This window comes from Marinobacter sp. (genome assembly GCF_048266785.1).
In the GTDB taxonomy this organism is placed as follows: domain Bacteria; phylum Pseudomonadota; class Gammaproteobacteria; order Pseudomonadales; family Oleiphilaceae; genus Marinobacter.
This window is the reverse complement of record NZ_JBLWYX010000012.1, coordinates 1-57671: the sequence shown is the minus strand read 5'-3', so window position 1 is coordinate 57671 and position 57671 is coordinate 1. Positions and strand designations below refer to the sequence as shown.

53 protein-coding genes (1 of these 53 running past the window's edge) are annotated in these 57671 nt (G+C 54.6%); 20 read left to right on the top strand and 33 right to left on the bottom strand.

From position 1 onward, the window contains the following. From lepA to rpoE, 7 genes are all read right to left on the bottom strand, one after another. On the bottom strand, positions 1 to 527 hold the start of the coding sequence (gene lepA, locus ACN0V1_RS15530) for a translation elongation factor 4 (protein WP_417545935.1). It extends 1276 nt beyond the left edge of the window; only the first 527 of its 1803 coding nucleotides appear in the window; it begins with the start codon at positions 525 to 527; its stop codon lies beyond the left edge, outside the window. A 103-nt stretch (positions 528 to 630) separates the two neighbouring features. Beyond that, positions 631 to 3354 (bottom strand): EAL domain-containing protein, encoded by a 2724-nt coding sequence (locus tag ACN0V1_RS15525; protein WP_417545857.1) that lies wholly within the window; start codon positions 3352 to 3354, stop codon positions 631 to 633. Between the two features lie 136 nt (positions 3355 to 3490). Then, a complete protein-coding gene (locus tag ACN0V1_RS15520) occupies positions 3491 to 4876 on the bottom strand; it encodes a DegQ family serine endoprotease (protein WP_417545934.1) in 1386 nt (461 codons plus the stop codon). Between the two features lie 108 nt (positions 4877 to 4984). Next, the gene (locus ACN0V1_RS15515) at positions 4985 to 5452 is read right to left on the bottom strand and encodes a SoxR reducing system RseC family protein (protein ID WP_417545856.1); all 468 of its coding nucleotides are present in this window, start codon (positions 5450 to 5452) and stop codon (positions 4985 to 4987) included. Beyond that, positions 5449 to 6492: a MucB/RseB C-terminal domain-containing protein gene (locus ACN0V1_RS15510; RefSeq protein WP_417545855.1), complete on the bottom strand. Its 1044-nt coding sequence runs from the start codon at positions 6490 to 6492 to the stop codon at positions 5449 to 5451. The genes ACN0V1_RS15515 and ACN0V1_RS15510 overlap by 4 nt, the downstream gene beginning before the upstream one ends. 21 nt (positions 6493 to 6513) lie before the next feature. After that, a complete protein-coding gene (locus ACN0V1_RS15505) occupies positions 6514 to 7089 on the bottom strand; it encodes a sigma-E factor negative regulatory protein (RefSeq protein ID WP_417545854.1) in 576 nt (191 codons plus the stop codon). 15 nt (positions 7090 to 7104) lie between these two features. Then, on the bottom strand, positions 7105 to 7722 hold the full coding sequence (rpoE, locus tag ACN0V1_RS15500) for an RNA polymerase sigma factor RpoE (RefSeq protein WP_291946591.1): 618 nt from the start codon (positions 7720 to 7722) through the stop codon (positions 7105 to 7107). Positions 7723 to 7912: 190 nt separating this feature from the next. On the opposite strand from rpoE, the gene nadB reads away from it, so the two are divergent. The 5 genes from nadB to ACN0V1_RS15475 all read left to right on the top strand — a co-directional run bounded on the left by nadB (position 7913) and on the right by ACN0V1_RS15475 (position 12237). Then, the gene (gene nadB / locus ACN0V1_RS15495) at positions 7913 to 9517 is read left to right on the top strand and encodes an L-aspartate oxidase (RefSeq protein ID WP_417545933.1); all 1605 of its coding nucleotides are present in this window, start codon (positions 7913 to 7915) and stop codon (positions 9515 to 9517) included. 23 nt (positions 9518 to 9540) lie between these two features. Beyond that, positions 9541 to 9807 carry a succinate dehydrogenase assembly factor 2 gene (locus ACN0V1_RS15490; protein ID WP_417545853.1) on the top strand — a complete coding sequence of 89 codons (267 nt, stop codon included), beginning with the start codon at positions 9541 to 9543 and terminating at the stop codon, positions 9805 to 9807. Continuing rightward, a complete protein-coding gene (locus ACN0V1_RS15485) occupies positions 9770 to 10252 on the top strand; it encodes a hypothetical protein (RefSeq protein ID WP_417545852.1) in 483 nt (160 codons plus the stop codon). The genes ACN0V1_RS15490 and ACN0V1_RS15485 overlap by 38 nt, the downstream gene beginning before the upstream one ends. Positions 10253 to 10273: 21 nt before the next feature. Further along, positions 10274 to 11284, top strand: coding sequence for a YgfZ/GcvT domain-containing protein (locus ACN0V1_RS15480; protein WP_417545851.1), 1011 nt, complete (start codon positions 10274 to 10276; stop codon positions 11282 to 11284). A gap of 119 nt (positions 11285 to 11403) precedes the next feature. Next, on the top strand, positions 11404 to 12237 hold the full coding sequence (locus tag ACN0V1_RS15475) for an HDOD domain-containing protein (RefSeq protein WP_417545850.1): 834 nt from the start codon (positions 11404 to 11406) through the stop codon (positions 12235 to 12237). An 8-nt stretch (positions 12238 to 12245) separates the two neighbouring features. Here the strand turns inward: ACN0V1_RS15475 and ung are convergent, their stop codons facing one another. The 13 genes from ung to ffh form a co-directional block, all read right to left on the bottom strand. Then, on the bottom strand, positions 12246 to 12974 hold the full coding sequence (gene ung / locus ACN0V1_RS15470) for a uracil-DNA glycosylase (protein ID WP_417545849.1): 729 nt from the start codon (positions 12972 to 12974) through the stop codon (positions 12246 to 12248). Between the two features lie 2 nt (positions 12975 to 12976). Then, positions 12977 to 14509 carry a lysine--tRNA ligase gene (lysS, locus tag ACN0V1_RS15465; RefSeq protein ID WP_417545848.1) on the bottom strand — a complete coding sequence of 511 codons (1533 nt, stop codon included), beginning with the start codon at positions 14507 to 14509 and terminating at the stop codon, positions 12977 to 12979. Between the two features lie 54 nt (positions 14510 to 14563). Continuing rightward, a protein-coding gene (gene prfB / locus ACN0V1_RS15460; RefSeq protein WP_417545847.1) for a peptide chain release factor 2 occupies positions 14564 to 15659 on the bottom strand; the annotation gives its coding sequence in 2 pieces (ribosomal slippage) (positions 14564 to 15586 and positions 15588 to 15659; 1095 coding nt in all). 391 nt (positions 15660 to 16050) lie between these two features. Next, positions 16051 to 17784: a single-stranded-DNA-specific exonuclease RecJ gene (gene recJ / locus ACN0V1_RS15455; protein ID WP_417545846.1), complete on the bottom strand. Its 1734-nt coding sequence runs from the start codon at positions 17782 to 17784 to the stop codon at positions 16051 to 16053. A 6-nt stretch (positions 17785 to 17790) separates the two neighbouring features. Then, positions 17791 to 19191: a threonine synthase gene (thrC, locus tag ACN0V1_RS15450; protein ID WP_417545845.1), complete on the bottom strand. Its 1401-nt coding sequence runs from the start codon at positions 19189 to 19191 to the stop codon at positions 17791 to 17793. 25 nt (positions 19192 to 19216) lie between these two features. Further along, the gene (locus tag ACN0V1_RS15445) at positions 19217 to 20518 is read right to left on the bottom strand and encodes a homoserine dehydrogenase (protein WP_417545844.1); all 1302 of its coding nucleotides are present in this window, start codon (positions 20516 to 20518) and stop codon (positions 19217 to 19219) included. Between the two features lie 175 nt (positions 20519 to 20693). After that, positions 20694 to 21392, bottom strand: coding sequence for a DsbC family protein (locus ACN0V1_RS15440; protein WP_291946466.1), 699 nt, complete (start codon positions 21390 to 21392; stop codon positions 20694 to 20696). A gap of 133 nt (positions 21393 to 21525) precedes the next feature. After that, positions 21526 to 22428: a site-specific tyrosine recombinase XerD gene (gene xerD / locus ACN0V1_RS15435; RefSeq protein ID WP_417545843.1), complete on the bottom strand. Its 903-nt coding sequence runs from the start codon at positions 22426 to 22428 to the stop codon at positions 21526 to 21528. Between the two features lie 114 nt (positions 22429 to 22542). Beyond that, on the bottom strand, positions 22543 to 22899 hold the full coding sequence (rplS, locus tag ACN0V1_RS15430; RefSeq protein ID WP_417545842.1) for a 50S ribosomal protein L19: 357 nt from the start codon (positions 22897 to 22899) through the stop codon (positions 22543 to 22545). Positions 22900 to 22924: 25 nt separating this feature from the next. Next, positions 22925 to 23683 (bottom strand): tRNA (guanosine(37)-N1)-methyltransferase TrmD, encoded by a 759-nt coding sequence (trmD, locus tag ACN0V1_RS15425; protein ID WP_417545841.1) that lies wholly within the window; start codon positions 23681 to 23683, stop codon positions 22925 to 22927. Between the two features lie 3 nt (positions 23684 to 23686). Continuing rightward, complete coding sequence (gene rimM / locus ACN0V1_RS15420; protein WP_417545840.1) at positions 23687 to 24214, bottom strand: ribosome maturation factor RimM; 528 nt, start codon at positions 24212 to 24214, stop codon at positions 23687 to 23689. A gap of 26 nt (positions 24215 to 24240) precedes the next feature. Beyond that, entirely contained in the window at positions 24241 to 24480 is a 240-nt protein-coding gene (gene rpsP / locus ACN0V1_RS15415; protein WP_417545839.1) for a 30S ribosomal protein S16, read from the bottom strand. A 164-nt stretch (positions 24481 to 24644) separates the two neighbouring features. Further along, positions 24645 to 26033, bottom strand: coding sequence for a signal recognition particle protein (gene ffh / locus ACN0V1_RS15410; RefSeq protein WP_417545838.1), 1389 nt, complete (start codon positions 26031 to 26033; stop codon positions 24645 to 24647). Between the two features lie 181 nt (positions 26034 to 26214). Here ffh and ACN0V1_RS15405 point away from each other — a divergent pair, with 181 nt between their 5' ends. The 5 genes from ACN0V1_RS15405 to ACN0V1_RS15385 all read left to right on the top strand — a co-directional run bounded on the left by ACN0V1_RS15405 (position 26215) and on the right by ACN0V1_RS15385 (position 31914). Then, positions 26215 to 27021 carry a cytochrome C assembly family protein gene (locus tag ACN0V1_RS15405; RefSeq protein WP_417545837.1) on the top strand — a complete coding sequence of 269 codons (807 nt, stop codon included), beginning with the start codon at positions 26215 to 26217 and terminating at the stop codon, positions 27019 to 27021. Between the two features lie 82 nt (positions 27022 to 27103). Then, positions 27104 to 28387: an HlyC/CorC family transporter gene (locus tag ACN0V1_RS15400; RefSeq protein WP_417545836.1), complete on the top strand. Its 1284-nt coding sequence runs from the start codon at positions 27104 to 27106 to the stop codon at positions 28385 to 28387. 151 nt (positions 28388 to 28538) lie between these two features. Beyond that, positions 28539 to 29141 (top strand): Yip1 family protein, encoded by a 603-nt coding sequence (locus tag ACN0V1_RS15395; RefSeq protein WP_417545835.1) that lies wholly within the window; start codon positions 28539 to 28541, stop codon positions 29139 to 29141. A 198-nt stretch (positions 29142 to 29339) separates the two neighbouring features. Next, on the top strand, positions 29340 to 31547 hold the full coding sequence (locus tag ACN0V1_RS15390) for a DUF1631 domain-containing protein (RefSeq protein ID WP_417545834.1): 2208 nt from the start codon (positions 29340 to 29342) through the stop codon (positions 31545 to 31547). Between the two features lie 82 nt (positions 31548 to 31629). Beyond that, complete coding sequence (locus ACN0V1_RS15385) at positions 31630 to 31914, top strand: hypothetical protein (protein ID WP_417545833.1); 285 nt, start codon at positions 31630 to 31632, stop codon at positions 31912 to 31914. Between the two features lie 30 nt (positions 31915 to 31944). Here ACN0V1_RS15385 and grxD read toward each other — a convergent pair whose 3' ends face one another. Further along, complete coding sequence (grxD, locus tag ACN0V1_RS15380; RefSeq protein WP_417545832.1) at positions 31945 to 32271, bottom strand: Grx4 family monothiol glutaredoxin; 327 nt, start codon at positions 32269 to 32271, stop codon at positions 31945 to 31947. A gap of 240 nt (positions 32272 to 32511) precedes the next feature. Here grxD and argF point away from each other — a divergent pair, with 240 nt between their 5' ends. Both argF and ACN0V1_RS15370 read left to right on the top strand, forming a co-directional pair. Beyond that, a complete protein-coding gene (gene argF, locus ACN0V1_RS15375) occupies positions 32512 to 33426 on the top strand; it encodes an ornithine carbamoyltransferase (RefSeq protein ID WP_417545831.1) in 915 nt (304 codons plus the stop codon). A gap of 5 nt (positions 33427 to 33431) precedes the next feature. Next, complete coding sequence (locus ACN0V1_RS15370; RefSeq protein ID WP_417545830.1) at positions 33432 to 34505, top strand: ABC transporter ATP-binding protein; 1074 nt, start codon at positions 33432 to 33434, stop codon at positions 34503 to 34505. A gap of 293 nt (positions 34506 to 34798) precedes the next feature. Here the strand turns inward: ACN0V1_RS15370 and ACN0V1_RS15365 are convergent, their stop codons facing one another. From ACN0V1_RS15365 to dinB, 7 genes are all read right to left on the bottom strand, one after another. After that, on the bottom strand, positions 34799 to 36367 hold the full coding sequence (locus ACN0V1_RS15365) for an ATP-binding protein (RefSeq protein WP_417545829.1): 1569 nt from the start codon (positions 36365 to 36367) through the stop codon (positions 34799 to 34801). 64 nt (positions 36368 to 36431) lie between these two features. Further along, a complete protein-coding gene (locus ACN0V1_RS15360) occupies positions 36432 to 37169 on the bottom strand; it encodes a response regulator (RefSeq protein ID WP_417545828.1) in 738 nt (245 codons plus the stop codon). Positions 37170 to 37342: 173 nt separating this feature from the next. After that, on the bottom strand, positions 37343 to 37813 hold the full coding sequence (locus tag ACN0V1_RS15355) for an FKBP-type peptidyl-prolyl cis-trans isomerase (RefSeq protein WP_417545827.1): 471 nt from the start codon (positions 37811 to 37813) through the stop codon (positions 37343 to 37345). After that, positions 37813 to 40023 carry an acetyl-CoA hydrolase/transferase C-terminal domain-containing protein gene (locus ACN0V1_RS15350; RefSeq protein WP_417545826.1) on the bottom strand — a complete coding sequence of 737 codons (2211 nt, stop codon included), beginning with the start codon at positions 40021 to 40023 and terminating at the stop codon, positions 37813 to 37815. Before ACN0V1_RS15350 ends, ACN0V1_RS15355 begins: the two co-directional genes overlap by 1 nt. Before the next feature lie 217 nt (positions 40024 to 40240). Beyond that, positions 40241 to 40561, bottom strand: a complete 321-nt coding sequence (locus ACN0V1_RS15345) for a hypothetical protein (RefSeq protein ID WP_417545825.1) — start codon at positions 40559 to 40561, stop codon at positions 40241 to 40243. A gap of 241 nt (positions 40562 to 40802) precedes the next feature. Then, positions 40803 to 41834: an NADP(H)-dependent aldo-keto reductase gene (locus ACN0V1_RS15340; protein ID WP_417545824.1), complete on the bottom strand. Its 1032-nt coding sequence runs from the start codon at positions 41832 to 41834 to the stop codon at positions 40803 to 40805. Between the two features lie 34 nt (positions 41835 to 41868). Beyond that, entirely contained in the window at positions 41869 to 42933 is a 1065-nt protein-coding gene (gene dinB / locus ACN0V1_RS15335; RefSeq protein WP_417545823.1) for a DNA polymerase IV, read from the bottom strand. Positions 42934 to 43048: 115 nt separating this feature from the next. Here dinB and ACN0V1_RS15330 point away from each other — a divergent pair, with 115 nt between their 5' ends. From ACN0V1_RS15330 to ACN0V1_RS15300, 7 genes are all read left to right on the top strand, one after another. Next, positions 43049 to 43327: a DUF1244 domain-containing protein gene (locus ACN0V1_RS15330; RefSeq protein WP_291944534.1), complete on the top strand. Its 279-nt coding sequence runs from the start codon at positions 43049 to 43051 to the stop codon at positions 43325 to 43327. Continuing rightward, on the top strand, positions 43327 to 43716 hold the full coding sequence (locus ACN0V1_RS15325; protein ID WP_417545822.1) for a HopJ type III effector protein: 390 nt from the start codon (positions 43327 to 43329) through the stop codon (positions 43714 to 43716). Before ACN0V1_RS15330 ends, ACN0V1_RS15325 begins: the two co-directional genes overlap by 1 nt. Then, complete coding sequence (minC, locus tag ACN0V1_RS15320; RefSeq protein WP_417545821.1) at positions 43713 to 44471, top strand: septum site-determining protein MinC; 759 nt, start codon at positions 43713 to 43715, stop codon at positions 44469 to 44471. The genes ACN0V1_RS15325 and minC overlap by 4 nt, the downstream gene beginning before the upstream one ends. Before the next feature lie 77 nt (positions 44472 to 44548). After that, positions 44549 to 45361, top strand: coding sequence for a septum site-determining protein MinD (gene minD, locus ACN0V1_RS15315; protein ID WP_417545820.1), 813 nt, complete (start codon positions 44549 to 44551; stop codon positions 45359 to 45361). 3 nt (positions 45362 to 45364) lie between these two features. Beyond that, the gene (minE, locus tag ACN0V1_RS15310; RefSeq protein ID WP_291944546.1) at positions 45365 to 45616 is read left to right on the top strand and encodes a cell division topological specificity factor MinE; all 252 of its coding nucleotides are present in this window, start codon (positions 45365 to 45367) and stop codon (positions 45614 to 45616) included. A gap of 244 nt (positions 45617 to 45860) precedes the next feature. After that, the gene (locus ACN0V1_RS15305; RefSeq protein WP_417545819.1) at positions 45861 to 46352 is read left to right on the top strand and encodes an HPP family protein; all 492 of its coding nucleotides are present in this window, start codon (positions 45861 to 45863) and stop codon (positions 46350 to 46352) included. 66 nt (positions 46353 to 46418) lie between these two features. Beyond that, positions 46419 to 47774: a PhoH family protein gene (locus ACN0V1_RS15300; protein WP_417545932.1), complete on the top strand. Its 1356-nt coding sequence runs from the start codon at positions 46419 to 46421 to the stop codon at positions 47772 to 47774. Between the two features lie 54 nt (positions 47775 to 47828). Here the strand turns inward: ACN0V1_RS15300 and ACN0V1_RS15295 are convergent, their stop codons facing one another. The 5 genes from ACN0V1_RS15295 to ACN0V1_RS15275 all read right to left on the bottom strand — a co-directional run bounded on the left by ACN0V1_RS15295 (position 47829) and on the right by ACN0V1_RS15275 (position 56271). Further along, positions 47829 to 49523, bottom strand: a complete 1695-nt coding sequence (locus ACN0V1_RS15295) for a methyl-accepting chemotaxis protein (protein WP_417545818.1) — start codon at positions 49521 to 49523, stop codon at positions 47829 to 47831. Between the two features lie 191 nt (positions 49524 to 49714). Beyond that, positions 49715 to 51067, bottom strand: a complete 1353-nt coding sequence (locus tag ACN0V1_RS15290; protein WP_417545817.1) for a sigma-54-dependent transcriptional regulator — start codon at positions 51065 to 51067, stop codon at positions 49715 to 49717. Continuing rightward, positions 51064 to 52878, bottom strand: a complete 1815-nt coding sequence (locus tag ACN0V1_RS15285; protein ID WP_417545816.1) for a sensor histidine kinase — start codon at positions 52876 to 52878, stop codon at positions 51064 to 51066. The genes ACN0V1_RS15290 and ACN0V1_RS15285 overlap by 4 nt, the downstream gene beginning before the upstream one ends. A gap of 124 nt (positions 52879 to 53002) precedes the next feature. Then, positions 53003 to 55183 (bottom strand): TRAP transporter permease, encoded by a 2181-nt coding sequence (locus tag ACN0V1_RS15280; RefSeq protein ID WP_417545815.1) that lies wholly within the window; start codon positions 55181 to 55183, stop codon positions 53003 to 53005. A gap of 110 nt (positions 55184 to 55293) precedes the next feature. Next, complete coding sequence (locus ACN0V1_RS15275) at positions 55294 to 56271, bottom strand: TAXI family TRAP transporter solute-binding subunit (protein WP_417545814.1); 978 nt, start codon at positions 56269 to 56271, stop codon at positions 55294 to 55296. Positions 56272 to 56817: 546 nt separating this feature from the next. Here ACN0V1_RS15275 and ACN0V1_RS15270 point away from each other — a divergent pair. Beyond that, positions 56818 to 57522: a hypothetical protein gene (locus tag ACN0V1_RS15270; protein ID WP_417545813.1), complete on the top strand. Its 705-nt coding sequence runs from the start codon at positions 56818 to 56820 to the stop codon at positions 57520 to 57522. Positions 57523 to 57671: the final 149 nt, after the last annotated feature.

Below are 57671 nucleotides of genomic sequence, written 5' to 3'. Positions count from 1 at the left end.
AGAACATCCTCAACACCCATGCCGCTCTTGGCAGAGCAGCGCACCGCATCCGAAGCATCGATACCGATGATGTCTTCTATTTCAGCAGCAACCCGTTCAGGCTCAGCTTGGGGCAAGTCCATCTTGTTCAGAACCGGCACAACCTCCAAACCCTGCTCAATGGCGGTATAACAGTTGGCAACAGACTGGGCTTCCACGCCCTGGCCGGCATCTACAACCAGGAGCGCGCCTTCACAGGCATACAGCGAACGCGATACTTCATAGGAAAAATCCACATGACCGGGAGTGTCGATAAAGTTCAGTTTGTAAACCTGACCATCCTGCGCCGTGTAATGTAGCGTGACGCACTGAGCCTTGATGGTGATGCCCCGTTCCCGCTCCAGATCCATGGAGTCCAGCACCTGTTCGGCCATTTCCCTGTTCGTCAGGCCTCCGCAAACCTGGATAAAACGGTCTGCAAGTGTGGATTTTCCATGGTCAATGTGGGCGATAATGGAGAAGTTACGGATTCGGCTCAGTTCAGTCACAGACAATGAATACTCATAAAAGGCAAAGGATTGTGCCCGGAGGTGCCATCACGAGGCCCGGGGCCGGCGTGATTTTACCGGTTACCGGCCGCCATTGCCATGATCAGGAAATAAGCGGGCGCTCGTACTGCCGGATAAGAAAGCCAATAAGCGCATCTTCGTCCAGCGGATAGCTGAAAAGATTGCCCTGGCACTGGGTACATCCGGCCGATTTCAGGAAGCTCAGTTGTTGCGGTGTTTCTACACCCTCGGCCACCACGGTAAGATGGAGCTTCTGCGCCAGCGCAATCACCGCCGAAGCCACATCGGTCGCACTGACATTGTACGGAATATCGCGGATAAAGCGGTGATCAATTTTTATAACATCGAGAGGAAGCTGCTGCAAAGCAACCAGGGAACAGGAACCGGCTCCGAAATCGTCCAGAATCAGGCAGACACCCAGATCGTTTAGCGACACGAGCAACTCACGTAGCATGCGCGGGTCTTCATTTAGCAGTTCCACCGGCATTTCCAGTTCAAGCTTCTCGGGCGACACACCTGTTTCGGTAATCACCTGCCGAACCATATCGAGGAAACGGGAGTCGGTGACCTGCCTGACCGACAGATTGACCGCCATTTTCAGGGCCTCAAAGCCAGCCCGCTCAAGCGCCTGAACCTGAATACAGGCCTGGCGCAATGCCATTTCACCCAGACGTACAATTAAACCGGTTTCTTCTGCCAGGCCGATAAACTGCTGTGCAGAGACCAGACCCTTTTCCGGGTGGTGCCAACGCAGGAATGCCTCAACACCAATCACCCGTTGACTGATCAGATCTACTTTGGGCTGGTAATGCAGAACAAAGCGTTCGCCTTCAAGAGCGCTCGCCAGCTCTTCTTGCTGCAGTAGACGGCGTGCGGCTTTGATGTTCATGGCAGGCGTAAAAAACTGGTGGGTGTTGCGGCCCATTTCTTTGGCCCGGTACATGGCCAGATCCGCATACTTCATTAAAGTGCCAGGGTCTTCGCTATCATGAGGAATCATGGTGAGGCCAATGCTGACCGTAATGCCCACCTCATGATCACTCAGACGAATCCGCTGGCACAATCTGCGCAGAATGGTTTCTGCCACCTTGGAGGCCGCATCTGTGCCATTGACCTCTGACAGCAACACGACAAACTCATCGCCGCCAAGCCTTGCCACAGAATCTTCTTCACGCACACAACCGCCAAGCCAATGTGCCACCTGACACAGGAGTTCGTCGCCAGCGTCGTGGCCCAACGTATCGTTAATTCGCTTGAAACCATCAAGGTCCAGGAACATCAGCGCTGCTGGCACGCCGCTTCGGCGGCTCCTGCGCACCACATTGTTAAGACGATCACGGAATAACTGTCGGTTGGCAAGACCTGTAAGGGGATCGTAAAACGCGAGTCTGTGGAGCTCGGACTGGGCTGCTTTGAGCTGGGTCAGATCACGCAGGCTCAGCACCACACCTTTAACACCAGGCACCGTCAGCATGGCAGTATAGGTGCCTTCCATGTCGCGCCAGTCACCAGCAGCATCGCGAATGCGCGCCCGGATAACCGGCATCTGTTTGCCTGGTGCCGCCGTGGCATCGTCAAACCCCTGCTTCAGCGGGAGCCAGTCGTCCTCGTGCACAAGACTTTCCAATGCCAACGCCTGAACTTCGCCGGGGTCAAACCCAAGAATGTCAAAGCTGGATGGGCTGGCATAAAGCGGCGTTCCGTCCTCCTCCATAACCAACGTAACGTTAGCCGCGCCCTCCGTAATTGCGCGATAACGCCCGGCACCGATCTGCGCCATAAGGCGCGAATGAATCAGCGCCAGCGCGACAACAAAGAGCAAAAGACTTATAACAACGCCACTACCAAGCACAATCGGCGGGCGAGGATCTGATGCCAGGTAGTCAAAGGCAGGAGTGGAACGGGTTTGCAGCAACCAGTCCCGCCCGCCATGGCTAACGGTCTGGCTCATTTCAAAACTGAACTCATTGTCCAGAGAGCCGAGGTTCGAGCCGTACATCAGGTTTTCACGGCCAACGACGCCATCATCGTAGATGCGAATATCGAGAAACGGTGAAATCAGACCAATGATGCCATCAAGAAGGTTATTCATGCGAAACGCACTGAACACAAAACCCGCCAGCATCATGCGGCGTTCAGCACGTATGTCCGGCACCTGCCCACCCTGGAACACAGGGTAATACATAAGAAAGCTGGCCTGCCCCTCTTCCATTTCTTCCTGAACCAGAACCACTTTAGCCGTTACCGTCGGAACTGCATCGTCACGCGATCGCTCCATGGCTTTTCGATGGACCGGATCACTGAAAGCGTCATAACCCAGTGCTTTTCGATTGCTTTCGGTTCCGGGTTCGAGATATACCATGGGGTAATAGAAAGGCCCGGTCCCCAATGGTTTCACCAGGTACTTGTAAACACCCTCTGCGCGCACCGAGGCAATGTGATCAGCCATGCCCCGCACTTCAATGCGCTCAACATACCCGATGCCCTGAATGCCCGGGTAATAACGGTTAATATCGACCTTGTGAACATATTCCCGCCACTGGTCACGGGAAACCTTACCCGCAACCGCAAAAAGGCCGGCACTGCCTGCCAGAACCTGTTCATAGTTGAGCAATCGTTCCTCAATGGCAGTTTTCAATTGCAGAGATTGGGTTCGAAACCGGGCTTCCGTGCGATCTTCTACCAGCCGGATTGAAAACTGCCAGGACGCCACCGTTACGGCGATCGCTATGACCAGAAGCAGCCAGGCGAGCCAGGCATTACGGGGTTTCAGAAGTTGCAGGAGCGGGAGATCCTTTCTTTTCATAATCTGGCCTGATCCATTCCGTGGCAGCTCTTATTATTTCAGAAAGCAGTATAACAAAAGCCCCGAAGCCTGTCGTTTTCTGGACCAGGTTTCGGGGCCTTTTGCAATATTATGACGTCTTTTCAAACGCCTACTGTCAGGGTTTCATAACAAGATAAATTGCCCTGCCCTGGCGCACTACACGAACCGATACCGCCCGTCCCTCAGGGAGGGTTCTGACCACTTTACGGAAGTCCTCAACCGACGACACCGCCTTTCTGTTTATTTCGGTAATCACATCCCGGGCGCGAATACCAGCATCATAGGCCGGCCCTTTGCCAACGCCTGTTACTACAACGCCGCCAGGCACGCCAATGGAGTCAGCCAGATCTGAAGGCAGTGGCTCAACGGTTAGCCCAAGTGGCGCTGTTGATGAACTGCCACCAGAGGGAGTCGCCTGCTGGGCACCGCGCTCGTCCGGCAACTGGCCAATTTCAACATCCAGCGCGATTTCTTTTCCACCACGAAGCACGGTCAGGCGAGCCGTTTCGCCTACCGGAGTGCGGCCTACCATGGGCGGCAAATCCGACGAGAGCTGAATGTCATCGCCATCGTACTCAAGCACGATATCACCAGACTGCAAGCCACCAGCCTCAGCTGGCGAACCGTCCATAACTTCGGCAATCAATGCGCCCCGTGGGCGCTTGAGGCCGAAAGACTCAGCCAGATCACGATTCACTTCCTGAATCAGCACGCCCAGCCAACCGCGGGAAACCGCGCCCTTGTCCCGAATCTGGCGAAATACGCTCATGGCATCATCAATGGGAATAGCAAACGAGACCCCCATGAAACCGCCGGAGCGGGTGTAGATCTGCGAGTTTATGCCAATAACTTCGCCATCAAGATTGAACAGGGGCCCCCCGGAGTTCCCCGGATTGATCGCAACATCGGTCTGGATAAACGGTACGTAGTTTTCTGATGGGAGCGAGCGACCCAGCGCACTGACGATGCCGGCTGTAACGGTATAGTCGAAGCCAAACGGTGAGCCAATCGCAAACACCCACTCACCCACCTTGAGGTCTTTGGAGCGCCCTGTTTTCACAACAGGGAGGTCGTCCCCATTTTCGATTTTCAAAACGGCCATGTCCGAGCGGGGATCTGTGCCTACCAGAGTAGCCGGCAATTCACGCCGGTCATTGAGGCGGACAATAATCTCATCAGCACCTTCAACTACATGGTTGTTGGTCAGCACGTAGCCATCGGCGGACACTATAAACCCTGACCCCATAGAACGAGTCGGCTGAGAATTACCAGGGGCGCCACCGAAGGGTGACTGCGGACCGCGAAAGAATTCCTGGAAAAACTCCGGCAACTGGTCGAGCTGGCGCTCATCAAAAGGCAGACCGTGAAAGCGCGTGTTTCCGGCAGCGGGGGCGCTGGTGGTACTTATATTAACGACCGCTCCTGCGTTTTCCTCAACCAGCCCGGTAAAGTCCGGCAAACCTCGTGCGAAGCCTGCCTGGCTCCAGACAAGCAGCACCATAGCGAACAGTACCACCAACAGAGAACCCGACACCCTCTGAGTGAGTGATGTCGGGGAGAGCCGGGTTACTTCAATAGTTGTTCTCAGCATGTCGGAACCCCCTGTATATCAGGTTAATGAGTCGGGATGAGAAGCTACCCCGGCCGGGATACGGTTAACCCGGAGCAGCATGGGTTCATAGTTGCCGGCATTCCGGCTCTGTAATTTTCGACTTATCAGAAAGCCAAATGCAAGACCGGCAGCGGCGCCCGCCATGGCCGCAAAATCACTACCTTCGGACAGTTGGTGCCCGATTATACTGGCCGCCACCATAAGCAGAAGAGGAAGTGCATACACCAGCAGGGAGGCGCCAAGAAGTGCGCTTTCGTCAATACCGAGCGTCACATCTTCGCCCACCTGGGCATTCACAGAGTTAACGACACGAACCTGATTGGCGCGGCCACCGGTTGCCGAAGCCAGCACCTTCTGCCCGCAGCCGTTACGTGCCGCACAGTTCTGGCAGGCGCTGGTACGTATGGTCTGGACCCAGGCGTGCTGGCCGGTCACAGCAACGACTTTTCCTGTCTCGGTAATCACGGTTCAGCTGCACCCGAAACAAAAGCTCCATTAACCTGCACCGATTCAGCGACCTGACGCGCCGCTGCTGGCGGTATTTCACCCACCACGGTTACCAGAAAACCCTGACTCCCGTTCTTCAGTTGGTGCATATAAATCGTTGTCGCCCCGATACGGGTTGCGCCCGTGGGCATACTCACGCTGCCTGCAGACTCGACAAATACCGAGAAGGCCGCCAACCCGTCGGAAAACGCAACTGCCTGCCCATTGCCCGAAACAGGCGCTGCAGCAGGTTCGAAACCTTCCGGGCGCCAGCCAAGATGCCAACCATGCATACGGGATGTTTTTGATAACCCACCCTGCGAACCCGGATACTGGCCGGCTTCACTCAGGGTACGGGAGATCTCACGACCCTTGGTGCGGATCTCAAGTTCGCCATCAGAAATATCATCAGTAATCTCGAGGCTGGTGAATTGAAAGTGCTCCAGCACCTCGCCACCGGATGCCCGCACATGGCTTTTTACCAAAAGCCCCGTCGTTTTTTCCAGCCACAACCGGTGGCTGTATCGATGCTGATCTTTAGCCGTCAACGCTACGGTAACCACATCATAGCCGGCAATACGGTCTTCGCCTTTCAGCTCGGCACTGTACCATCGGCTTACGGGAATCAACTGACTGGAAAATGCCTCGGCGAATGGCCCGGACGGAATGACCTGATCCAGCCTTACCTTACCCTGCTCAGGGAGCACGCAGACCACATTCATATCCCGGCGAACAATCTCTCCACTGCCCCCGTCCTGCAAAACCAGACGCTCCTCAACAATGCCATTGTGATAGCGATGGGCAATCTGCATCGAGTGTACGTTGGAACCTCTGGCGTACACAAACACGCCGCGATAGGAGGTCATGTTAAGGGCCGGCCCCAGCTGCTCCAGCCAGTACACGGCTGATTTCTCTTCAGCAACCGCATGCACTGGCATAACCATCGCCAGCGATAGCGCGACGAGCCAGCGCAATGACAAATCAGTCAGACTCAGGCCGAAATACCGGGCTTTGCTCATGAGCACCTTCATTACTTGCTATCAGTAGCCGCCATTTGCGCTGACCAGACGGGCATAACCCACCGAGCCCTGTCCGGCACCCACGCTGTTGTGCTGAGCGTGCTCCAGCAGATAGCGACTCATGTGTTCCCACTGCTTCTCATCAAGCCCCTGCAAGGCAACTTCCTGAACTGGTGCACGCTCTCCGGCAGAAACAGCGTCGGGCGCTAGCATCTCCGTTACAGGTGCCGATGCCAGAGCACTGGGAGCCGTCTCTCCGGCCTCCCAGCCCGCGCCGGCACCAAAGCCTAGCAATAAAGCAACAGCAACCATCGCCGCCGCCGGCCATTGCCAGCGTCGCGGCGCTTCGCGGCTGTTCGATACAGCCAGCACCTGTGATCTGATGCGGCCGTCGAGCGCTTCGCGCACTGCCACACTGACATCAACGCCCTCAGCCGGTGAATGGCCTCGATGCATAAGATCATGAATACCCTGCCATCGCTGCCACTGGGCACGGACGTCGTCCTGGCCTCCATGGGATAATAGGCGTCGAACCGCAAGTTCGTCGGCTTCATCGTCCATCATGGCCGACAGTGTTTCTCTGAGACGATCATCCATAGGATGCACCTTCAATTACGTCACCGAATGATTGAGCAGGGGCCCAAGATGTCTGTCAACAGCATCCCTGGCCCGAAAAATACGTGAGCGCACTGTCCCGATCGGGCATTCCAGAATCCGCGCTATATCTTCATAGCTGAGCCCGTCATACTCTCGCAGCAAAAATGCCGAACGAAGCTCTTCTGGCAAGCTGGCTATGGCATTACTCAGTTCCATCTGTAACTGATCACGCTGCAGCAGACGTTCCGGCGAGGCGATATCCCGCAACCGCCGGCCGTCATCAAAATTCTCGGCCTCAGCCGAATCAGCACTACCTTGAGGCCTTCGGCTGCGGGACTCGAGATGATTTTTCGCGGTATTCACCGCAATACGATAAAGCCAGGTGTAAAAGGCACTGTCACCACGAAAGCGGTCGATGGCCCGGTAGGCCTTGATGAACGCTTCCTGGGTAAGGTCCATGACTTCCTGGCTGTCGTAAACATAACGACTTATTATAGAAGCCACCCTTGACTGATATTTGACCACCAGAAGATCAAACGCTGCGCGATCCCCGTTCCGGACTTTGCGAACAAGTTGCAGATCGGTCTGACTGTCTGGCTGCTCAGCCTGTTTCTGGTCGTTCTCGGGTGCCATGGACGCTATGCCGGTACGCTCTGTTTTAGTGGCCAATACGAGTTTCTGATGATTCATGCTCACTGTCCGGCGCCCGTTTTTGGAAACGATGACTCGGCCTTCAAGACCGGTCATCCATCAGGCAAAATAGACAGCAGGCGTAAAGTTTAGTTCAATACACGCTCACATTATGGCCCGCGATAACGACCCGATGCTACAGTCCTATGAATACGATGTTCTCATTATCGGCAGCGGCGCGGCCGGCCTGACCGTTGCGCTTAACCTGCCGGAGCATCTGAAAGTATGCGTTGTCAGCAAGGCTGACATCAGCAGCGGTGCCACGCTCTGGGCCCAGGGCGGCATAGCCGCCGTTCTGGACGACCAGGACTCCACCGAAAACCATGTGCAGGATACCCTCGCTGCCGGCGGAGGCCTGTGCAGCGAAGAAGCCGTGCGTTTCACTGTGGAGCAAAGCAAGGAAAGCATTGAATGGCTCATCGGCACCGGCGTTGATTTTACCCGAGACACCGATGCCCAGCTCCACCTTACCCGCGAAGGCGGCCACAGCCACCGGCGCATCATTCATGCCGCTGATGCCACCGGGCATGCGGTATCCACAACATTGACCGCCCAGGCCCAGGCCCGACCCAACATTGAACTCAGGTCAGGTCGTGTTGCGGTGGATCTGATTACCAATCGCAAGCTGGCCTTACCGGGCAACCGCTGCGTTGGCGCCTACATACTGAACCTCGAAGACAACCACGTGGAGCTTTTCCGGGCACGCTTTACAGTGATTGCCACCGGTGGCGCATCTAAAGCGTACCGCTACACCACCAACCCTGACGGTGCATCCGGTGATGGCATTGCAATGGCCTGGCGTGCAGGCTGCCGTGTTGGCAACATGGAGTTCAATCAGTTTCATCCGACTTGCCTGTACCATCCGCACGCCAAGTCGTTCCTGATTACCGAAGCGGTAAGGGGTGAAGGGGGACTTCTGAAGCTGCCGGACGGCTCCCGCTTCATGGATCGTTTCGACAAACGTGGCGAACTGGCGCCAAGGGACATAGTGGCCCGAGCCATCGACCATGAAATGAAGCGGCTGGGTGCAGACCACCTGTATCTGGACATAAGCCACAAGCCTGCGGATTTCGTCCGGCATCATTTCCCCACAATCTACGAGAAATGTCTCGAGTTTGGCATCGACATTACTCGCGAGCCCATTCCTGTGGTGCCTGCAGCACACTATACCTGCGGCGGCATTGTCAGCGATGATCGGGCACGAACTGACATCAACCAACTTTATGTCGTCGGGGAAGCCGGGTTTACCGGGCTCCATGGCGCCAATCGAATGGCCAGCAATTCGTTGCTGGAATGCCTGGTGTATGGCCGGGCTGCTGCTGCCGATATTGCGCGCCGGGAAGCAGACATTCCTCCCCCACCCGAGGCTCCGGCATGGGATGAAAGCCAGGTGCGGGATTCGGACGAAGACGTTGTGATTTCTCACAACTGGGACGAGCTGCGTCACTTTATGTGGGACTACGTGGGCATTGTGCGCACAACCAAACGCCTGCAGCGGGCAAAGCACCGGGTTGATCTTCTCTCCGCCGAAATAGGCGAATTTTACAGCAACTACCGGGTAACCAACGACCTTCTGGAACTCAGAAATCTGGTCACCGTGTCTGACCTGATCATCTGCGCGGCGCTGCAACGTAAGGAAAGCCGCGGCCTGCATTACACACTGGATTATCCGAGACTGCTACACGAGGCCCGTGATACCGTACTTATACCAACAACCTACAGAACCCCTTCACTTTAAAGGGGACGACCAAGAGAGCAATTATGCAAGACACCCAAGCAGACAATTCGGCTTTCAACCGTCTCTGGTGGCACAGTCGCCGCGGTATGCTGGAACTGGATGTCCTGTTGATTCCATTTCTGGAAGAAGCCTACCGGGATTTGGACAAGGAAGACCAGGAACGCTACAAAAAGCTTCTGAGCTGTGAGGATGCCGATATGTTCGAATGGTTCATGCAGCGCAGGCGCTCCGATGATCCGGATCTCCAACGCATTGTTGACATCATTCTTGCCCGTGTCCAACCGGATTGACCTCACGCTTTCACGATGCGTTGCGGCGGGCTGCTTCGCTGCCGCACCATGGCTGGTCGCCAGCACTTTCGCACTGATAGCCGGCGCGTCCGGAAAGCACTGGATGTATGCGCTGGCACCGCTAACCCTGGCAGGCGCGCTATACCAGTACCGACTGAATGGATTATTAGCAGGGCCTTCGGCCGTTCTGGCGCTGCATCAGGATCAGGGTACGCTCTATGCCCGCCTTGGAAATGGGCAAATTCTGGCGGTAAGCGCCAGCCCTTCAAGCCGCATCAGTTCAAAGTTCGCACTCTTGAAACTGCAGCCTGTGGCCTCCACATCTTCTTCATACCCTGTTGTGCTACTCTCCGGCAGACGGATTGCGGGTAACGTATCCGAAGATCAGTTTCGTCGCCTGAGACTGTGGCTCCGACTGGGCCGCACACAGACATCATTTGAATAGCTTTTTGCCCGGAGTTTTCCCATGACTGGTACAGAAGTACCTGTTTCAGACACGCCTGTATACACATCAGCCGAGTTCCCACCCCCGGCTTCGGGCCACATCCTGCTGACCAACCGTGTTCTGGTTCGCATCTCCGGCCCGGGTACTGACAAGTTCCTGCAGGGCCAGCTAAGCCAGAACCTTGATGACGTCAAAACAGGCACGTCACCCCGCGCCGCCGGTGCGACACCCAAAGGCCGTGCTTACTGCCTGACTCGGCTTGTGCGCGATGGTGACGACATTCTGATGGACCTACCCTCCGAGCTGGCAGAGTCAATCATGACTCACCTGCGCAAATACATGATGCTGTTCCGTGGCACCTCAATGACGGCGCAGACCGATGGAAAAATCATCGGGCTGCTGGGCAATGAAGCCGCGTCAAGCCTTGGCGGAGAGGGGCTTAACAGCCTAACATCGCCGGGAGACACCCTGGTTCTGGACTCAGGGTTTCTGATCCGCACAGAGGACACGGCGGAATGGCTGCCCCGCTTTGAACTGTGGCAACCCGGCGCAGGGAATCTGAAGCTGGACAGCATTCCGGAGAAAACTCTGGCCGACTGGCAGGCATCCGAGATTGCCGCAGGCGTACCCATACTAAGCACAGCCACCAGCGAATCCTATGTGCCACAGATGCTCAACTGGCAACATCTGAACGGTGTGCACTTCAAAAAAGGCTGCTACACCGGTCAGGAAGTGATCGCCCGAATGCACTTCCTCGGGCAGCTCAAAAAAAGCCTGTTTCGCTTTCGTATTGCAAAGGCTAACTCCATACCCACTCCCGGCACCTCCATCATGGCGGGCGAACGCTCAGTGGGCGAAGTGGTCAATGCAGTCGGCTTCGATAATGGCTCCTGCGAACTGCTTGCGGTCATCCGGCACGACGCCGCCAACGGCGAACTGTTAACAGATGGCCAGCCAGAAGCTTTACTGGAACAGCAACCGCTGCCTTACAGCGTTACCGAACGCAAAGACAGTGCACGAGAGGATACATAAGTTGACAGGCAAACCCGTGAAAATTTGCTATAAATAGAGTTCATATTTCTAACTTTCGGGGGCGCCCGCTCGATAACATCACGGGCCTCCCGAACTGACAAGCGGACCTCTGCCAAACTATGTCGAATATTGCTGAAACCATCAAAGCGGATCTTACGGCCGCAATCGAAAACGACAAACTGGTACTTCCCACCCTGCCGGAAGCCGCGCTTCAGGTGCGCGATATCGCCGAGTCCGAAGATTCGGCCATTGGTGACCTGGTCAAGGTTATCAGCAACGATACAGCCCTCTCTGCCCGTATCATCCGCGTTTGCAACAGCCCATTGTTCCGGGGCAACCGTACTATAGAGAACCTGAACATGGCGGTAAGTCGGCTCGGCATGGCCTATACCAGCAACCTGGCCATGGGCCTGGCCATGCAGCAGATGTTCCAGGCAACCTCTGACATGATCGACAAGCGCCTGCGTGCAACATGGCAAACCAGCACCGAAGTGGCTGGCGTTTGCCATGTACTTGCTCAGCACTACACAAAGCTGAAGCCGGATCAGGCCACCCTGGCTGGCCTGGTGCACCTGATTGGCGTACTGCCGATTTTGCGCTACGTGGAAGACGAAGATGTGCAGGTCAGCAGCATCATGCTGGACAACATCATCGACGAACTGCATCCGAGAATCGGGGCAGCTATTCTTAAAAAGTGGGATTTTCCGAAAGATCTGCAGAATGTTCCATTGGAATACGCCAGCTTCCAACGAGAAGTGCCTTCAGCCGATTACGCCGACCTGGTTATGGTGGCCAACCTTCAACTGGTTGCTGGCTCTGAGCATAACTGGGCACAGATGGACTGGACTGCCATCTCGGCTTTCGATCGCCTCGGCCTTGACCCGAATATTGACATGAACGAAGAAGAAGATCTGAACGCCCAGATGGAAGCCGCGATGGCTTTGCTTCAATAGGATCAGGATTAGTTATAACGGGCAATCAGGCCTGCTTTGGAAGGCAACTGCCAATCTACTGGCTCCTTCCCCTGCTCCCGGAGCCATTCATTGGCCCGGGAGAAATGCTTGCAGCCAAAGAAACCGCGATAAGCACTGAGCGGTGATGGATGCGGCCCTTCCAGCACAAGATGGCGGTTACGATCAATGTGCTGCCCCTTCTTTCGGGCATAACTGCCCCAGAGCAGAAACACGACACCTTCACGTTCACGATTCACTACGTCAATCACACGATCAGTAAACGTCTCCCAGCCTTTTCCCTGATGCGCGCCGGCTTTCCCCTGTACCACCGTTAATACGCTGTTTAGAAGCAATACGCCACGCTCCGCCCAGGGCTGCAGGCAGCCATGATCCGGCGGCGCGATACCCAGATCACTCTGGATTTCCTTGAACATGTTAACGAGCGACGGTGGCGGGGAAACGTCCGGCCTTACGGAAAAGCACAAGCCATGAGCCTGGCCGGGGCCGTGGTAGGGATCTTGCCCAAGAATAACAACACGCACCTGATCCAGCGGCGTGCTGTTGAGGGCATTAAAGCAGTGCTTGCTATCGGGAAAAAGTACCTTCCCGGCGCCTTCTTCTGCAGCCAAAAACTCAGCCAGCGCCTGCATATAGGGCTGACTGAACTCGCCTGCAAGGTGTTCTTGCCAGCCCCGGCCGGGCCTGAGATGGCTTGCCAGTACCTTAACCGGGTGCATGGTTATTCCTCCGGCTTGGAGCTCTCGGCTTTGTGTTCCGGGCGCATGGCCGGGAACAGGATTACGTCGCGAATGGAGGGGGAGTTGGTCAGCAGCATGGCCAGACGGTCAATACCTATGCCCTCACCCGCCGTTGGCGGTAGGCCGTACTCCAGAGCCATCACGTAATCTTCATCGTAGAACATGGCCTCGTCGTCGCCGGCATCTTTCTCGGCAACCTGCGCCTGGAAGCGCTCAGCCTGATCTTCCGCATCGTTAAGCTCGGAAAAGCCGTTGGCAATCTCGCGGCCACCCACGAAGAACTCGAAGCGTTCAGTCACAAACGGATTGCTGTCTTTGCAACGCGCCAGCGGCGACACTTCTTTCGGGTATTCGGTGATGAACGTAGGCTGCATCAGGCGATGCTCTGCCGTCGCTTCAAAGATCTCGATCTGAACCTTGCCCAGGCCCCAGCCGTTTTTCACATGAATGCCCAGATCTTTTGCAACCTGCCGCGCAGAAGCCTCATCCGCAAGCTGCTCGGCAGTGACGTCCGGAGAGAAGCGCAGGATGGCGTCCACCACAGTCAAGCGTTCAAAAGGCTTACCGAAGTCGTACTCGATAGATTCTTCCGTGCCGTCAGCCAAGGTTCGGCTATTCACCACCTTGGTAGTGCCCAGCACCTGCTCGGCAATAGCGCGCAGCATGTCTTCGGTAAGGTCCATCAGGTCGTTGTAATCGGCATACGCCTGATAGAATTCCACCATGGTAAATTCCGGGTTATGACGAGTGGAAAGCCCCTCGTTCCGAAAGTTGCGGTTAATCTCGAATACCCGTTCAAAACCGCCTACAACCAGGCGCTTCAGATACAACTCCGGCGCGATGCGCAGGTACATATCAATACCCAGAGCATTGTGATGGGTCATAAACGGTCGCGCGGTGGCGCCACCCGGAATCACCTGCAACATGGGGGTTTCCACCTCCATGAAATCGCGGTCTGCAAAAAACTGACGCATGGCAGTAATAATCTTCGAGCGCGCAAGAAAGACCCGGCGGCTGTCTTCATTGACCATCAGATCCACATAGCGGTGACGATAGCGCGATTCGGTATCGGTCAGGCCTTTGTGCTTCTCCGGCAGCGGGCGCAGTGACTTGGTAAGAAGCACATACTCATCCATAGTCACATAGAGATCGCCCTTACCGGACTTGGTCAGCAATCCACGCACACCAACAATGTCGCCAAGATCCCAGTGCCTGGTATCTTTCTGCACCTCTTTGGTCGCGTAGATCTGCATACGGCCAGTCATATCCTGGACCACTTTGAATGCCTTGCGATCAAGCATCATGCGACCGGCAATGGCAACCTCTATGCCCATGGACTCCAGCTCTTCCTTGCTCTTGTCACCGTATTTCGCCTGCAGTTCGGCGGCGGTGGCATCGCGTCGGAAATCGTTGGGGAAGGGATTACCGCTCTCGCGCAGCTCTGCCAGCTTGGCACGGCGCTCAGCAATCAGCCTGTTGTCCTCTTGCGGTGCATTCTTGGTGTGTTCAGTCATGTTGGCTCACTAGAAAAATCAGGGGTGTCCGGGCTGGCTTGGCAATGGCGCTGATTACAGCGCCATCTTCAGGCTGGCTTCGATAAACTTGTCAATATCACCATCCAACACCGCCTGGGTGTTGCTGGTTTCAACCTTGGTACGCAAATCCTTGATGCGGCCATCATCCAGCACATAGGAACGAATCTGGCTGCCCCATCCAATATCGGATTTTGCGTCTTCGGCTTTCTGCTTCTCGGCGTTGCGCTCCTGCATCTCACGCTCATAAAGCTTGGCCTTAAGCTGCTTCATGGCCTGATCTTTGTTCTGATGCTGGCTTCGACCGGCCTGACAGGCCACAACAACACCCGTCGGGTTGTGAGTCAGACGCACCGCAGATTCTGTCCGGTTAACGTGCTGACCACCGGCGCCAGAGGCACGGTAAACATCCACTCGCAGGTCTGCCGGGTTGATCTCAATCTCGAAACTGTCATCCACTTCCGGCGACACAAACACTGAAGAAAAGGAGGTATGGCGACGGTTACCAGAATCGAAAGGCGACTTGCGAACCAGGCGGTGAACACCGGTTTCGGTGCGCGCCCAACCGAACGCGTACTCGCCCTGAATATGAATGGTGGCACTCTTCACACCAGCCACATCACCTTCCTGCAATTCCACAATCTCTGTCTTGAAACCACGGCTCTCAGCCCAGCGCAGGTACATGCGCAGAAGCATATTGGCCCAGTCCTGAGCCTCAGTACCGCCCGAACCGGCCTGGATTTCCAGGTAGGCGCTATTGGCGTCCATCTCACCGGAAAACATACGACGGAACTCGAGTTTTTCGAGCTCTGCATCAAGAGTTTCAAGGTCCGACTCAATTTCGGTCACTGTGTCTGCGTCATCTTCCTCCACAGCCATTTCCAGCAGACTTTCTGCATCGGAAAGACCGGTTGTGAGGTTATCAATGGTACTGACAATCAGATCAAGATCAGAGCGCTCCTTGCCCAGCGCCTGAGCACGTTCAGGGTCATCCCAAACTGTGGGCATTTCCATCTCACGCTCTACTTCAACTAGCCGTTCACTACGCTGATCATAGTCAAAGATACCCCCTGAGCGCTTCAGTACGCTCACGAAGCTCTTTAATCTTCGTCACAATGGGATTAATTTCCATGAAAACCTTACTCGTATTGGAAAATGGTGAGAAAAACCGTGGCGGAATTCTACCCGAATTCTGACGGCAAATCAGCCGTTGTCCGCTGGTTTGGCACAAGCGCTGATCAGGAACGGCCTGCCGGGAGACGCTGTGAATACGTCCATGTACGCTTGACGAAAACATCCATGTTTTCGACACTCCCGGCAGGCCGTTCCTGACCAGCGCCCGATATTGGGAGCAAGCCGCATGTTAACAAACGGAGTTCTCCGCTGTTGATCTACCCGTGCTTTCCAATCGGTCAGGGGGCGGGTGCTCTTTTCTGCCGGAAAAAGATGTCTGAGCGCAGCGAGTTGCTTTTTCCAGAAGAAAAGAGCACCCGCCTCCTGGCCAGCCTCAAAAGCCAGCCCAGCTAGGAAAGTGGCTCCAGATAATCCACCAACAGCTGAAGGTTCGTCCGGCCTCGGAAGGTATTGGCGTCGGGCTTGTAAACCACCCGAACACCCGTGCGCGTGTAATCGGGAACTTCCGGCCCGGTATTGAACGCAATAGCATCAATGATCCCGCTGCCATCCATTGGCTGTAAAACCAGCTTCAAATGATTTTCGCCAACAATACGCTGGCTGATCACCCGAAACTCACCATCAAACAAAGGCTCCGGGAAATGCTGCCCCCAAGGGCCGGCGCGCTTCAGCAAAGCGGCGGTCTCCAGCGACAGCTCATCAGAACTCAATGCCCCGTCGGTCGTAATCGCAGCTTCAAGGTCTGCGGCAGTGAGGGTATCCCTCACAGCCCTATCAAACGCCTCGGTAAAGGTATCAAAATCACTTCGAGCCAGGGTCATACCTGCCGCCATAGCGTGACCGCCATATTTATGCATAACACCAGGATGACGGGAATCCACAACCGCCAGCACATCGCGGATATGCAGCCCCGGAATTGAACGGGCAGAACCTTTTATGTCCACACCATTCTCGTCCGGCGCAAAGGCGATCGTCGGCCTGTGGGTCTGCTCGCGAATACGGGCCGCAAGAATACCGATCACACCCTGATGCCAATCCTGATCAAACAGCGCCAGCCCCCAGGGCAGCCCTTCCAGATCCAGAGACATGGAGGCGAGCAAGTCCTGCGCCTGAGTCTTCATGTCCTTTTCGATGGTGCGCCTTTCCCGATTGAAGGTATCCAGTTCACGGGCAAGGCGCCGGGCTTCATCTGGGCTGTCTGCCAGCAAGCAGGCAATACCAACGCTCATATCGTCCAGTCGGCCAGCGGCATTTAGGCGTGGGCCAACCACAAACCCGAGATCGGTTGAGCTGATATTGGCGTGTTCCCGGCCAGCCACCTCGAGCAAAGCGAGAATTCCGGGGCGGGCTTCGCCCTGACGAATTCGGCGCAGGCCCTGCTCAACGAAGATCCGGTTGTTATGATCCAGTGGCACAACATCAGCGACCGTGCCCAAAGCAACCAGATCCAGCAGGTTGCCCAGATTGGGCTCCGGCTGCGGCAAGCGACCAGCCTCCCGGAGTTTCTTGCGCAAGGCCGTGAGTATGTAGAACATGACACCCACGCCTGCGGCGTTTTTGCTCAGAAAAGCGCAACCGGGTTGATTGGGGTTCACGATGGCATCGGCATCTGGCAGCGTTTCGCCAGCAAGGTGATGATCCGTAACCAACACCTTGATACCCAGTTTCTTCGCGGCGCTTACACCCTCAATGGCAGAGATTCCGTTATCCACCGTCACCAGAAGATCCGGTAGCTCACTTTCCTCTTGCAGGCGATCAATGATTCCGGGGGTCAGCCCGTAGCCATCCGCAAAACGGCTGGGCACCCGGAAATCAATGCTCTGCAACCCGAGCATGGAAAGCCCGAGCATTGCGACAGCGGTGCTGGTCGCACCGTCAGCATCAAAATCTCCGAGTACAAGTACCCGCTGGTTCTGGGCAATGGCGTCTGCCAACAGTTCAACCGCACGGTCGATGCCGCGCAACTCAAAGGGTGAAGCAAGGTGCCTGAGGGTATAGGTTAACTGGTCATCGGAGGTTACACCGCGAGCAGCATACAGGCGGCGGAGCAAGGGAGACAGGTCTAGCCCCCAGCCCGGAGTGTTGTCCGGGCGAGGGCGACGCAGGATCTTTTTTGGTGTCATACCGGGTCAGGCATTCTTCCAGTGCTTTGCTATAAACGCCTGCACACCCGCCCGGTCATTATCAAGCACGGTATAACGCTCTTCGCGCTCAAACAGATCTGCCATATGAGCCGGAAGTTCTGGTTTTACAGTCAGACCGGACTCAACGATGGCGCCAGGGAACTTGGCCGGGTGGGCCGTTCCAAGGGTGATCATCGGCACTTGAGCATCACGGCGACAGGCCCGGGCAGCGTGCACACCGATGGCCGTGTGCGGGTCCAGCAGGTATTCGTTCTGCTCGTAGACTTCACGGATGGTGTCACACGTCGTCTTGTCATCAACCGCAGCGCTGTCGAAAAGTTTCCGAGCACGCTTCCAACGGTAATCTTCAATACTTACCGGGCCTTTAGCCGCGTTCTCCAGCAATTCTTTAACCGCCAGCCCGTCGCGACCATGAAGATCAAACAGTAAACGCTCAAAGTTGCTGGATACCATGATATCCATGCTCGGCGACAGCGTGTGCTCAAGCGTATGCTGCTCGTATTTGTTGCCACTCATGAAACGATGAAGAATATCGTTTCTGTTTGTCGCGATAACCAGTTGCGATATCGGCAAGCCCATTTTCTTCGCCAGATAGCCGGCAAAGATGTCCCCGAAATTACCGGTAGGCACCGAGAACGCCATGCTGCGATCCGGACCACCGAGAGCCAGAGACGCATGGAAGTAATAAACGATCTGAGCCATGATCCGGGCCCAGTTGATCGAGTTAACAGCAGCCAGTTTGGCCTTGCCACCCAGGAACGACTGGTCGCCGAAACTCTCTTTGACCATACGCTGACAGTCATCAAAATTGCCCTTAATGGCAATATTGTGGATGTTATCACCCTGAACCGTGGTCATCTGGCGGCGCTGCACTTCCGAGACGCGCTCGTAAGGGTGCAGAATAAAAATGTCTACGTGCTCGCAGCGACGACAGCCTTCAATGGCTGCAGAGCCGGTATCCCCGGAGGTTGCACCCATTATGACCGCATGCTCTTTGCGCTTTCCGAGCACGTAATCCAGTAGCCGGCCCAGTAACTGAAGCGCGAAATCCTTGAATGCCAGGGTTGGCCCACGGAACAGTTCCATCACCCATTCGTTGGTATCAAGCTGAACCAGCGGTGCGACAGCCTTGTGCGCAAACACACCATAAGTGTCATCAAGCATCTGCCGGAATTCAGCCTCGGGGATGGCCTCCTCCACAAACGGGTACATGATATTGAACGCCAGCTCTGTGTAGGGAAGCCCGCGCCAGCCGCGAATCTCCTCCAGACTGAAGTGTGGGAGTGCCTCTGGTACATAAAGGCCGCCATCGGGGGCCAGACCTGTGAGCAGAACGTCTTCAAATCCCAGTGCGGGTGCTTCTCCCCGCGTACTGATGTATCTCACGTGCGTACCTGCCAGTTAGGGTTTCTCAGTTAAAATTTTCGGCGCGGATGCGGACAACCGGGCCATCGGTATCAGAGAGGGATTCCAGCTCTTCAATAGCCCGGTTAATCTGTCGTTCCTGCACGGTATGAGTCAGGATAATGACGGGAATACGGCCGTCCTTCACCTCGGATTCTTTCTGCATGATCGACTCAATGTTGATGCCGTGCTCACTCAGAATCGAGGCTATTTTGGCCAGAACGCCAGGGCGATCCAGAGCCGTTATGCGCAAATAATAAGCAGACTGGATGTCTTCCATGGAGAGAACGTCGAGATTTTCCAGGGCATCCGGAGCAAACCCGAGATGAGGTACTCGCAGCGTACTTCCGCTCGCAACAATGCGGGCAACGTCCACAATGTCGGCAATCACAGCCGACGCTGTTGCCTCATCGCCGGCACCTGGCCCGTAATACATGGTCTGGCCAACCGCATCACCATCCACAAGAACGGCGTTCAGGACTCCATCAACCTGAGCAATCAGGTGACTTTGAGGAACCAGGGTCGGGTGTACGCGAAGCTCAATACCTTCATCCCGACGACGGGCGATGCCCAGATGCTTGATGCGGTAGCCAAGTTGCTCAGCATGGGCGATATCGTACGGTGTGATTGATGAAATCCCTTCGGTAAAGGCTTTTTCAAACTGCAGAGGAACGCCAAAGCCGGCCGAAGCAAGAATGGTCAGTTTGTGGGCAGCATCAATACCCTCAACATCAAAGGTGGGGTCTGCTTCTGCGTAACCGAGATCCTGAGCCTCTTTAAGAACTTCAGCAAAAGCCCGGCCTGCGCGCATTTCGGTCAGAATGTAATTGCCCGTGCCATTGATAATGCCGGCAATCCAATCGATACGGTTAGCCGCCAGGCCTTCGCGAATGGCTTTCATGACAGGAATGCCACCGGCCACACCGGCCTCATAAGCAACCACAACGCCCGCGTTTTCCGCTGCGGCAAATATTTCATTGCCGTGAACGGCGATGAGCGCCTTATTGGCGGTAACAACATGTTTGCCGTTGCGAATGGCAGCGAGCACGAGTTCACGCGCGGTTTCGTAGCCGCCGATCAGCTCTACCACAACGTCAACCGCAGGATCGTTCACCACGTCGAAAATTTCGGTGCTGAAAGGCACATCGCCAAAATCCAGATCGTCGCGATTGCGCCGGCTGGCAACCCGGGCAATCCGGATATTACAGCCCGCACGGCCCGCAATAAGAGCGGCGTTGCGAGTCAATACATTGAATGTACCGCCGCCAACGGTTCCCAGTCCGCAGATTCCGACACTGACGTCTTTCAAGCTCTCACCTCTGATCCCGAAGGGGTGCTGATGTATTGTAATAGTGCAGCATTATGATGTTGCAGCACTGAAAGGCCGCATAGTATACCGGTTCAGGGCCCGCTGAATAAGCCCTGAACCAAAAGCTTGTCACATAACATTAATCGACCGGAATGCGACCCTGCTCAAGGCTTACTCAGAGCAGCCCCAGGCCTTTGGCCAGATCCCTTGCAGGCAGATAGCCCCGCACCACGTTGCCGTCTTCCAACACGATTGCCGGAGTGCCGGTTACACCTATACGGCGACCTAGCTCGAATTGCTCCAGAACAGGGTTATCACAGGTCGCTGCTTCAATGGCTTTACCGGATTTGGCTGCACTCATCGCAGATTGCTGATCTTCAGCACACCAGACAGAGATGTACTTTGTAAACGATGGGGTGCCCGGGCCGGACCGCGGGTAGGCATAGTAATTCACGGTAATACCGTAATCATTGAGCTGTGACACCTCATCATGGAGCTTGCGGCAGTACGGGCAGTCAATATCGGTGAACACATCAACAACTGCTTTTTCGTTGCTGGCCTTGAAGGTGATAAGACCGTCTTCACCGTAGCTCTCCATGGTTTTGCGCCGCTCACCGGCCCTGCCCTCTTCTGTCACATTAGCAATGCCCTCGCTGGTAACCTTCAATAAATCGCCGGTTAGCAGGTACTGACCATCGGATGTCGTGTAGATAGTGTCTCCGTTATTACTCCGAACCTCGTAAAGCCCCTTCGCCTCGGATTCCTTTATTGACGATATTTTCAACCCGGGCACGGCACTGGAAAGACGCTCGCTGATGCTGTCTTCAACATCACCAGCAGTGCTAAAGGGAGAGCCCAGAACACCAGCTGCCATAACTGCTATCATAAAAAACCGTTTTACATTCATTCTGGCAAACACACCTTTTCAGTCGAGTATTATTGGGTTTACGTGCGACACCTGCTCGCCACAAAAGTTCAAAGCGCTACCTTACCTAATAATCGTAGACTCAACCACGGGGATGATGGGACTGATGCAACGATTGCAAACGTTGTCGCGCCACATGGGTGTATATCTGGGTTGTCGAAAGATCCGAGTGACCCAGCAGCATCTGGACCACACGCAGGTCTGCACCGTGATTAAGCAGATGAGTTGCAAAGGCATGCCGGAGCGTATGAGGTGACAAATGTTTGCGGATACCGGTACGCACGGCGTAATGACGAATCCGATGCCAGAACGTCTGTCGCGTCATGGCCGCCGCCCGGTTACCCGGAAACAGCGCATCACAGGCGCGCCCCTTGAGCAGCTCGGGGCGGCCTTCCTTCATATACCGGAGCAGCCAGTCTACTGCCTCCTCCCCTAGCGGAATCAGGCGTTCTTTATCACCTTTACCGGTTACGCGTATAACACCCTGGCGCAGATTCACCTGATCGACACGCAAACTGGTGAGCTCAGACACCCGCAAGCCACAACCATAGAGAATCTCAAGCATGGCCTTGTCCCTCTGCTCAATCGGCAACCCGGGATCCGGTTCCGCAAGCAGTGCATCCACTTCCTCTTCGGTCAGCGAATCTGGCAACCGGCGGGGAAGTCGAGGGCTGTCTATACGCAACGTGGGGTCTTCAGCAATCAGCCGCTCCCGAAGAAGAAATCGGTAAAAGCGACGGACGCCTGAGAGGCGACGAGCCGCCGTAGACGTCATGATACCCTCTGCGAGCCCGCTGGCCATCCAGGCCAGCATATCGGTTCGCCGCGCATCAGTTAACAACGGCTGCCCGGGCTGATTTTCCAGCCAGGCTGCCAGGCGTTGTAAATCGCTCCGATACGCCTGTCGGGTGTTCTCACCCAGACCGTCCTCAAGCCAGACCGCATCAACAAACCGGACAATTACTGCTTCATCCTCTGGTCTCACACTCTTGCCCTCTGACACCCCATACCCTCAGCACTGCATTCTGGCCCGTCAGAAACGAAAAAGGCAGCCCTGAGGCTGCCTTTTTCACTGCAAGGTTGTTCAGCAAATAACTGATCAGCCCAACTTTTCCTTGATACGTGCCGCCTTACCAGAAAGCTCACGCAGGTAGTAAAGCTTGGCCTGACGCACGTCACCGCGACGCTTCACCGTAACGCTGTCGATCAGCTTGGAGAAGGTCTGGAACGTACGCTCAACGCCTACGCCGTAGGAAATTTTCCGTACGGTGAAAGAGGAGTTCATGCCACGGTTACGCTTGCCGATAACAACGCCTTCGAACGCCTGTAGACGCTCACGGTTGCCTTCAGTTACGCGAACCTGGATAACCACGGTATCACCAGGCGCAAACGCGGGGATTTCCTTGGTCATCTGTTCTGTTTCAAGTTGATTGATGATGTTGTTCTTGCCGCTCATCGTAATGCTCCTGATACCCAATCTTTTAATGCCCTGATGATTCAGAGGCACACGGTTCGTTTAAAATCTCACCCAGCAGCTCACGCTCTTCATCCGTAAGCACCCGCTTTTCCAGCAGGTCGGGGCGTCGCTCCCGGGTTCGCCTCAGCGACTGTTTAAGCCGCCAACGCCGGATCTGACCATGGTGACCGCCCAACAAAATATCCGGCACCGCCTGGCCTTCGTATACTTCGGGCCGGGTGTAGTGCGGACAATCCAGCAACCCGTCAGCAAAAGAATCCTGTTCTGCCGACTGCGCATGACCTAGCGCTCCGGGGATGAGGCGTGTGACCGCATCGATGACAGCCATAGCCGCCAACTCGCCACCGGAAAGCACAAAGTCTCCCAGCGAAATTTCCCGGTCAACTTCCGCTGCTATCAGGCGCTCATCAACACCTTCGTACCGCCCAGCTACCAGAATCAAATGCTCTTCTGCAGCAAGCGACTCAACAACAGCCTGGTTCAGCGTCTCACCCTGAGGCGACAGATAAACCACGCAGGCTTTTCCGGGCGCAGCGTTCTTCGCTGCGTGAATGGCATCCCTGAGAGGCTGAATTTTCATCAGCATACCGGGGCCACCACCGTAAGGCCGATCATCAACAGTACGATGACGATCGTGAGTAAACTCGCGGGGATTCCAGCTATCGAAGGTCAGAAGACCGTCGCGCACTGCCCTGCTCGTTATCCCGTAATCCGTTACCGCCTGAAACATCTCCGGAAACAGACTGACTGCACCAATCCACACCCGTCAGAACTCCGGATCCCAGTCTACGATCATTTTGCGCCCTGCCAGATCCACCTCCCGAACAACCTCACCGGGAAGATAGGGAATCAGACGCTCGCGCTGATCAATGGAACCCGCTGTCGCGTGCACAACCAGAACATCATTGGAGCCGGTTTCGATCAGATGATCCACACAACCAAAGCATTCACCGTCAACGGTAAATACATCAAGCTTTTCCAGCTGGTGCCAGTAATACTCCCCTTCAGGGAGTACCGGCAATTCGGTAGTCGGGACCTTGATTTCGGCTCCACAATACGTCCGGGCCAGCTCGCGATCACCAATACCTTTGAGCCTGACAACGATCGCCTGCCCTTGGCGGCGACCTTCCTCAAGCTTTGCAGGGATACGTTTACCGTCGAGATCAAGAACCCAGTCGGTGTAGTCAAGTATCCCTTCTTTGGGGTCGGTGAAAGAAAAAACCTTAAGCCACCCTTTAACCCCAAATACCGAGGTAATCCGACCGATCACAGTTTCCTGCGAATTCTGCGTCATACAACAACCCCGGTGGTCAGTAAAACTTACACGGCAGCCTTGAGCAATTGCGCAACGCGATCGCTGGTTTGTGCACCTTGACCAATCCAGAAATTTACACGGTCGCGATCAACACGAAGACGCTCTTCCTGACCGCGGGCGATCGGGTTGAAAAAGCCAACGCGCTCAATGAAGGCGCCGTCACGTGCATTACGGCTGTCAGTGACTGTCAGATGATAGAACGGGCGCTTCTTGGAACCGCCACGAGCCAAACGGATTGTTACCATTTAACCAATATCCTGTTCTGTTATACGAACTTTGTACGTTTCACGCAGGCCACAATGGTGGCTGACGCGGAGACCCATACTCGAAAGGGGCGCTATTCTATGCTAAAAATGCGCCAAAGAAAACAGGGAAACAGACTGTTTCAAGGTTTTCCTTATAAGGCTTTTCACATACGACCGAACGGCGGCATTCCACCGCCACCACCGCCCGGTGGCATCATACCACCGAGGCCACGCATCATATTCGCCATTCCGCCCTTTTTGCCAAACTTCTTCATCATTTTCTGCATTTGCTTGTGCTGCTTGAGCAGACGGTTCACATCTTGTATCTGTGTTCCGGAGCCCGTGGCAATGCGACGCTTGCGGGAATTATTGATGACATCCGGATGGCGACGCTCTTTCGCGGTCATCGAACAGATGATCGCTTCGAGCTGCCCCATGGACTTATCATTGACCTGCTGCTGCGCAACCTGGGCCATTTGCCTCATACCTGGCAACTTGTCCAGCAAGCCGCCGATACCACCCATATTCTTCATCTGCTGTAGCTGATCGCGGAAATCCTCCAGATCAAAGCTTTTGCCTTTCTTGATCTTTTTGGTGAGCTTCTCGGCCTTTTTCTGATCCAGCTTGCGCTCCGCCTCCTCAATAAGAGAGAGCACATCGCCCATGCCAAGAATACGGGACGCAACCCGGTCCGGGTGAAACGGCTCCAGAGCATCTATTTTCTCGCCAACCCCGAGAAACTTGATGGGCTTACCCGTGATATGCCGCACAGAGAGCGCTGCGCCCCCACGGGCATCGCCATCGGTCTTGGTCAGCACCACACCGGTCAGCGGCAAAGCATCGTTAAATGCCTTGGCAGTATTTGCAGCGTCCTGACCTGTCATGGCATCAACTACAAAGAGGGTCTCAACCGGGTTTACTGCTTTATGCAGACGGCCGATCTCGCCCATCATCTGCTCATCAACGTGCAAGCGCCCCGCGGTATCGAGAATTACCACGTCGATGTGTTTCTTGCGAGCCACCGCAACCGCTCCTTCAGCAATGGCTACCGGGTCCTGATCAGCCGAACTGGGGAAAAACTCAACACCAACCTCCGCCGCCAGAGTTTCCAGCTGCTTGATCGCTGCTGGCCGGTATATGTCGGCACTCACCACCAGGACGGTCTTTTTCTGTCGCTCTTTCAAGAAACGCGACAATTTTGCAACCGTGGTTGTTTTACCCGCGCCCTGAAGGCCGGCCATCATGATCACTGCCGGTGGCTGAACGGCGAGATTGAGGGTTTCATTGCCCTCGCCCATTACCCGCTCAAGCTCCTGCTGAACAACCTTTACGAAGACCTGGCCTGGGGTAAGGCTGCGCTGCACTTCCTGACCGATAGCGCGCTGACGGACACCTTCAACAAAGTCCTTCACTACCGGCAGGGCGACGTCCGCCTCCAGCAGTGCCATACGCACTTCGCGGAGAGTGTCCTTAATATTGTCATCGGTGAGCCGCGCCTGGCCGGAAATCTTGCGCAGGCTGCCGGAAAGTCGGTCTTGGAGGTTCTCAAACATGTTGCTCTTCCGTACCCCGGATAAATTGAGTGCCCAAACCAAAGAGCCAGCTTCGGCTCCTTGATTCCTGTTGCATAATCGCGACATTATAACCAGACTATCGTCCTGAAACGACCAATCCGGTCAAATCGGCAGCCATGCCTGCCGATTCCCAGCCAGCACAGTGGTTAATAAGGAAGTCATGGGAACGCTGATTCTCGCGGTCACCTCTCTTTTTCTGTACAGCGTCGGCACCGCTCTGCAAGCACTTCACTTTCGTGGTCAAGTGCACAGTAATATTGCGATCACCACCCTTATCGGCATGCTGGCGCTTACGGCTCACGGGCTCCTGATTACCCAAACCATTCATCACGATGGCGGCGTAGACCTGGGCTTCTTCAAAAGCTCAGTTCTCATTTCCTGGCTGATCGTTTTTCTTCTGCTAGGGCTAAACCTCAGAAAGCCGGTTCAAAGCCTTTTTCTGGGCGTTTACCCGCTGGCAGCGTTCACCATCATCATGGCACTGATCACCCATACGCCATCGCGCCTGGTCTCTGATGAAAGCTACGGTGTACTTTCTCATATCGCATTATCAGTGACAGCCTACAGCCTGTTTTCTCTGGCGGCTATACAGGCAACTCTGCTGTACTTCCAAAACCGGCAACTGAAACAAAACTATAACAGCACCCTGTTACGCAATCTGCCGCCGCTGCAAACCATGGAATCCCTGCTTTTTGAAATGGTCTGGGCTGGCGTGGTCATGCTCATTCTGGCCATTGTGACGGGCGCACTCTTTATAGAAAACCTGTTTGCCCAGAACCTGGCCCATAAAACAGTGTTCTCCCTGCTCTCGCTGCTCGTTTTCGTTGCTTTGCTCGTCGGGCGTTATACGAAAGGCTGGCGCGGCATGACGGCAAGCCGCTGGACACTGGCCGGCTGCGCGCTCCTGATGGTGGCCTTTTACGGCAGCAAATTCGCCCTTGAGCTGGTATTCCAGAGGGGCGGCTGATATCCCACCCACAACCTCTTGACACCATGCACAATCACAACCTACTTTCGCTACTTGTCAGCAATATAAGGACACCACTGGTTTGGACGGTACATCGCTTACTGCGCTGTCGATTATTCTTGTCGGGCTAATCATGCTGTCGGCATTTTTCTCCAGCTCTGAAACCGGGATGATGTCACTCAACCGGTATCGCCTGAAGCACATGGCGAAAACCGGCCACAAAGGCGCCAAACGGGCGCAGGGGTTGCTGCAACGTACCGATCAGCTTATCGGTATCATTCTGATCGGCAACAACTTCGTCAATATCCTGGCGTCATCCATCGCTACCGTTATTGCCATTCGCATATGGGGTGACGCAGGCATTGCGATTGCGACACTGCTGCTAACGATAGTCATTCTGATTTTTGCCGAAGTCACGCCTAAAACCCTGGCTGCACTTTTCCCGGAAAAAATCGCCTTCCCTGCAAGTTACATTCTCGGGCCGTTACTGAAGATTCTTTATCCGATTGTGTGGTCTGTAAACCTGTTTACAGGAATCATCCTCAGGATTCTGAGAATTTCCCCGGATGATGCTGCCAGCGATCACCTCAGCAGGGAGGAGCTCAGAACCCTGGTAAATGAGGCGGGCGCCCTGATCCCGGCAAAGCACAAGGATATGCTTGTCAGCATTCTCGACCTGGAAAATGTGACCGTTAACGACATCATGGTGCCTCGCAACGAAGTCTCCGGAATCGATCTGGACGACGACATCGACACCATCTTGCGGCAACTGAGAAACAGTCAGCACACACGGCTTCCGGTGTTCAAGGGAGATATCAACGATATTCAGGGCATCCTGCATCTGCGCAGCGCAACAAAGCTGTTACAGCAAGAGGACATCAACAAGGCCATGGTCCTGCAGCTTTGCCAGGAGCCCTACTTTGTTCCCGAAAGCACCCCCCTGAATACGCAGCTCATCAATTTTCAGAAAGGTAAACGCCGTTTTGGTGTTGTTGTCGACGAATATGGCGATGTGCTTGGGCTCGCAACTCTGGAAGACATTCTGGAAGAAATTGTTGGCGAGTTCACAACAGACTACGCGGCAACCAGCCCCGATATTATTCCACAGGGAGACGGCACCTTTATTATTGATGGTACGGCCGCCGTGCGCACCATCAACAAAACCCTGGGCTGGAAGCTACCCACCGACGGCCCTAAAACGCTTAACGGCCTGATCACTGAAACCCTCGAGAACATTCCGGACACCAACGTTTGCCTGAAGGTAAACGGGCATCGGGTCGAGGTGCTGCAGATCAAGGATAACGTCGTAAAGGCGGCGATTGTGCACCCGAAAAAGCGTAAAAAACGGGCGCTTTCCATAAACTGACATATTTTCTCTGCTCTTCCCGATAGAGCTTCCAGTTATAGCGGAGCTTGTTTTAGAAAGATCAAAATGTAACTGACTCCTTGACGCATATCAATCCACCGCTAACACTGAAGGGGAGTGCGAAACAATAATAACTGCTAGGAGTTTGTCCATGAGTCTGTCGCATACCTTTGGCCTTCTGACTAATCCTGACCAGCAGTGGGAAGCCATCCGAAAAGATTCCGAGTCTGTTGCCCGTCTTTATACAGGGCACGTGTTGCTTCTCGCTCTGATACCTGCCTTGGCAGGTTTCTTCGGAACCAGTCAGGTGGGCTGGCAAATCGGTGACGGTCAGGTGACACGCCTGTCAATCAGCAGCGCACTGAGCCTGTCCGTGCTGTTTTATGCTGCCATGCTGGCCGGCATATTCATTCTCGGCAAGTTCATTGATTTCTTTGCGGCAACTTACGGTGTGGCGGATCAAACGCCACGGGGCGTTACAATGGCCGCATATACCGCCACACCCATGTTTCTGATCGGAGTTATCGCGGTTTACCCCAGTATCTGGGTCGTTATGCTGGCGGGGCTAGTCGCCGTTGCTTACGCGGTCTACCTGCTTTACGAAGGTCTGCCCATCCTGATGAAGATTCCTGAGGATCGCGGGTTCATGTTTGCTACAGCGGTGCTCACTGTGGGGCTGGTTATGTTTGTCGCCCTCCTGGCAATAAGCGTAGTGATCTGGAGCATGGGTATCGGCCCGGTATATGTAACCTGAGGGTAGGAGTTCGGCCTTCACGACGGCGCAAAAATAAAGGGTGTTCAGGTGGAACACCCTTTATTTTTCAATTTAACGCACAGGTTGGTTTTTATTCGTGTTAACCAAGCAGAAAATGCGGTAAATTTAGTCTATAACCAAAAAACAGACAGTCTAGCTCGGTCATGTACCCGGTTGAGCCGTAAACAGGAGTCGGCGATGAATAAGCAGTCCGGCATACATTACCTCCGTGGGCACAGGGAAGAGGGAAGCAGCCAGCCGGTTCCTGTGGAGGTCACCCGCATCCGCGACACAGTTGTTGCCGGGCTCGGAGATTTGCTGCAGGGAGCATTCGATGCTGTTGATGACTCGCTTTTCGAACTGGCCAATAATGCCCGCAGTAATAATGAGCAGAACCGCTATTTTGAGGCCATGCGCGAAATCCGCATCAAGCGGAAAGGCGTAGAGCGTCACTTTCAGAGTACAGTTGCACAATTCTTTGCCAATCCTCCCCACACCGGCCCGGTTCAGGAAGAGACTCTGAGCCGGCAGGCAAATGCCGATAACCTCGCACTCGTCGGCGATGATGATCTGGAAGAGCAAGTTGCTCTGAACGCCATGATCACTAAAGCCAAAGCCCATTTCCAGGGGCCTCTTTTGCAGCTCCAGACCCGCTTCAGCCAGGTCTATGAAGGCGCTACAGAGGAATCGCCAGTAAATCCCATGGCACCCGAGCATCTTTGCAGCGCTTTCACGGAAGCCATTCAGGCGCTGGAAATACAGATCCGCGAACGATTAATCCTGCTCAAGCAGTTCGACCGGTACGTTGTATCCAATCTGGGTATGCTACTGGACGAAGCAAACAGAATTCTCATTCAGGCGGGCGTCATCCCCAATTTCCGCTACCACGGAAAAAGTGGCCAGCAACACAGTGCTGCTGAGGGTCAATCCGCTGCCGGGAGCCCGAAAAGCTCCGTTGGATCCCATGAAAACCGGCAAGACGGCGGCGCGAGCAGCAACGCCGTATTTGAGCAAATTCATCAACTGCTAGCGCGCCAGCGCGCCAATGCTGGCGTGCCTTCGCGCCAACACGATCCAGGTTTTCGGGTTATTGGAGGCAATGAGCTGGTCAGTTTGCTGGCATCATTGCCTTTCAGCACTCAGGCCGGCGCCGAACACAACCTCAGCGCAGGTGAACCGATTATCATTGATCTTCGTGAGGCGGTTCAACAGATTCTTGCACAAGCCAACACCAGAGATGGCAAAAAGCCTGCACTCAAGGAAATGGACGAGGATCTGATCAACCTTGTTTCCATGCTCTTTGAATTTATCCTTGATGACTACAACTTGTCTGCACCGGTTCAGGTTCTGATCAGCCGACTGCAAATACCCATCCTGAAAGTTGTTATTAAAGACAAGAGTTTTTTCAGCAAGACCACGCACCCGGCAAGGAAGCTGCTTAATGCTCTTGCCCGTGCAGGCATCGGCTGGAGTAACAGTGACGAAAAAACCAGAGACAAGCTGTACGAGAAAATTCACGGCATTGTGCAGAGAATACTCAGTGAGTTCGACGGTGATATCGCGTTATTCGAAGCACTGAACGATGAGTTTGAAGAATTTCTTGCCAGGGAAAATCGCAAAGCATCCCTGGTGGAACAGCGTACCCGAGAATCCGAGCGCGGACGCATCAAGTCCCAGAAAGCCCAAGAGCTGGTCGATCGCGTAATCAAAGAGCGCGTAGCTCGTTATCGGCTTCCGGAATCCACCTACAACATCCTCATCAATGGCTGGAGCCGGGTCATGTTTCTCGCCTACCTTCGGGACGATGTAGAGCATCGCTGGCAGGAAAGCGTGAAAGTTGTTGATGATCTGATCTGGTGCCTACATCCGCATCAGGAAGATACCGAACGAGACCAGTGGGTTCGCGTCGTTCCCGGCCTGCTCAAGTCTTTGCGTGCGGGGCTGGAAGAGGTTTCATACAATGCCGCAAGGCTTGATGACACCATGAGCCAGCTCAAACACGAACTTGCAGAAGCCTTCCGTGCAAGCTCCAGTATGGAATTTTCTGAGCCGCCACCGGCGACTGAAGACGAGCAGGATGAGGACGCCAGAAGCAAAGCGGAGCTTCAACCTGAGGATGCTGCTATTGCAGAGTTCATGGCTCAGATTGACGGTATCGAGATAGGCAACTGGGTTGAGTTCCGCCTGGTGAACGGTGCAAGCTTCCGGTGCAAGCTTTCAGCAATCATCGAAGAAGCAGACTGCTTTGTATTTGTGAACCGTATGGGTCTGAAAGTCATTGAAAAAAACCGGGTTGAGCTCGCCCACGAAATGCGGCGCGGGAGAATGACACTGCTCGAGCAAGGGGCATTTATTGATCGGGCACTGGATGCCGTAGTCGGTTCCTTGCGCAGCAAAACTGCCTGATCTGCCCTGGCCCGCAGCCGACCTGCGGGCCAGGGACTCAGCGCAGCTGATCATCCGGTAATAATGGAGCAACCTGAGATCAATGCTGGAGCACGGCAGCTATAACAGCCTTCCGGCGAAGTATCGGATCGCCCTCGCCTTATCAAGCGCATTCCTGATTCATACGCTGTTGCTGTCCGGCGTTCCTTCCGCCCTGCCAGACCCTCCGGCCAGGCACCAGCAGCAACTGAACCTGGAACTCATCTCTGCGAAAAGCCCTTCCGGGGCACCCGCATTGTCCGCCAGCCCTTATCCGCAACCACCGCCCGAACAGAGCGGCAAGAACCGCTTCGAAGCTAAACTGGTGTTCTCTCCGTCGCGGCTCTGACCCAGCAAGGACCCGGCAGGAAAAGAGGAATCAGGCCTCGGCTTGCTTGGTAGCCGCTTTAACCAGTTTGGCCAATTCACCATTCTCGGACATCTCCATAATGATGTCGCACCCACCCACCAGCTCACTGTTGACGTAAAGCTGAGGATACGTCGGCCAGCTCGAATAAACCTTCAGGCCTTCACGCAGCTCCTGGTTATCGAGAATATTTACAAATGCGAAACGCTCACCACATGCCATCAAAGCCTGAGACGTCTTGGCTGAAAAGCCACACTGCGGGGCCTGGGGCGATCCTTTCATGTAAAGGATAACCGGATTGTCTGCGAGTTGGGTTTTAATGGTTTCGTTAATGTCCATGAACATTCACCTCTGATTGAAACGGAACAGCCTGGTGCGCGTTTTGCGCTGTTGACCTGCTTTTAGTAGACACTATTGTACACGGCGGGCGAGCTTCTCAACAAACACTACTATTTGACGCAGGGCAAGCCCTCAGCCCGCAGCGTTGTCATCATTGGCGTGAACGGATAGACTTGATGCCCCCGTTTTTTCACCAGTACTTATACTCATCCAGGGCTTCACCAAGGTAAGGGCCATCACATGGCAGCAAGGCATTTTCTGACATTGAATGACATGACCACGACCGAGCTGGAGAATCTGGTTGATCATGGATCCAAGCTCCGGAAGGAATGGCGCCAGGGCAAGGTCAGGGATTCACTGAAAAATCGCGTGCTGGCGATGATCTTCGAAAAGTCCTCAACGCGCACCCGGGTTTCTTTCGAAGCCGGCATGGCCCAACTGGGCGGCTCCGCCATGTTTCTGTCTCCACGGGATACGCAACTTGGCCGCGGTGAGCCTATAGAAGACTCAGCCATTGTTATCTCCAGCATGGTCGATGCGGTAATGATTCGCACATTCGCCCACGAAACCGTCGAAAAGTTTGCACGGGCTTCGCGGGCACCGGTTATCAACGCTCTCACAGATGACTTCCACCCCTGTCAGTTGCTGGCCGACATGCAGACGTATCGCGAGCATCGCGGCAGTATCCGGGGCGCAACCGTGGCCTGGATAGGTGATGGAAACAACATGTGCCACTCCTATATTAATGCCGCCACACAGTTCGATTTCCACCTGAACATTGCAACGCCTCAAGGTTACGAACCAGACCTTGAACTCGTAAAAGCTCACAGCGCACACGTGACCCTTATGCGCGAGCCCGCTGAAGCTGCGCGCAACGCCGACCTGCTGGTCACTGATGTGTGGGCCTCCATGGGCCAGGAAGACGAACAGAAAGCCCGCGAAAAAGCCTTCAGCAACTACCAGATCAACTCGGCGCTGATGGATATAGCAGCAGCAGACGCACTGCTCATGCACTGCCTGCCTGCCCACCGTGGCGAGGAAATCTCTGCAGACATGATAGACCACCCAGGCTCCGTAATCTGGGACGAGGCCGAAAACCGGCTCCACGCCCAGAAAGCTCTGCTGGAATTTCTGATACTGAACCGCCTGGACTAAGATTTATGAGCACGCCCAAAACCACCTCTCACAACTGGTTGCTCGAAGTAAATAACCTCACCTGTGGCTATGGCGGAGATGAAGTCGTAAAAGATGTCAGCTTCGCACTCAGCCATGGTGATATCGGCTGCCTGCTCGGGCCCAGCGGTTGCGGAAAAAGCACCATTTTGAGAGCCCTGGCAGGATTTCTTCCGTTAACCGGAGGCGAAATATGCTTGCAGTCCCGGCAGATCAGCCTCCCAGGCCGCACACTGGCGCCTGAGAAGCGCCGCATCGGTATGGTTTTTCAGGACTATGCCCTGTTTCCGCACCTGAGCATTGCCGATAACGTAGGCTTTGGACTACGTGGGCTGGACAAAGCCGAGAAGCGATTCAGAGTCATGGAACTGCTTCACGTCGTTCACCTTCAGGATCTGGCGGAGAACTATCCCCACGAACTTTCAGGCGGCCAACAACAGAGGGTTGCACTGGCGCGAGCCCTCGCCCCGGAGCCAACGTTGATTCTGCTCGACGAGCCCTTCTCCAATCTGGACACTGACCTGCGCCGCAGGCTGAGTCTGGACGTGCGTGAGATTCTCAAAACACTTGGCATCAGCGCCATTCTGGTAACTCACGATCAACAGGAAGCCTTTGCCATGTGTGATCAAGTGGCGGTACTCCAGGGCGGCAAAATTCAGCAATGGGATGTGCCTTATAACCTTTACCACGAACCTGTGAACCGTTTCGTTGCGAGCTTTGTAGGGCAAGGCGGGTTTGTTCCGGGCAAGGCTATGGGGCCGGACACCATAGAATCCGAGCTGGGCATTATTCACGGCAACCGCGCCTATAAATGGCCACCCGGCACCCTGGTAGACGTGCTCATCCGCCCTGATGATATTGTTTACGATTCGGATTCAGACCTGCGCCCGAAAGTCGTGGAGAAGACCTTTGCAGGCACCTCTACGCTCTATCGCTTCCGCTGTTCTGAAGATACCGAGTTTGAAGCGCTTTTCCGCAGTCATCTGGACTTCAACCTGGGCGAAACCGTTCCAGTACGAGTAGAAGCCGACCATCTCATAGCTTTTGAACGCCACAGCTGACCAGAAGGGATCAGAAAACAAGAACACTGGCATGGGTTCAGGAGAAAAACAGGCGGGGAAATCGCAGGACTCAAGAAAAAGAAAGAAAAAAAAGGGCCGGAAAACCGACCCTCAAATGACGAATGAAACAAGGAAAATTCGTAAGAACCACAACTTCAAAAGTTATCCCTTACGCTTTTAATTATCGGCACCGGCGGCTCGAATTTCAGTAGTGCTTGTGTTGCGGCTTTGTTACATCAGGTGAGAGCCTGAGAACTGGCTCACACTCTCCTCCCGCTCGCTTCACACTTTCCTCAAAAGCCCGGCTCCAGCGGTTTTTTACGCGGCCAGACCAGGCTGAAACGCGCACCTCCAAGGCTGTCGCTCTTGCTTACGAACGCCTGCCCGTTATGCCAGTACAAAATGCGGCGTACGATAGAGAGACCAAGCCCATACCCACCGGAGGTGCGGGTGCGACTGTCATCAAGCCGGGCGAACGCCGTAAACACCTTTTCCCACTCATCTTCCGGAATACCCGGGCCATCGTCTTCCACATCAACCCGGCAATGATCTTCATCAATATGGCAACGAACAAGCACTTTGCCCGTTGCGTAGCGCCCGGCGTTCCCCACAAGGTTCTGGATAGCACGGTGGATGTAGCGCGGCTCAACGTCGGCCGTAGCCAGGCGCTCTGTCTCTTCATCGATTTCGCCTGTTATGCTCAGAGCCGGACGGACGCGCTGCTGCTCCTCCACAACCTGATTCACGATGTCCGTAACGGAAGCCTCTTCGAGCGAAAACACTGGCCCACCCTGCTCGAGGCGGGCATAGGTCAGGATTTCATCAATCAGTTCATCGAGTTCCTGAATATCGCCGTCAATACCATCCAACTGCTTCTGTAGGGCTTCCTGGCCCTGGCAATCCTCAATCATCTGCACGCCAAAGCGGATGCGGGCAACCGGTGTTCTCAACTCGTGGGAGACCGCATGAATCATTTCGCGCTGAACGTTTACAAGGCGCTGTATGTGCTCCGCCATGCCGTTGAACGCCGCAGCCAACCGCGACACAATAGTGCCCTCGCCCGCCTCTACACGCGCACCCATCTCCCCCCTGGCAATTCGCACAGCAACGGATTCCACTTTGCGCAAATTGCTGTCCAACCTACGGAGCACAAGAATCAGAGACAGAGCCAGAACGCTTCCTGACACCACCAGCAACAGCAAAACAACCGGCCATGCCCAAGGATTGAAGGGCGCCGGCAGGATAACCTGAATCAGCTCGCCGTCTGCCAACTGCACGAGTACCCGCCCCGCCCCGTTTTCGTGATAAAAGGCGAAACTGCGGCTGTAAACCCGCTCCAGAACCTCGTCACCCGGCAAGGAATCAGGGCCCTGAACCCTGAGAACGGTCACATTCAGGCCCGCTGACAACCGCTCAACCGCTTCTTCCCGCTCCTCCGGACCGGCCGCATCCAGATGCACACGCAAAATCTGTGCAGATGCCACAGCGATATCCCTGTAGGGTTCAGATGCCCTGAACTGCAAAGCCTCACCATGAAAGCCGGTGATCAGAAACCGATATCCCAAACTGGTTTCAACCGCCACCACCTGGTCATAACCCAAGCGTTCACGGATAACCTCCGAGAGCATGAGTTCGCCGGGGCCTGTAGCCCTGAAATCGTACTGGGAAATCAGCCAGTGGTACTGTTGTTCCGGTGCAGGTGACGAAGCCAGCAAACGCATCAACGGCTCAGAGAAGCGTTCATGCCAGAACTGTGAGCGTACGGAGTTAATACCAACAAACAGGACAACACAGAGCAGTATCACCAGCGCAGTAAGGCCGGCCAGGCGAGCATAGAGCTTGAGGAAAAACTTCAGGGGCATGTCAACGAACCCTGGCAGGAATACGCCGACCGGAAAACCCGGGCCGGCGTTAAAAACTGAATTGTCAGGCTTCTTTTACAAACAGATAACCTTTACTTCGAACCGTCTTGATCCTGCGGGGATGAATAGGATCGTCGCCGATCTTCGGACGAATCCGGGAAACCCGAACATCAATGGACCTGTCCTGGCCATCGTATTCGATGCCCCGCAAAGCAGTGAAAATCTCTTCACGGCTCAGCACTCGACCGGCATTGCTGGCCAGCAGCCAAAGCAGATCGAACTCGGCGCTGGTCAGGTCGATGCTCACATCACTAAGCCAGGCCTCACGCATGGAGCGATCCACCACCAGGTCATTGAACTGCAGGCGCGAAGGCTCTTCGCCGCTTGCTTCATCCGCACTGTTTTGCGCATTTTCCGTGACACGGCGCAGCAAGGCACGGATACGGGCAAGAAGCACACGGGGCTTCACAGGCTTACCAATGTAGTCGTCCGCGCCCATTTCCAGACCAAGCACCTGGTCCAGATCATCAGTACGCGCAGTCAGCATAATGATAGGGCCGGAGTAAAACGGTCGCACACGGCGGCAGATAGAAAGACCATCTTCACCGGGCAGCATCAAATCCAGCACGATAAGGTCTGGCTGCTCGTTGCGGATGCGCTCGACGGCATGGCCGCCATGCGTTTCGATTGATACAGCCAAGCCGTTGCTTTCGAGGTATTCCCGGGTCAGCTCGGCCAGCCGCTCATCATCTTCGACAATAAGAATTCGCCAACTTTCGTTTGTCTGTTCCACGCGGTCCATCTCTGATTTTATTTTTCCGGGTTCAGTTTGTTGCCTGCACCTGACGATACAGACAACCTGATGTAACAGCAATTATACATGCTATTCAGAAATATACATGGAACCGTCCTGCGGTTACACGCAGTGACAAATACTGAACCGGGCCCAACGCCGCCATGGCCAAGCCGGCTCAGTTACGAAAGTGGTCGACCCTGGGCGATTTCTTCGTCGGTTGCTTCACGGCGCTCAATGACTTCCAGGTCAAAATACAGCGTGAAACCGGCCAACGGGTGGTTGGCATCCACCCGGATGAGATTGCCGTCAATGCCCATAACCTGAACAATCTGTGCGTTATCGCCAGTGTTGGTTTGGAATTTCATGCCTACCTGCAGGTTTTCGACACCTTCAAACATCGACCGGGGAATTTTCCGAACCAGATCTTCCCTGTGTTCGCCATAGGCCATAGCGGGTGGAACGGTCACCTCCAGGCAGTCCCCGGCATTACGATCTTTCACTGCCTCCTGGATACCTTTGATGATATCCGGGCTACCGTAAAGAAAGTGCAGCGGCTCACTGCCCTCGGAGGTATCAACCAACTCTCCGATCTTGTTCTTCAGCACATAATGAACAGTAAAAACGTCCGGTTTTTCTTGAGAAGCTTGCATCAGGCTTTCGAGTTTCCTGTATCCGATGGATTTTCTGTCAGCTGCAGGCCATGGATCACAAGACCGCGATCCAGTTTTTCACGCAGCCCTGAAGGCTGATGCAGGCTCATTCGTTGCAGCAATTCTGCATAACGACCCTGTTCATCTTTGGCGCGAATGGCGTGCAGGAGGGTCAACAGTTTACCACGGCGGGTAGCGGTTTCAGACTTCAGTTTCTTGAGGGCTTTGCCCAGCTTCAGCTCCTGGTCCGTAAAGTCCCGACCGAAGGGGAACGCAGGGAACCAGTCTTTGCCCCCAACCTCTGAAAACAACTTTGCAATGGCATCTGGCGTGTTGTTCCGCCAGCTTGCAGGTAACCGGAACGCTGCATCCACCTTGCCGACTTTCTGAGCCCGGCTGAGTAGATCCTGCTGAAAGCGGGAATCTGCAATACGGATCAAGCGCAGATAAACCTGCTCATCTGACTGGCCGCGCAGATCGGCAATACCATATTCGGTGATCACGACATCCCGCAGGTGGCGTGGAATCGTGCAATGACCATAATTGAACACAATATTCGACACCACCTCGCCACGGGCGTTACGAGTACTGCGCAGGGCGATAATGGACCGGGCATCCGGCAGTTCATGAGCCATGGAAACGAAATTGTACTGACCACCAACGCCGCTGATCACCCGGCCATCTTCCAGCCCGTCGGAAACCGCTGCGCCACTCAGAGTGTACATCATGGCCGTATTGATAAACCGGCTATGTATCCGCTGGGCCGCTTTAAGTCGTTGATTACCGAAGCGGTGATCGTAAAGGTGATTAATAAAATTGACACTGGTCATACAGATACGATCACGGTCTTCATCTGAAAGCTCGCGCAGTGACTGGTAGAACTGCTGAGGGCCAACATAGAACCCGCCGTGTATCGCAACCCCACCGGTAAGCCTCTGCCCGAGCGCCAGGGCGCCAATCGCCTCCCTAGCCCCGGGGTCATCCAGGTTGGCGCTCAGTGAATTCTCACCAATCCGCAGTCGACCGCCCTTGAGCTCGACCCCTTCACGGAGAACTCCGTACCGCGCCAGCCAGGCGACATCACGGGCCCGCATGGGTGAATCAATAAGCCCCTCCCTGCGCAGCACATCCAGAGTGGCAAGCGAAACCTGCTCATCAATTTCGCCATTATTTATGAGTATTTGCAGGTCGGCGTGATCATGCACCTCGCGCCGGATAACCCCCGCCTCCATAAGGTACATAAAGCCATCTACCATCATCTCGCTGCAGCCATAAAGGCCTTTCTCGAAGATCCCGGTTCCACCCTCCTTTGCCACCAGAGGAAAGTTTTCGGCTACCCTCAGGTAATCGAAAGCAGCCCACCAGGCATCGTTGTTCTTGTGACGAAGAATAGCGCTATGCACCAAGGCCGCCCCGAGAGAGCCGATGCCCAACTGTAGGGTACCGCCATCCTTGAGCAACGCGCTGGCATAGAAACCAATCAGGTGATCTTCCGGGCTGATGGCCATCAGGGGTGCAGAAAATAACGGGTATTCCGATGCCTGGTGCTCAAACATCATATCAAACTGATCTTCGGCAACAGCGGCATCGCGACCGAACCAGGGGAGTTGACGATTAATTTCTCCCACAATGGCCACCGGATTACCTGCAGCTTCTCGCTCCCGTAACATGGGCAGCAGATCGATACTCAGATCCGGGTTGCAGCTAAAGCTAACCATGCCCGGCGCATTATGCAGCTCACCAGGCGATACCATTTGGGCGACCACATTGACGCCATGATCCATAAGGTCACGAGCAGCATGGGTGTAATTCGTGGATATATAGTGGCGCTGCTGGTTGCGGTTATTGAGGTAACTGCCGGCCTTGAAGAAAAATTCCGAAACCTGAACATTTGGAGGTAAACAGTTATTACTGACATCACGGGCATACTGCAGATCCGGAATCTTGCCGTAAAGGCGCTCCGCAAACGGCCCCATGAAGCGCTTTTCCAGAGACGAGCTCCCGGCGGGAGCCAGCAGTGACAAGGCTGTAAATATGTGCAGATTTATCTCCGGGTCGTCCTTGGCTCTCTGATACAGCGCGTTCAGGAAACGTATTGGTTTTCCAAGCCCGAGGGGCAAGCCCAACATGATATTCTTGCCAACCCGGCGTATCACTTCATCCACGCAATGCTCCGGATCATTCAAACGCTGTCTGCTGTCCACCGCCATATACGCATCCCCATTGATCAATCAGCATGTATCCATCAGCGAATCATCACATGACAGATGCACGCAGACAATGCACCAGATCATGGATCCGAGCGTTAATAAGCGATGTCCTGGAGATTCAGGCAAACAACGAGAAAGAGTAGCTAATGCTCAGGGTGAGCCGGTAGAGAATCGCAGAAGAACGTAAAATCCGGAGGTTATTTGCAGACGGCAGAGATCAAAAATTCCACTTCAGATTCAGGCAGGCACCTTCATTCAACAGCGCAATGCCGTGATCGGCCCGAGCGGGAGAAGACGCATACTGCTTACCGGTGTTTTCTGTGCGCACCAGAGAGAGACTCAGCAGACGGGAGCCGATTTCAGTATAGGCATCGGCTTCGTCGTTAAAATCACCGGCCATCCGTTGTTGAAGCTCGTAAATATCTTCGGTAGTCATGATTTCGCTCGGCTCGTTAAACATGCGCTCAGACGCTTCGGCGCGAACCACGAACACAGTGATGTTGAGAACAAGCAATGCGACAAAGATGCGAATAATCATGACACTTACGATGACCTTTTAATTGAGCCGGAATAATACTTTCACCATAGGCCAAAGTCTAACCCTTGGGCGACGAAAAGATGTGAACTCACACACAATTTCGCCACTTTTTTGTCACAATATCACTCTATTTTTGTCAAAAAATAATCCACAATATTTCGAACTGTAACGCCCACCTCGTCCGTAGCGGCCAACTCCTTTTGGCTCAACAATCTGGATCAACGTTCAATAACACACACCATCAAGGACACGGGTACGTAAACTCCTTATGGATCGTCTCAATCGCTTCCAGTGTATCCGGGCTCAGATCCACACTGAGCGAACCCAGGTTTTCCCGAAGCTGCTCCAGGGTGGTGGCGCCCACAATGTTACTGGTTACAAAGCTCCTGCTATTCACATAAGCCAGAGCCATCTGAACCGGAGACAGACCATTCTGCCGGGCAAGCTCCACGTAGGCACGGGTCGCATCTGCACCATTGGTATAGCGGCTAAACCGCTCAAACAGCGTCAGACGGGCTTTCTCAGGCCACTTGCCACCCATGTATTTGCCAGACAACATACCGAAGGCCAAAGGTGAATAAGCCAACAGACCCGTCTGCTCCCGGAGGGCTACTTCGGCCATCCCCACTTCAAAAGACCGGTTCAACAGATTGTAGGGGTTCTGGATACTGGCAATCCGTGGCCAGCCCTTTTCACCGGCCAGGCGCAGGTACTCCATAGTGCCCCAGGGCGTCTCGTTAGAGAGACCGATATGCCGAACCTTCCCTGCTTCAACCAGCCCATTGAGCGCTTCCAGAGTTTCCTCTATCGGCGTGAATTTCTCTTTCGGGTCATGCTCATAACCGAGTTTGCCGAAAGAGTTGGTGTTGCGATCCGGCCAATGCACCTGGTACAAGTCAATGTAATCCGTCTGCAAGCGCTTCAGGCTGGCATCACAGGCCTCAACTATGTGATCGCGGGTCAGTCGCGGGCCACCGCGCAAATAGCCCAGCCCGGTGCCCGGCCCGGCGACTTTTGAGGCAATCACCAGATCGTCACGGCGCCCGCGCCTGGCCAGCCAGTTGCCCAGGTAGGTCTCGGTCAGTCCCTGGGTTTCTGCCCGCGGCGGCACCGGATACATTTCTGCGGTATCGATAAAATTCACGCCCTCAGCAGTGGCGTAATCCAGCTGTTCAAAAGCCTCCTGCTCGGTGTTCTGCTCGCCCCAGGTCATGGTGCCAAGGCAGATCAGGGTGACATCAATATCGGTCTTTCCAAGTTTTCGCGTTTGCATAACGCCTCCAAAGTCATTAATTGGCGCAACTTTATCATTCAAACAGCCGTAGCTGGGTAACAGGCGCATCGTCATTACGAAAACGCACTCCCAGGCCCAACAGGCGAACTGGCCGCTCGCGATTGGTTACCAGCTCAGTCAGAAGTGGCAGGTAATCCTCAAAAGCCGGTTCCTTTATATTGTCCCGCACGCGTTCCAGAGTGTGTGTGGAAAAATCGCTGTACCGTATTTTGATAAACAGTTTGTGAATGGGTTTCTCCCGCCCTTTGCGGGAAAGCCGGAGGTTAAGATCGGCCGCCAGCGATGCCAGCACGGTTTCACAGGCCAACATATCGGGTAAATCCTGGGAGAAAGTACGTTCTACACTCACGGATTTGGCAATCCGCGAAACAACCACAGGGCGCTCATCCCGGCCATGGGCCATTTCGTGCAGCCGATACCCCTGTTTACCAAAATGTTCGATCAACACCTCGACGCCCAGCGCCTGCAGGTCGCCACAGGTTTGTGCGCCAAGTGCGTGCAGCTTCGCCGCTGTCACCTGCCCCACCCCAAACAACTTCTCAACTTTCAGTTCCCTGACGAAGTCGTCGACATCCTCAGGTTTGACCACAAACAGCCCATCAGGCTTTTGCCAGTCGCTGGCAATCTTGGCGAGGAATTTGTTGGGGGCCACGCCAGCAGAAATGGTGATCCCCACTTCCCTTTCCACCCGCTCCCGCAGGTAGCGGGCCATCAGCGTGGCGCTGCCCCGGTGATCGGTAATATCGGACACATCCAGAAAAGCCTCATCCAGGGACAAAGGTTCAACAAGATCCGTCAGTTCACGGAGAATGCCCATAATCTGCTGCGAAACCACCCGATAACGGGGGATATCCGTTGGTACCGTCACCAGGCCCGGGCACAGCCGCCGGGCTTCACTGCCGGGCATAGCGGAACGCACACCAAACGCACGGGCCTTATAGTTGCAGGTGGTAACAACACCTCGGCCATCCGCACCACCCACCGCCAGCGGAACGTCCCGCAGGGTTGGGTCATCACGCATCTCTACTGCCGCATAAAAGCAGTCACAATCCACGTGAATGATCTTGCGTTGAGGCATAATTACTGCGCTCGCGTCGGGTTTCTGTACATTTATACAGCCTTGTATCTTAAAGTAAGATGCTGAGAATGTCAGGAACTCCCACGATAACCACTGGACACCATCACGAGGCACCATGACAAACCCCATTCCGGATTCTGAACGCACCGAAATAGAGGCCGCAGCGTTTCGTCGCATGGTCAAGCATTTGCGGGACAACCCAGACGTTCAGAACATTGATCTGATGAATCTGGCAGGGTTCTGTCGCAACTGCCTTTCCAAATGGTACCGTGCAGAAGCCGGTGAGCGAGGCTTTGAGATATCTGATCCCGCCGCCCGTGAAGAGATTTATGGCATGCCCTACGAAGAGTGGAAGGCGGCCAACCAGACAGGTCCCAGGCAGGACCACAAATAATGAACGTAAACGATGCTCTGCGTATCCACCTGGCTTCACTGGACGGTGGCCATGGCGATTTCGGTGACACTCTGGCATTGGTCGAACGGCACTTTACCTACCAGCCCACGGGCTTCCATAACGGCCCGGAATTCAATGCTGCCGGTGAAAATACAGGGTCCTGCAAGGTGTTCGGCATTGCTCAATACTGCAACCTTAACGAAGCCGACACCCTCAAGCTATTTGCGCAGCATTATCAGCAGGTCCTGGACAACCCCGCCGATGAAAGCCACGCCAATATCCGACAGTTCATCAGTACAGGCTGGTCCGGCATCCGTTTTGAAAACGCGCCGCTGCGCCTGCGCGAAACACCACCCGAGCCAGACACCAGGGAAGAGACCCATTCATGAGTGACACCGCCACCTCCGAAATAAAACAGGGATTCCAGTTGAGAAGCGCCAGCGTTTCCATGACAGCGCTGGAACTCTACTATTTCGATAATGACGAATTCGAAGAAACACTAAGAGACAAGATCAGCCAGGCTCCCGGCTTCTTCCGGGATATCCCCCTCATCATCAGCCTGGAAAAATACGAAGGCCTCGACAGTGAGCTGGATTTTTTTAAAATTATCGGCACCTGCCGCCGCAACAATATCCATGTGATTGGCGTTCGTGGGGGTAATGACGACCAGCGCCGACTGGCCCGGGGAGCCTCTTTAGCCCTGATGCCGGGAACCGGCCAGAGAGACCGGGCCCATGAAACCGGCGCCGCGCCTGAAAAAGCGTCAGAGTCGCCTGCCGCAACGGCTCCCCAGTCTGCGCCAGCAATAGTTCCGGCCAAAATCATCAGCCAGCCCGTTCGCTCAGGCCAGCAAGTCCACGCGCCGGAGGGCGACCTCGTTATTCTGGCATCGGTTCAGGCGGGTGCAGAAGTGCTGGCGGCAGGCAACATTCATATCTACGGACCACTGCGAGGCCGAGCCCTGGCGGGCATCCACGGTGCCGAATCTGCGAGAATATTTTGCCAATCACTTGAGGCAGAGCTTGTGTCCATCGCCGGACACTATAAAATCTCCGAAGATCTTCAGGATAGTGGCTGGAGAAGCGCTGTGCAGATTCAGCTCAGAGACGACCTGCTGGTGGTAACGCCACTGGATAAGGCCTGACACCGGAATCGAGCCTAATAATTTGACCGGTTTAACCGGCAGACACGACGAATCCACCGAGACACAGGAATTGAACCTTGGCTAGAATCATTGTCATTACCTCAGGAAAGGGCGGCGTCGGTAAAACCACCACCAGCGCCTCCATCAGCACCGGGATTGCCAAACGTGGCCACAAGACCGTCGTGATTGACTTCGACGTGGGCCTACGCAACCTGGACCTGATCATGAACTGCGAGCGCCGTGTGGTGTATGACTTCGTAAATGTCATACAGGGCGAAGCATCGTTGAACCAGGCGCTGATCCGGGACAAACGGGTCGATACGCTCTATATACTCCCGACCTCCCAGACCAAGGAAAAGGAAGCTCTCACCAAAGAAGGCGTTGAAAAAGTCATCAACGAACTCTCCGAAACATTCGACTACATCATTTGCGACTCGCCTGCCGGTATCGAGCACGGCGCGATGATGGCTTTGTACTATGCAGATGAAGCCATTGTCGTAACCAACCCGGAAGTTTCCTCTGTTCGGGACTCCGACCGGATTCTTGGCATTCTGCAAAGCAAGTCCCGGCGCGCTGAAATGGGCCAGGTACCGGTCAAGGAGCATCTGCTGCTGACCCGTTACAACCCGGACCGGGTTGCGCGGGGCGAAATGCTTTCTGTAGGGGATGTCGAAGAGATTCTCGCCATTCCGTTGCTGGGCGTTATCCCGGAAAGCCAGATTGTTCTCAACTCCTCAAATCAGGGGTTGCCGGTTATTCTGGAAGCCGAAAGCGATGCCGGCCAGGCTTACGATGACGCAGTTGCACGCCTTCTGGGTGAGGAGCGTGAACAGCGCTTCATGACCAACCAGAAAAAAGGCTTCTTCTCACGGATGTTTAAAGGAGGCTGACGGATGAGTTTCCTCGATTATTTCAGAGGCAAAAAGACCGACTCCGCCAATGTGGCAAAAGAGCGGCTGCAGATTATTGTGGCCCACGAGCGCGGCCAGCGCGACCAGCCCGACTATCTGCCGCAATTGCAGAAGGAATTGCTGGCAGTGATCCGCAAATATGTCCAGATCAGTGATGATATGGTTCAGGTAGAAGTCGACCGCAATGGCAGTTGCTCCGTTCTGGAGCTTAACGTAACCCTGCCGGAACGCTGAGCCCGGATAGAGCAACAAATGCGCCTGCCCGCCCCTTGTGCGGGCACAAAGTGCAGATCAATCCGGCGATCTTCGGTGGTCACATGCCAGTCACCTCCGGGATGGTACGATCGAAGCGAAACCGGACGACACCCTGCCCGGCCGCCTGGTTGATGTAAGGCAACCTGACGGCAACTGAGGGGTGACGGACAGAGTATGAAGCGCTAAGCTCTGGGGAAAAGATTCATAAGGCAGAAAACATCTGATGACCGTGCTTGCTCAAGAGATAATGACACCCAGCATCAAGGCGGTACCGCAATCCTGGACTATGGATCGCCTGGCCCGTTTTCTGACTGACAATGAAATTACCGGCAGTCCTGTTACGGATGAATCCGGTGAGATTGTCGGCATTGCCACGCTCAAAGACATCACAGAATTCCGCTGGAATGCCAAGCGATCCGAGACCAGCAACGAACTCACAGCAGAAGACCAGCACGAAGCACGGCGTTTACGCATGGTGCTTTTTGAGGAAATGGGCAAAGTGCCGGTAGAGGTTCGGGATATCATGACGCCCATCGTATTATCGGTTGACGAAACAACACCGGTGCGCGACATTGCCAACATCATGATGAGCGAGCACCTGCACCGGATTTTTGTCACCCGGGATGCAAAGATAACCGGCATTGTAACGACATATGATATGCTGAAAATCGTCTCGAATGAGGAGCTTACGAAACGCTGCGCCAGTAACAACTGAACCACCACAGAGGTAGCGCCCCCTATGCCCAGAACACCGGAAAGTGCACCGCAAGCTCAAAGAACAATGTACGTCCTCGATACAAACGTCCTGATCCACGACCCGAACGCCCTCCTGAACTTTGAAGAACACGATGTCATCATTCCGATGACCGTCCTTGAAGAACTCGACGGCCTGAAATCCGGTAAGCAGAGCGTGGCGGCTGATTGTCGCCAGGCAATCCGCACCATCGACAGACTGCTTGGTGATGCGAGCCCCAAGGATATCGAAAAAGGCGTACCCATCGTACGGGCCAAGATGGCAGAGCCCCTGGGCACCCTGTCTATTTTGATGAGCACCGAGAACACCGGCAACCACTCACTGCCGGAGCACCTGAACGACAACAAGATTATCAATACCCTTGCCGCGCTTCAGGAACGGCACAAGTCCCGGGATATCATTCTCGTCAGCAAAGACATCAACATGCGCCTGAAAGCCCGTGGCTTTGGTGTTGAGGCCCAGGACTACCAAAATGACCAGTTGGTTGACGACATTAACCTGCTCCCAAAAGGCTATATCGAGTTCCCGAACTCCTTCTGGGACACCATTGCCAAAGTGGAAACCGTGCAGCGAGACGGGGTAACCGAACACATCCTCAAGCGCGAAGGCGAACTGGCCAAACTCAATATCAACGAGTTTGTTCTTGATGAGCAGGGGTTTATCGGCAGAGCAGTCAACATCACCGACACTCAGGTGATCATCCGGGATCTGCATCAGCACGATCTGATGAACGAAGAAGTCTGGGGCCTGGTGCCGCGGGATATCTATCAGGCTATGGCCCTGAACCTGCTGCTGGATCCGGACATTCATCTGGTCAACCTCACCGGCTCAGCCGGCTCTGGCAAAACCATTCTGGCGTTGGCGGCCTGCATCGAGATGACCGTTGCCAGCAAGCTTTACAAGCGGATTATTGCAACACGTTCAACCCAGGGTCTGGATGAGGATATCGGTTTCCTGCCCGGCACTGAGGCGGAAAAAATGGAGCCCTGGCTGGGCGCCATTGTGGATAACCTGGAAGCACTGCACGAAGACGATGAGAACATGACCGCCAGCGTGGACTACATTCTCAGCAAAGTACCCTTGCACTTCAAATCCATGAACTACATTCGTGGCCGCAGCTTCCAGCACAGCCTGATCATTATTGATGAATCCCAGAACCTGACTCCGCACCAGATAAAGACCATCATCACCCGTGCGGGTAACGGCTCCAAAGTGATCTGCCTGGGCAACCTGGCGCAGATCGACACGCCTTATCTGAGCGCTCTGAGCTCGGGCCTGACCTACATGACCGAACGCTTCAAAAACTTCAGCCACGGCGGACACATTCACCTGCAAGGGGTGCCGCGCTCACTGCTTGCGGAGTTTGCGGAAGCCAACCTCTGACACAGAGCCACAAAAAAGCCGGGGTCAAGGCCCCGGCTTTTAACGCTCTGGCACTCACACTCGATAACGACTGACCTGATCTGACATATCTGCCGCCAGCGCCTTGAGTCGCTGTGTTGCCAAGCCCGCCCGATACGTCCCCTGAGCAGTCTGTTCCGTGATTGCAACAATCTCATGAACATTCTGATTGATGGTTTCGGAAACGCTGGTCTGCTCCTCGGCAGCACTGGCAATCTGGGTGTTCATATCGTTGATGGTACCAACCGCCTGATTGATTTTCTGCAGCGCGTCATTCACCTTGCGCGTCTCCGTAACAGTGGCCTCACTGCGTTCACTGATCGAACCAATCAGCTTCACTGCTTTGCCGGCACCGGTTTGTAGCCGCTCAATCGTTTCCTGGATTTCCTGGGTGCTCTTTTGAGTCCTGCTCGCCAGCGTGCGAACTTCATCTGCCACAACCGCAAAGCCTCGACCAGCTTCGCCGGCACGTGCTGCTTCGATGGCCGCATTCAGGGCAAGCAAGTTTGTCTGATCAGCTATCTCACGGATCACCTCCAGAACGCTGTCGATCTTGCGGGAATCAGAGCCAAGCTTCTCAATAACGTTAACGCCCTCTTCCACTTGCTCGGCCAAACCACCGATCACTTCGATGGTCTGATGTACCAGTCCCTGAGCATCAGATACCTGAACATTGGCGTGATCTGCAGCATCGGAAGCCGCACTGGCGTTATTAGCCACTTCCTGGGCCGCAGCCGTCATCTCGTTCATGGCAGTTGCCACTTGGTCACTCTCGGATTTCTGACGCTCTACGCCTTGCTCTGCCTCCCCCATTATCTGATTCAGCTCGGTAGAAGCTTCATTCAGGGTATGGGTAGACGACAGAACCCGCTCAACCAACCCGTGCACCTGGTCTCCAAAGCTGTTGAACGCCGTCGCCAGTTGGCCCAACTCATCCTTGCTGTTTACCTCCAACCGACGGGTCAGGTCACCGTCGCCGCTGGCGATATCGTTCATGGCAGCTACCGCCGATTTCAACGGCCGGATAATGCTGCGCACGACAATCAACGCTAAAAACACGATGATGGCCAATGCGATCAGCGAAGTGGTTACTGAACCGATTACTGCGCTACCCAGGGCGCCCCCGACTTTCTTGTTCATGGCAGCGACCTGTTTTTCCAGGCCGTCTACCCAAAACCCGGTGCCAATCATGATATCCCACTTCGGAAGCATCACTGCATAACCAAGCTTCGCTGCAACCTCACCTGTGCTCTCGTTCCGCCACTCATAGGAAACATAGCCACCGCCACTACGAGCCACCCTTACCAGTTCGCGGATAAGATAGGTACCATTGGGATCCTGAACGTCCCAGAGGTTCTTGCCTTCTAATGCCGGATTTGCGCCATGCATAACGGTCAGGCCGCTGGTGTCAGTGGCGAAGATATAACCCGGAATACCGGAGTCATCGAAGCGTAGCTGACGCAGGATATCCCATGCCTGCGCTCGAACCTCGGGGTCATTAGCCGATCCGGGCTGGTTGTAAAGACGGGTAATTGAACTGCGTGCCAGTTCAATATAGTTTTTCAATTCCTGGCGCTTGCTCGCCTCCATATCCGAGTGAAACCCGGCCAACGCTTCGTCGCCGATGTCTTTGGCCTGATTCAGGTTGTACGTGGTCAGAAGTACGGTTAGCAAACCTACAGGTACCAGGGCCAGAAGCAGCACCCGTGTTTGAATGGTCAGATTTTTCATGTCAGGCAGGTCTTTTGTCTATTGCAGGAATGGCCGAAAACTCCGACCACTTGAAAGAGAACGCGCGATAATACAGAACACTCACGCACACTTGCACCAAGAGTATTACGTATTTTTTATACAGTGTGTAAGCATTCGTGCCATTACTAACCCGGTGGCGTCCACTATGCGGAACATTGTTTTACTATTATTCAGTCCTTGAACTGAGCCTTGTCCAGGCCGTGCTTTTTCATTTTGTCGTAGAGGGTTTTGCGGGCAACGCCGAGCTGCACCATGGTGTCTTTGATGCTGCCCTGGCAGGCGTTGAGGGCGCTGGTGAGCACCGAATGTTCAAAGCTGTCCATCATTTCGGTGAGGGTTCGCCGCCCACTCACATCGGCCTTGGCTGCTGGCTCACCTTCATCCAGAGCCGCCGCACCCAGCAGTACATAGCGCTCTGCCAGGTTGCGCAACTCACGGACATTGCCCGGCCAGGTATGGTGCATAAGCCGCGCGGCCTGGCTGACATCCAGTGGCACGCTTTCCCGGTCGTAACGGGCGGCGGCAATCAAAACAAAGTGGTGAAACAACATCGGGATGTCTTCTTTGCGCTCGCGCAACGGCGGAATATCCACTTTCACCACATTCAGCCGGTAATAAAGATCCGCGCGAAAACGACCTTCGTCACTGAGGGTTTTGAGATCGGCTTTGGTGGCCGCAATAATGCGCACATCCAGTTCCTGAACCTGATTGCTACCCAGGCGTTCGACCTTTTGTTCTTCCAGCACTCTGAGCAGCTTGATCTGCAGCGGCATGGGCATGCTTTCAACTTCATCCAGGAACAAGGTGCCCCGGTGGGCATGCTCGATCTTGCCAATGCGGCGTTTATCCGCGCCAGTAAACGCCCCCGCTTCGTGGCCAAACAGCTCACTTTCAATCAGATTTTCCGGCACAGCACCGCAGTTGATCGCCACAAAGTTGTGCGCGCCGCGCGGTCCGCTTTCGTGGATATAACGGGCCAGAGCATCCTTGCCGGAACCGGTCTCACCAAACAGCAGAATGTTCGCGGTAATATCCAGAATCGGAGCAATGGTATCCATCACCTTGCGCATGCTGGGGGTGTCGCCAAGAATCCTCGGGCCAGGCCGGGCCAGATGGCGCAACTGGGCCTTCAGGCGACGATTTTCCAGTGCGAGATGCCGTTTTTCCAGCGCATGCCGTAGCAGTTCGATCAGCTCGTCATGATTGAACGGCTTCTCGATAAAATCATAGGCACCCTGCTGCATGGCAGACACCGCCGTGCTGATGTCGCCCTGCCCGGTCAGAATAATCACGGGGATGGTCTTGTCCATAGCCTGGACGGCGCTCAGCATTTCAAGCCCATTCATTCCCGGCATGTTGTAATCACACAGCACAACACCGTTGTATTCCGGAGTAATGGCTTCAAGGCCGGATTCAGCACTCTCAAAACAGCGCACAGGCAGGTCTTCCAGCGTCAACGCCTGAGCAATGGCCTTACGGATGTGTGGATCATCATCCACAAAGATTACCGAGGGTTCTGTCATTCCGTGGCCTCCCGCTTTTTCAGGGTAAATTCAAATTCCGCACCTGGAGCATCACTGCGGTTACGACCGGTAAGCTGGCCACCCAGGGCATCGGCAATCTGTCTTGAGATAGACAATCCAAGCCCAAGCCCCTGTTTGACCGACTTGGTGGTAAAGAAAGGTTCAAAAATCTGCTCGGTATTCGCGGGCAGTCCGGAACCGTTATCCCGAACCAAACAGCGCCAGCTCCCCTCCTTTTCCTCAACCTCTATGGTGATCACCGGTTGCGCCTGGCCTTCAACAGCCTGTACCGCGTTGGCAAGCAGGTTAACCATCACCTGCTCAATGCGGATCAAATCGCCATGGCAATAAACCGGCTGCTCAGGGCGCATCCATTGAATATCAATACCTGCGCTGCTTTTCTGCGCCGTCATAATTTTCAGGGACGCGTCCACCGACAAGCGGAAATCAACGATTGTTGGCGGGCCTTCAGACTTGCGGGCAAACACCTTGAACTGCCGGGTGAGCTCCGCCATTTTGTCGCACAGAAGTACGATTTCACTAAGGTTCTCATCCACCATATCGGCGGCGCCTTTTTCCAGGAAGCGACGGCTATTTCTTGCGTAGGTCTGGATGGCTGTAAGGGGCTGACTCATTTCATGATTAAGGCCGGCAGACATTTGCCCCAGCACCGCCAGCTTGGCCGCCTGAATGAGCTCCTGCTGGGTTTCCCGCAGCTCGCCCTGGGCTCGCTCCCGCTCCCGTATCTCATCCAGCAGTTTACGGTTGGAGCGCTCCAGATCCACCGTTCGTTCCGCAACGCTGAGCTCAAGCTGCTCGCCTCTGAGAGCCAGTTCCGCTTCGCGGCGGTAACGCTCGCGCAGGTAGAGCCAGGCCAGAAAACCACCGAAAAAGACCGCGATGCCTCCCGCCAAAAACCCGAGCCGCACCCAGATAACCGAGCGGGTGCTCACCATAACCTGCAGCGTCCAATCCAGCCTGGGCAGTGGTGTTCGAACGCTCAGGTACTCCCGGCCCCCACCGTTTTCACGAATGCGCAACGTCTCGGAGGAGCCAGACAAACCAAGGGGTTTCTCTTGATAGCTCAGGGCAACCGGCTTGAGGTCCCGGCCCGGGTAACGCTGGCGTGATGCCTCACCCGGAGCGTCTTCGGCACTGCCGGTAAAATCCCGGTAAAGCCATTGGGGTTTACTGGCCAGGAAGCTGACACCGGCTTCATCCAGCACCACCATTTCCGCTTCGCGCACGGCCGCTGGCCTGTGCCACTGGGACTCAAGCTCATGAACCAGTACTTTTACCGTCACAATGCCCAGAATCTCGGAACCCTGCCCGCGAACCGGGTTGGAAAAGTAGAGGCCCCGAACACCAGACATAAGCCCAAGTGCGAAGTAGACCGCCGAATGGCCGCTTTCCATAGCTTCATAAAAGTACGGCCTGAAGGCGAAATTCCGGCCCACAAAGCTGTCTGCCTGCTGATAATTATTGGCTGCAATCGTCAGCCCTGACGTGTCCATCAGATAGACATCGGAACTGCCCACGATCGTGGCCATGCGCTGCATTTCTTCATTGGCCTGGTGAATGATGGCAGAATTGTCCGGAGAGCTCAGAGCGGCTTCCAGCAAGGGGTGCTCAGCCATAAGCTCGGGAATCGGCAGGTATCGGTTAAGCTCGTTCCCGACAAGCTGGCGATAGCGGAAAGACTCCTCAAGACTGTCCTGTTCGACCTGCCGGTAGCCAACCCAGCCACCCAGAATCCAGGACACCGCAAGGGTGAACACAAAAACAAAAAAAGCGCCTATCCGGTAGGACATAACCCGGTTCCCGCAACACCGTTAAAGGACGCCAGAGTATAGCCCGGTCCTTTGAAGGACAAGCGCCAGGAGGGCAAGCGCGTTCTGCACTGCGCCCTCCCCGCGCTTACGAAAGCCAGAACACTCAGGCGGCTGCGAGGCGCCCCTTGCGCTGCCGCTGCATCACAAACACCATCGCGGCAAGAGCGATACCTGCCAGGTCGGATACCAGACCGCCCTCAATCATCAACAGTGCAGCAACTATCAGCATCAAACGGGCTACCCAGGAGGCCGACACATTGGCAAACCAGCCCAGCACACCACCCGACAGCATGTACACACCAAAGAGTGCGGTGACCAGTGCACGGGCGATATCAAACCATCCTGCTTCCATCAACAGTGCGCCGTTGTAGAAGAACATGAAAGGTACGATGAACGCCGCAATACCAATCCGGAAGGAAGCCACCGAGGTTTCCATAGCATTGGCACCGGAAATACCTGCCGCTGCATAAGAAGCCAAGGCAACCGGCGGAGTAATGGCAGAAACCACCGCAAAATAGAACACAAAAAAGTGCGCCGTCAGCGGCTCAATACCCAGTTGTACCAAGCCCGGTGCTACCACCGAAGCGGCAACGGCATACGCGGCGGTGGTCGGCATACCCATGCCCAGAAGAATGGAGATGAACATGGCGAAGATCAGCGCCAGAAGCTGGCTGGCCTCTGCCACATCAAGCAGCAGCACCGAGAAGCGGGCACCCACACCGGTCAGGGAAATAACCCCAACGATAACGCCCGCGGCCGCACACACCACAATAATCTGTATGGCCATGTACGAGGCAATTTCCAGCGCATGCAGAACCTCGCGAACACCCATCTTGTTCGGTGAAAACCAGCTGACAACCGCCGCAGAAATCATGGCCAGAGTACCGGCACGTATCACCGAATAACCCATAAACAACGCCACCACCAAGATGATAATCGGTATAAACAGGTAGCACTGCTTAACCATGGTGCGCAGCTTTGGCAGCTCATCTTCCCGCATGCCACGCATGCCGGTTTTTGCAGCTTCAAAATCCACCATGAAGTAAACAGAGGCGAAGTACAGTATTGCGGGAATAATGGCTGCGATGGCGATCTCGGTATACGGAATACCGGTAATCTCGGCCATGATGAAGGCACCTGCCCCCATAATCGGCGGCATGATCTGGCCACCGGTAGAGGCCGCCGCTTCCACAGCGCCGGCGGATTTCTTGCTGTAACCCACTTTTTTCATCAACGGGATAGTCAGCGACCCGGTAGATACCACGTTGCCGGCACTGGTGCCGTTGATCATACCCATAAGGCCGGAGGCAAAAATGGACACCTTGGCGGGGCCACCCCGTGAGCGCCCGGCTGCCGCAAATGCGAAGTTTACAAAGTAGTCACCCACTTTTGAGGCCTGCAAAAACGCCGCAAAAATAATGAACAGAATAATGTACGTGGAAGACACTGCGGTGGTGGGCCCAAGAATACCGGCATCGGTATAAACCTGGCTGAAAAAGCGCTGTACAGACAGCCCCGGATAGCCAAGAAAACCCGGCAAATACGGCCCTGCAAACACATACACCAGAAACACCAGCCCGATGATCACCAGCGCCAGGCCTGCAACCCGGCGGGTAAGCTCCATAATCAGCGCAGTGCCAGCCACCGCAGCAAAGGAAATGCCCACCGGTGCAAACGAGGTGCCCGTAGACATGCGCATGGAGGTGTTATAAGCCACGAGGAAGTACGCAGCGACGGCGATCGAGCACACAATCAGCACAAGATCGGGCACGCTGAAGCGCGACCGTTCACGCTGGTGGAACCAGCTCAGCACAATACTTACAGCCGTTACCGCCAGTAAGGGCCAGCCAAAATGCCAGGTTTCCAGCTCAACCGGAATTCGCAGGGCTCCGTTCTGAACCATCTGCCAGAACGAGTAAGTCTGATACAGCACGTAAAAGGCAGGTAAAAGCGCAGCAGCGCCTATCCATGTCGTCCAGCGATGGCGTGCAGAGCCTTCTTCGGCAGAGACAAAACGGGCGCCGGCAAACAGCACAAAACCCAGAACAAGCGCCCCGGCAATGTGCACGATCCGGAACGACCAGGTTTCCAGAGGTGCGATGTTCAGCACATAGAGATGGAAGGATGAGTAAACAATCGCGAGCAAAGAAACAAACTTCATCATGCTGCCGTCAAACAGCCTGCGATTTGCCTCTACAGGTTCTTGGTCCACGTCATGGGCAAGCACGTGGTCTTCGCCCACCTCCACATCGGAAAAGTCTTTGGGGTGTCGTTCAAGTGTCATTGGGTGTCCTGCCTGCTGGCAAATCGGAGCCGGCAAACTGCCGGCTATTGTTCAGGGGCCTTGCGGCCCCCTTCTTTCAAGCATTCAGATCAACTGGCTTTGCTTGAGTGCTACTTGATCTTGCTTTCTTCGATGGTGTAACCGTTCTCGTTGAACCAGCGAGCTGCACCGGCATGCCAGGGCAGAACGTTGTTCTTTTTGTAGTTCTCGGGAACCGAGTTACGGGCGGCCTTGTGGATGGAGACCATTCTTTCGTTCTGCTCCATGGTCAGCTTGGTGATTTCATACACAAAGCTTTCAGGCACATCGCAATTCACCATGGCAAAGTTCCACATGGAAACCACACGCGACGGCTTGTCCAGAGACTGGTAGGTGCTTGCCGGAATAATGAATTCAGATACCGGGAAGTTATCAGTAACCTTCTTTGCTTCCTCATCGGTCATGCCAATGATGTTTACATCGGTTTGCACTTCCAACTGGCTAACAGCCGGGATGGGAATGCCTGCGGCAAAGGCCACAACATCGATCAGGCCATCCTGAAGTTGACCACCAAGATCAGACCAGCTGCCATTACGGCGCTTGAAGTTCACACCCAGGGTTTCCATCATGCGCGGAAAATAGGTGTCAGACGTTGAGCCAGCGGGGCCGAAACCGATGGTTGCGCCGTCTGGAATATCCGAAATAGACGTGATTCCGGAGCTGGTCAGCGCTGTCACCGAAAAAGGCGTCTCGTACATGGGGAACATCGCACAAACGTTGTCCATCTTCATGCCAGGCGCCAGAGGGCTGTTGCCTTCCATGGATTCACGGGCCGGGCCCATGGTAGTCAAACCGAACTTGAGATCGCCGGTATGAACCAGTGCCATGTTCTGCATCGGGCCACCGGTGATTTCCGCACCGCCGGAAACACCCAGATTTTCTGCAACAAAGTTGGCCCAACCAGAGCCATAAGCGAAATAAGTACCGCCTTGGCTGGCCGTTCCCACAGTAAAGTTATCCGGCCATCCAGCCCGATCCTGGGCAATAACAGGACTAGCAACAACAAGAGTAGAGGCGAATGCCGCCGCCATAATGGCTTGGGTCTTCATAGAGAATGCTCCCTGGTTCATTTTGTTTATTGGGTGCTCGACGAAGCCCGGAAGGGCTGCGATGCATAAAGGCATAGCAAGGAGCAGGCCAGATTAAAAAGTGGCCATAAAACAACAACCTTCTGAATAACCAAAAAAATGACACTGATAAATGGGTACGTTCTCACCCATTAATAGAGACCTATGGGTTGAATTCCGCCACACGAGACTGAAGCAGTGGAGCGCTGATATGCGCCTGATGGCCAGACCGGCTCTTGCCCGTTTCAGGGGCGGTAGGCTTTTCATACCTTCACGCGCACTGATTGAGGCCAACCATTGCCTGTTTTGCCCCTTCCGATTTCTATAACGGCATTTCTGTACAGCACGATTGACCGCGCAAAATAAAGACATCACGCGATTACGTGGTGAGAACTGAAAAATTTGGCTAAGCTATTATTTAGGTTGAACTTGGACTGGGTTCCGATTGCTGCGCTAAAGTGGTGTTATCGAGAACGCACTTTTTTACAATATTGCTGAACGCGATCTAGTTTCGGTTATGTGTGAGTAATGATGAGACAGTATTTTTCAGCCCTATACATAGTTGCTCTTAGCTTATATATATTGAGTCACATTGTTGATGTACCCGAAATTGGTTCAGAAATACGAGGCTACGCAGAGACGCTTGTTCTGTACTTTTTCCTGGCTTCCTTTGCAATTTTGTCGTTTTCAAATATTTTTTCGAAATGGTTTAAAAAAGAACGGAAGACCGCGTCAGAGACCATATCTGAGAACCTAAAGGCTCACGTTTTTACCACAAGAATTATTGTGTTCATTGTGGTTGTAGGCTTTCCGCTCTTCCTTTACTTCAATCATTCAAAAGATTGGGGCGTCTCAGATGCCGTAGTTGTCGCAATTCCCACAATTCTGCTCGCAATCGTCATCGCTGAGCAGAATGTGTATACATACTTGGCCAATCGTCTGGAGCGCACGGGAATTGAGCAAGCCAGGGTTGCTGCTGTCTATCAAATCGTTGATACGATGCTCAAGGACCCAACAAGAAAGGGTATTCCAGAGCAGTATGACATCGAAGAGTTAGAGCATCGACTAAGACTGTGGGAAGATCGCACAGCAGAAGCAAACTTCGCCAAGTTCGCTTCTCAAGCGATAATCACTTTGAGATCAATCAAAAGGAATAATGCGACAGCCGTATGGGACCAATTCCTAGATAGAGTACATACGGATCTTGGTGAATTTGTCGACAGTTTCACATAACCCATATGAGCCTTTTCGGAATCAATAGGCAATAGTGATTTTTTTGGCCGCGCCAGCGGCCAATCTAAATCCATGAGCGAGAACGCCTGCTTCGTCAGTCTCGCGGAGCTGTCAGGCACTTACAGCAAACACATATAGGGGCTCTCTTA

What these genes read in the sequence shown, in the direction of transcription:
- ACN0V1_RS15480 (WP_417545851.1), top strand. Translation starts at nt 10,274, where the DNA reads ATGACTGGTACAGAAGTACCTGTTTCAGACACGCCTGTATACACATCA.
- ACN0V1_RS15365 (WP_417545829.1), bottom strand. Translation starts at nt 36,367, where the DNA reads ATGCCCCTGAAGTTTTTCCTCAAGCTCTATGCTCGCCTGGCCGGCCTT.
- ACN0V1_RS15275 (WP_417545814.1), bottom strand. Translation starts at nt 56,271, where the DNA reads ATGAAGACCCAAGCCATTATGGCGGCGGCATTCGCCTCTACTCTTGTT.
- ACN0V1_RS15295 (WP_417545818.1), bottom strand. Translation starts at nt 49,523, where the DNA reads ATGAAAAATCTGACCATTCAAACACGGGTGCTGCTTCTGGCCCTGGTA.
- ACN0V1_RS15305 (WP_417545819.1), top strand. Translation starts at nt 45,861, where the DNA reads ATGACCGTGCTTGCTCAAGAGATAATGACACCCAGCATCAAGGCGGTA.
- ACN0V1_RS15355 (WP_417545827.1), bottom strand. Translation starts at nt 37,813, where the DNA reads ATGCAAGCTTCTCAAGAAAAACCGGACGTTTTTACTGTTCATTATGTG.
- nadB (WP_417545933.1), top strand. Translation starts at nt 7,913, where the DNA reads ATGCTACAGTCCTATGAATACGATGTTCTCATTATCGGCAGCGGCGCG.
- ACN0V1_RS15290 (WP_417545817.1), bottom strand. Translation starts at nt 51,067, where the DNA reads ATGACAGAACCCTCGGTAATCTTTGTGGATGATGATCCACACATCCGT.
- ACN0V1_RS15350 (WP_417545826.1), bottom strand. Translation starts at nt 40,023, where the DNA reads ATGGCGGTGGACAGCAGACAGCGTTTGAATGATCCGGAGCATTGCGTG.
- rimM (WP_417545840.1), bottom strand. Translation starts at nt 24,214, where the DNA reads ATGACGCAGAATTCGCAGGAAACTGTGATCGGTCGGATTACCTCGGTA.
- minE (WP_291944546.1), top strand. Translation starts at nt 45,365, where the DNA reads ATGAGTTTCCTCGATTATTTCAGAGGCAAAAAGACCGACTCCGCCAAT.
- argF (WP_417545831.1), top strand. Translation starts at nt 32,512, where the DNA reads ATGGCAGCAAGGCATTTTCTGACATTGAATGACATGACCACGACCGAG.
- ACN0V1_RS15520 (WP_417545934.1), bottom strand. Translation starts at nt 4,876, where the DNA reads ATGGTGCTGCTTGTCTGGAGCCAGGCAGGCTTCGCACGAGGTTTGCCG.
- ACN0V1_RS15525 (WP_417545857.1), bottom strand. Translation starts at nt 3,354, where the DNA reads ATGAAAAGAAAGGATCTCCCGCTCCTGCAACTTCTGAAACCCCGTAAT.
- ACN0V1_RS15345 (WP_417545825.1), bottom strand. Translation starts at nt 40,561, where the DNA reads ATGATTATTCGCATCTTTGTCGCATTGCTTGTTCTCAACATCACTGTG.
- ffh (WP_417545838.1), bottom strand. Translation starts at nt 26,033, where the DNA reads ATGTTTGAGAACCTCCAAGACCGACTTTCCGGCAGCCTGCGCAAGATT.
- ACN0V1_RS15440 (WP_291946466.1), bottom strand. Translation starts at nt 21,392, where the DNA reads ATGGCAGCTGGTGTTCTGGGCTCTCCCTTTAGCACTGCTGGTGATGTT.
- dinB (WP_417545823.1), bottom strand. Translation starts at nt 42,933, where the DNA reads ATGCCTCAACGCAAGATCATTCACGTGGATTGTGACTGCTTTTATGCG.
- ACN0V1_RS15490 (WP_417545853.1), top strand. Translation starts at nt 9,541, where the DNA reads ATGCAAGACACCCAAGCAGACAATTCGGCTTTCAACCGTCTCTGGTGG.
- grxD (WP_417545832.1), bottom strand. Translation starts at nt 32,271, where the DNA reads ATGGACATTAACGAAACCATTAAAACCCAACTCGCAGACAATCCGGTT.
- ACN0V1_RS15370 (WP_417545830.1), top strand. Translation starts at nt 33,432, where the DNA reads ATGAGCACGCCCAAAACCACCTCTCACAACTGGTTGCTCGAAGTAAAT.
- ACN0V1_RS15360 (WP_417545828.1), bottom strand. Translation starts at nt 37,169, where the DNA reads ATGGACCGCGTGGAACAGACAAACGAAAGTTGGCGAATTCTTATTGTC.
- ACN0V1_RS15330 (WP_291944534.1), top strand. Translation starts at nt 43,049, where the DNA reads ATGACAAACCCCATTCCGGATTCTGAACGCACCGAAATAGAGGCCGCA.
- ACN0V1_RS15510 (WP_417545855.1), bottom strand. Translation starts at nt 6,492, where the DNA reads ATGAGCAAAGCCCGGTATTTCGGCCTGAGTCTGACTGATTTGTCATTG.
- rplS (WP_417545842.1), bottom strand. Translation starts at nt 22,899, where the DNA reads ATGAGCGGCAAGAACAACATCATCAATCAACTTGAAACAGAACAGATG.
- ACN0V1_RS15395 (WP_417545835.1), top strand. Translation starts at nt 28,539, where the DNA reads ATGAGTCTGTCGCATACCTTTGGCCTTCTGACTAATCCTGACCAGCAG.
- ACN0V1_RS15390 (WP_417545834.1), top strand. Translation starts at nt 29,340, where the DNA reads ATGAATAAGCAGTCCGGCATACATTACCTCCGTGGGCACAGGGAAGAG.
- lysS (WP_417545848.1), bottom strand. Translation starts at nt 14,509, where the DNA reads ATGACTGAACACACCAAGAATGCACCGCAAGAGGACAACAGGCTGATT.
- ACN0V1_RS15285 (WP_417545816.1), bottom strand. Translation starts at nt 52,878, where the DNA reads ATGTCCTACCGGATAGGCGCTTTTTTTGTTTTTGTGTTCACCCTTGCG.
- ACN0V1_RS15475 (WP_417545850.1), top strand. Translation starts at nt 11,404, where the DNA reads ATGTCGAATATTGCTGAAACCATCAAAGCGGATCTTACGGCCGCAATC.
- ACN0V1_RS15340 (WP_417545824.1), bottom strand. Translation starts at nt 41,834, where the DNA reads ATGCAAACGCGAAAACTTGGAAAGACCGATATTGATGTCACCCTGATC.
- ACN0V1_RS15270 (WP_417545813.1), top strand. Translation starts at nt 56,818, where the DNA reads ATGATGAGACAGTATTTTTCAGCCCTATACATAGTTGCTCTTAGCTTA.
- ACN0V1_RS15405 (WP_417545837.1), top strand. Translation starts at nt 26,215, where the DNA reads ATGGGAACGCTGATTCTCGCGGTCACCTCTCTTTTTCTGTACAGCGTC.
- ACN0V1_RS15300 (WP_417545932.1), top strand. Translation starts at nt 46,419, where the DNA reads ATGTACGTCCTCGATACAAACGTCCTGATCCACGACCCGAACGCCCTC.
- ACN0V1_RS15505 (WP_417545854.1), bottom strand. Translation starts at nt 7,089, where the DNA reads ATGGATGATCGTCTCAGAGAAACACTGTCGGCCATGATGGACGATGAA.
- ACN0V1_RS15280 (WP_417545815.1), bottom strand. Translation starts at nt 55,183, where the DNA reads ATGACACTTGAACGACACCCCAAAGACTTTTCCGATGTGGAGGTGGGC.
- rpoE (WP_291946591.1), bottom strand. Translation starts at nt 7,722, where the DNA reads ATGGCACCCGAGAACGACCAGAAACAGGCTGAGCAGCCAGACAGTCAG.
- recJ (WP_417545846.1), bottom strand. Translation starts at nt 17,784, where the DNA reads ATGACACCAAAAAAGATCCTGCGTCGCCCTCGCCCGGACAACACTCCG.
- ACN0V1_RS15385 (WP_417545833.1), top strand. Translation starts at nt 31,630, where the DNA reads ATGCTGGAGCACGGCAGCTATAACAGCCTTCCGGCGAAGTATCGGATC.
- ACN0V1_RS15325 (WP_417545822.1), top strand. Translation starts at nt 43,327, where the DNA reads ATGAACGTAAACGATGCTCTGCGTATCCACCTGGCTTCACTGGACGGT.
- rpsP (WP_417545839.1), bottom strand. Translation starts at nt 24,480, where the DNA reads ATGGTAACAATCCGTTTGGCTCGTGGCGGTTCCAAGAAGCGCCCGTTC.
- minC (WP_417545821.1), top strand. Translation starts at nt 43,713, where the DNA reads ATGAGTGACACCGCCACCTCCGAAATAAAACAGGGATTCCAGTTGAGA.
- ung (WP_417545849.1), bottom strand. Translation starts at nt 12,974, where the DNA reads ATGCACCCGGTTAAGGTACTGGCAAGCCATCTCAGGCCCGGCCGGGGC.